Genomic DNA, 57671 nt, shown 5'->3' on the forward strand with positions numbered 1-57671 from the left:
CAGGCAGATTGAACAGGCCTGCCAGCAGGCCAGCATCCTTTTCTGCGCCAGTGCCGATGCCGCCGAACTATGGGGCTTTGATGGTGGACCCGACACTGTTTTGCGACAGATGGCTGACCGCTTTGGGGACAATAAGACACTGGTGCTGACACTGGGCAAAGAAGGTTCAGCCCATCTGGACCATGGAACATATGCCCGGGCTGCTATCTTCCCTACCGAAGGCAATGCTCGCTTTGGCTCAGGTGACGCCTTTGCCGCCGGTTATCTCTATGCCCATCTGGGAGGAGCACTCTACCAGGAGATGGCCGCGCAACGCGGCGCGGTCGGCCTTACTCCCCTCGAATTTGGCAATGCCCTGGCCGCGCTTAAGCGCTGTACGCCGGGCGACATCGCGATCTTTACACCCGCCGACGTCAAAGCCCTCATCCAGACAGAAACAAACAAGCGCTTCCGCTAAACTCTATACAACCAAAAGCATGTTCTGCTTTTGGTTACAGCTCCTGATGGTTCGCACCTCCGGCGCCCAAAAAGTCTTTTTCATGGTTGGTGCAGCAGGTGCGCATTCACGCACCTGCTGCACCAACCATGAAAAAGAGATTGGGGACGCCTGCGTTCTCCCCAGCCCAGGGGCTGGCTAGCCAGCCATCCCGATAGGCCATTTTAGCGATCCTGGCCCGTGGGACGAATCAGGATTTCATTGACGTTGACGCGCTCAGGCTGTGTTACAGCGTAGACGATCGCAGCGGCAATATCTTCACTTTCCAGCGGTGTTAATCCCTGCAACCACTCGCCCTGTTGCTTTTTAGCATTCTCATCAGTGATATGGTCGGTCAATTCAGTTGCCACTGCCCCTGGCTCGATCACAGTCACGCGAATATTATTTTTATAGATCTCTTGCCTCAATGCCTCTGAAAATGCGACTACGCCCCATTTGGTGACATTGTATACACCGCTACCGGCACGAGCGATCCGACCAGCTACGGATGAAATATTGACGATATGCCCTCTATTTTGCTCTTTCATGATCGGCAAAACGGCATGTGTCGTATACATCAAACCCATCACGTTAATGGCTACCATCCGTCGCCAATCTTCAGTATTGGCACCATCGATCTGACCCAGCAGCATAACGCCAGCATTGTTGATGAGGATATCGATACGACCCAGCTTATGTTTGACGTATTTGACCATCTCTTTGACCTGCTGTTCGTCAGCGACATCTGCGACGATCGGCAGGGCCCGGCCACCACGCTCATGAATGCGGTGAATCAAATCTTGTAGTCGATCCTTACGTCGTGCCACCACTGCCACATATGCTCCCTCGGCTGCCAGCGAGAGCGCAGATGCTTCACCTATTCCCGATGATGCACCCGTAATCAGGGCGACTTTATCCTGTAGTGAGTTTGCCATATGTTCTTGTAAACCTCTTCTATACAGAAAATATTCTCTGGTCTTTAAAAATTCATCCATTTTTTGGCATATAGGCATATAGCTATAACACGTATAAAGGACGTCAACAGTTCAATGGCAGGGGCAAATTAGGATACTTATCTCATCATCAATGTCAGTCTCCTGCCAGGGCTTATTTTCAGCGTACAGGTAGAGCAAACCTATGCTAAAATACATATATGCTGAGAACAATTTCCACTACACGCTACGTGACCCCATTGCGCGAAGGGGGATCACTGCCCGCAATTGTAGAGGCCGATGACGATGGTTTATATGTTCTGAAGTTCCGTGGTGCTGGCCAGGGGCTGAAGGCACTAATTGCTGAGCTGGTTGCGGGTGAAATAGCGCGCGCCCTGGGACTTCCTGTGCCCGAAATTGTCTTTATGGAATTGGACCCCGTGCTGGGTCGTTCAGAACCTGATTTTGAGATTCAGGAGTTGCTGAAGGCAAGTGCAGGCTTGAATCTGGCACTGGACTTTCTACCGGGCGCTCTGACCTTCGATGCCCTGGATGCCATCGATCTGGATCCTTTGCTGGCCTCGTCAATCCTCTGGTTCGATGCCTTTGTGACTAACGTGGATCGCACACCCCGCAACACCAATATGATCTGGTGGCATCGTCGCTTGATGCTGATTGATCATGGGGCCTCGCTCTATTTTCATCACGTCAACGCTGATTATATGGCTCGTAGCCGCATCCCATTTACAACCATCAAAAGCCATGTCTTATTACCCGTGGCCAGCCTGTTACCAGAAGCTGACCAGCACTTAAAAGGACGCCTTGATGCCACTAAGCTCAAGGCTATTGTCAATCTGATACCGGACTCCTGGTTGGAACAGGATGCCACCTTTGCCACACCTGCTCTCCATCGACAAGCATATCTGGATTATCTGCTGGATCGCCTGGAGCATTCATCAATTTTTGTAGAGGAGGCCCTGCGTGCCCGCGATCAGCTCTTATGACTATGCCATTATCCGCCTCGTACCAGGTGTCGAGCGCGGTGAATGCATTAATGTCGGGATAATTTTGTTTTGTCGCACGCGTCGCTTCATGGAAGCTCGCATCCACCTGGATGAAGCTCGCATCCACGCGCTTGCTCCCACACTAGATCTTAAAGCTGTCCAAACCGAGCTTGATCACCTGCTACTTGTCTGCTCGGGTAAAGAAGGGAGTGGACCCATCGGACAGCTCTCGCAGTCTGAGCGATTTCACTGGCTGGTCTCGCCCCGGAGCACTATTATTCAAACCTCTCCGGTCCACTCAGGACTCTGTCAACAACCAGAAAGTGCGCTTACCAGCTTGCTCCACAAACTGGTGCTCTAAACTTTGAAAACCGCTGCGATCATCATCTTTATGTATAAGCTTTTGTCCCTGGGGAGCTCGAAAAATTATACATTCAGTGGTGCAAAAAGCGCGCTGTGCGCGCTTTTTGCACCACTGAATAAAACAGGCTCGGCCGATCTAAGATAAGTATCTATGAGTATCTATGGATGCCAAATAAAAGAAACGCCAGCACCGGGGTGGAATGTCCAGTAACTTACCTGGTCCCAACCGCCATTCCAGTTCATACTACTGACACTCACGCCATTCGCATTTGCGCTCGCCGCACTCACACCTGACTCTACAACGCCTACATGCCCATATGCACCGGCACCTTCTGTATATGGCTGCAGCACAATAATTGAAGGCCCATTTGGATTAGGCTCAGACGAAGTAATCCAACCAGCTGACGCAGCTCCACCAACCCATGCATCTGCATTCCCCAGCCACTCAACCCACCATCCGGTCAAGCCGTGGTAATGGATGTTCGCCCAATAAGTACATTGACCAACAAAAAAAACGACCAGAAGTATCAGCATTCCCGGCAACATTGGTTGGCGGAGCTGGAGCTGGGACCGGAGCCTGCACCGGGGCTTGAGTCGGGATTGGGGCTTGAGTCGGGACTGGACTCTGCTTCACACCAGCATAGGACACATTGCCTGGATCATATCCATCTTGAGTCACGGCAGTTGCGGTCGCGGCCTGAGCGGCGATCAGTGCTGTATTATTCTGCTGCGAGGTAACCGAACTCGTCGATGGCTCAAAGAGCTTACCTGATTGGAATGCCTGGCTCATTCCAGTTGGAAGTACAGCCATTAAAGCTCCAGCGACGACAACAATGAGCGTTAGTGCGACGCCAGCATGAAGGACCACACTTCGTCCTCGTGGAGGACGCATCGTACCTGCACCCTTTTTTCCATTTCCAGGAATAACGACGGGCATACGTACCGATGTCGTCGTAAGCTTGCTTTGTGTCGAGCCTGGCGTTGTCGAGGAGTCTAGAGCAGTGGAAACAGGCGCAGGTTTAGTCTTAGCTGGAACAGCCGCCATTGCATCGGTATCAGGAAATGATAGTTGCTCAACGAGCAAGTCCGCATCCCCTCCTGTTTTCTCTGCTGGAATAGCGCTATTTTGAACGTCAGTAGCAACTTTACGATTACGATCTCTAAACACCATACGAATTACCTTCAATCTTACACAGTTAAGTCATACTTATTCATATTCAGATGACTATGAGGCTACACTTCGCAGTAATCTGAATACAAGAAAGTACCACATACGACGCACGACGATATTTAGTACTTACATCAACAAACTTTAATCAACAGTCCAATAATGGTCAAATAATCACCAAAATACAGGACTATATAACTATCATATTTTTGCACGTATAATCATATTAAGTATGGTAAAAATTCTTTTGCAGATACAGAAAAATAAAGAATATATTAAAATCTGGGTGGTCTGGTATTCTTTTTCACTGAAGTTCGTTGGCGGATTTGGCATTGTCGCGCACGCTGCGATAAGCTATAGGGAATGGATAAGAGATATGCAATTCAAGAAAGGTTGATGAAATGCACTATCGTACGCTTGGACGTACCGGCTGGAATACCTCTGAGGTTGGCTTTGGTTCCTGGGGTATCGGTGGCGATGCCTGGGGACAAACCGACGATTCAGTTGCGCTGGCCGCCCTACATAAAGCAATCGATGAAGGAGTCAACTTTATCGATACCGCCGATGTTTATGGCAATGGCCATTCGGAGCAGCTGGTGGCTCAGGTGCGCAAGGAGCGCAGTGAGCCTTTGTTTATTGCCACCAAAGCTGGTCGCAGATTGAATCCACATGTGGCCTCAGGCTATAACAATCTTCAGAATTTAAGAGGCTTTGTAGAGCGTAGCTTGCGCAATCTGGATGTTGAGGCACTGGATCTGTTACAGCTGCATTGTCCACCATCCGAAGTCTATGACATACCGGAAGTCTTTGGACACCTGGATACATTGGTTCAAGAGGGAAAGCTGAAGAACTATGGAGTCAGTGTTGAGAAGGTTGAAGAAGCACTCAAAGCTATTCAGTATCCTAACGTGAAAACGGTGCAGATCATCTTTAATATCTTCCGCCTCAAGCCAGCCGAAGCATTCTTTGCCGCCGCTCGTGAGCGCAATGTTGGTATTATTGTGCGCGTCCCGCTGGCCAGTGGTCTCTTAACGGGTAAGTTTAAATCAGACACGCAGTTTGATGCCAAAGATCATCGCAATTATAATCGCCACGGTGAATCCTTTGATCAAGGTGAGACATTCTCTGGCGTTGATTATGAGACTGGCTTGCAAGCAGTCGAAGAATTGCGTGACCTGGTTCCTGAGGGAACCACCCTGGCCCAATTTGCCTTACGCTGGATCCTGATGTTCCCTGAGGTTTCAACCGTTATTCCGGGCGCAAAAAATCCAGATCAAGCCACCAGTAATACCCGGGCCTCTAACCTGGCTCCTTTAAGCGACGATACCATGCGCCGCATTCAGGAACTCTACGATAGACGCATCCGCGCCCAGGTTCATTCCCGCTGGTAGGTTGACTAGCATCGTTGCTACTGGCATAGATAAAACAAATTTATGCCAGTACTCTTTCCTCTCCATTACACCTCAAATACAGCTCATTATTTGCAATCCTTCCATCACTAACTCATACCGCATGCTCGCTTTATATATACAATATTTTTCTATCCATTACCTGAATCAGTTTTAATAAGTATCGTTATAATTTATAACCCGACTACACTATGGTACTATTGGCAAACACTAAATGTCCTAATGATATAGACTATGAATTCCTCTTCTGATGTATAGTTGTAGGTAGCATGAGGTACGATAAGTATCAAAGGGTACTTAAACATAGAGGTAGAAGTACACCCACAGCGGTTTCGTCAGGAACCGTGCCAGGGAGGCAGCGATGCCCTGGATGTAATGTGCATCCTATACTTTTTCTGGACACACTGCATTCTTTTTGGTGCACCCCTTTGTGGTAGACCTCTCAGTGTAGCAAGCCATCGCGCCACTGTTACCCATTTTTGCATTCCACCTGCGCTAACACGTGGGCATTTCTTTATATTAGGTAGGAAAGCTGTCATGATAGATGACAAAATGCATGTGGCCCTGCTACCAATAGTTGAAGGTCAGCAGGTACAACCAGAGGCAATCAAGCTCATTGAGGAAGAAGAACAGGTTAATGCGACATCGATTACGCTTAAGTGTGGCGATAGTTTCCTTCTATTAGATGTGTGTGGCGATTTACTCTCTACACGCCAGGAGATGGGATTATTCCGCCATGGGACGCGCTTTTTGCGCACATGCAACCTTTTTCTGGAAGGGAAAAAGCTTGTTGCACTCTCACATCAAACCTCACAAATGAGTGATGCATGCCATATCGATCTCACTAATATGCCATTACAATTGACAGAAGATACTCTCCTCGAACAGGGAGTAGTACATGTGGATCGTTTTATCGAGCTAGAGCAAGACTATCTCAAACAAACTTTTACAATTACCAATTTTCATACTGCCGATCTACCTCTTACATTAAGCCTCATGGTGGGTGCCGATTATTGTGATATGTTTGAAGTACGCGGCACCGTACGTGAAAAGCGTGGTGTACAGCAGTCAGCCAAAATTGCTCAAAACGGTGTGCAACTCAGTTATGAGGGACTCGATCAGGTAATGCGCTCGACGGCAATTCAAGCCTCTCCTGCACCGTCATCCGTTCAAGGGGACCAGATGGACTGGAAATTGCAGCTCAAACGCGGCGAGCCAGTAGAGATCAGCCTGCTGCTCCACATGGATGAGTCGAGCCAGGAAAAATTAGAGACGGCTCAGGCAGTCACGCTCTGGCGTGAAACGGAACAGCCGACGATCGAAACCGATCATCCTTTCTTCAATCGCCTGTTGGAGCGCGGTGTTCAGGATCTGATGATGCTGAGCACGATGACTCCCTACGGCTATTATCCTTATGCCGGTATCCCCTGGTTTAATTGCCCTTTTGGACGCGATGGATTGATTGCGGCGCTAGAATTTCTGCCTTTGTATCCACAGGTGGCTCGTGGTACCCTGGCCTTTCTGGCGGCCTATCAGGGCACAAAAATTGATGCGTTCACCGATGAGGAGCCCGGTAAAATTCTGCATGAATTTAGAAAAGGTGAGATGGCCGCTTGCCGCGAAATTCCCTATATTCCATATTATGGAACAGTTGATGCGACCCCACTTTTCGTGATTCTCTTCGAGGCGTATATGCGCTGGACCAACGATGTGTCCTTTTTAGAGCAGCATTGGTCCAATATTCAGGCCGCCATCGAGTGGATGATCAATTATGGAGATCAGGACGGCGATTCATTCCTGGAATACCATCGTAAGGCCAGTACAGGTCTGGCGAATCAGGGCTGGAAAGATGCCTGGGATAGTATGACCCATAGTGATAGTAGAATCGCTCGTTCACCGCTAGCCCTCTGTGAGGTCCAGGGCTATGCCTATGCAGCCTACCGCGCAGGTAGCTATCTGGCACGCCGCATCAGGCGATCAGAGGAGTGCCGCTACTGGGATCAAAAGGCTGAGACATTGCAGAAAAACTTCCTGGAGCACTTTTGGTGGGAAGCCGAGCAAAGCGTCTACCTGGCCCTGGCCGAGAATAAAGAGCCATGCGATGTACTGACCTCGAACGCAGGACAGTGTCTCTGGAGCGGCATTCTGCCAGATGATAAGGCCCAGCAGATTATTGAGCGCCTGATGCGTAAGGATATGTTTAGCGGCTGGGGTATGCGTACCCTTTCAACGCAAGCCGCCCGCTATAATCCTTTGAGCTATCACAATGGCTCGGTCTGGCCTCATGATACGGCACTGGTTGGTACCGGCTTCGCGCTTTATGGCGGCAAACAAGAGGCGGGCCAGTTGCTTAAGAGCCTGTTTGATGCCAGCCAGCATTTTTCTGACGCGCGCCTGCCCGAACTCTATTGTGGTTTTGAGCGCCGTGAGGGCTATGGTCCCACCCGCTATCCAGTTTCCTGCTCACCACAGGCCTGGGCCGCTGGTGCGCCTGTGGCGCTGCTCTTTTCCTTATTGGGTTTCCATCCCAATGCCGCAGAGAGCCGCCTGACCCTGCACCAACCCACCCTGCCAGACTGGCTTACCAGCCTGGAGATCAACGGCCTCTCTATCGGCTCACAACGCCTGCACCTGCGCTTTAACCGTCAGGGTAGTCAGACGGACGTTTCCATCGGTCGCGATAATGCCGTTGATGTACGTGTCCTTTATTAATATGTAAACCACGTTTGCAACCATCACACGGAAAGATGCCCGATCCTGTGCATAAGGATCGGGCATCTTTCCATGCTACGCTATGCTCACGGGCTCCATTGACAAACTCTGGTCGCATCAGGCATAGTGAGCAGTAAATGCTGCTCATCAACACTTATGTATATGTACGTACACTAGAAGATGGAGAAGATGTGATAGTGTCAAAGAATATTTCCGCTGTACTCAGTCAACACCCCCTGGGATTGGTATTTGATATAGATGGTACGTTAAGCCCAATCGCTCCTACCCCTGATAAGGCTTATCTCTATCCCGGGGCTGCACAATATTTAGAGCAGGCCAGCCGGTTTGCACATGTCGGCATTATTACTGGCCGCGCCGTAACCGATGGCGCACGCATCGTCAATGTAGAGGGTTTGACCTATGTAGGAACACATGGACTGGAATGGTGCCAGGGATTGCCTTCTACGCACGACATAGCCTTGATTCCCGAGGCGGTACCATATACAAAACCTGGTCAAGAGTTATTGGATCTGGCAGAAAAAGAACTGGTACCACAGATACCAGGACTGATAGTGCAGCGCAAAAGCATCGGCGGCACGCTGCACTATCGCCTTGCTCCTGATCCAGAGCAGGCTCGTGCAACGATCCTTGCAACCTTAAAGGAGCCTGCTGCCAGATTGCATATGCATATCGATGAAGGCAAACGTGTAGTCGAAATACTTGCACCGCTCACGATAAATAAAGGAAAAGCGCTACGTCGCTTCGTCGAACACTTTGCATTACAGGGAGTCATCTTCGCTGGTGACGATAGGACGGATCTACATGGCATTCTAGAAATTGCGCGTCTCCGGCAGGACGGCTATGCGGCCCACGGGATTGCGGTCCAACATCCAGATACGCCCGCGGCCCTCCTCGAACATGCAGACACCGTTGTCCAGGGGGTTGAAGCAATGGTACAACTACTTCAACAAATGACCATCGATATCAGTGAACAGAAAGCCTGAGAAAGTCATAGGGAAGCAATCGTAGGGGTACCAGCATGGTACCTCTACAGTTGCATCGCTATCAACCAACCAGTTTTTTTAGTTTAGCAAACACTGCTATATCGGTGACACACACTATGCCATATTGGCGACGATGGGTGTGCCTGAAAGGGGATCGATATTGGGTGATACAACAGGTGCCGGCGTGGTACTGGCAAAGACGCGCTCCAGCAACTCGTTAATATCAGAAATCTGTCGGGCCATCCATATAGTCAGGTCGCTGCGTTCAACCGCCTGGCGCGCCAGGGTAGCCTTCAAATGCCTCTCTTCAGGGGACAACATCAATGCATGGTATAAAGCTTGAGAAGTTTCGAAGACGTCGGTTGGCGACGTGGGAATGGAGCCTTTTGCCAGTTGCTGAAATGCTCCTGCCGTACGCGATAAGACCAGCACACCATCAGTCTGATTGACGGCCGGGCCTTCCTTGGCAACCAGATTCATGCCATCAATGATTGGATTGACGAGCAGTACATCGTAATACTGCATAGCGGCCAGCGCTCGTACACGATCATTGCCAAAGAATGCCTGAATAGGAGTCCAGTCGTCAGTACCGTATTTGTTGTTGATCTCCTCTATCAACGCACGTACATCTCCATCGAAGCGGCGATATGTGGGGAGAGACTGACGAGAAGGGACCAGAAACGCGAGAAAGGTAACTTTCCCATGCAATTCCGGGTGCTTTTCAAGCACATCCTCATAGGCTTGAAAACCGCGAATAATGTTTTTGGTTGGCTCGACGCGATCGACGCGCATAATGGTGTAGTCACCAAGTAACTTCTTCATTTGCTCGGCGGCCCGACGTCCAGCGGCACTATTAACGACACGGCGCTCTTCAGAGACAGAAATTGAGATAGGATAAGACCTCGTCTGAGTGCGATGTCCCTGCCACCAGATGGCTCCTTCCTCAAAGTCGACTACCGCTCCATCTAAGAGCGTACGAGCCCCTTCCAGAAAGTTGCGCGCATCGCGCTCGGTTTGAAAACCGATAATATCATTACCAACCAGACCGCTGTAAATTGCCTGGGCAATATTACTGGGTAGGAAATGCCAGCAGCGTACATCAGGCCAGGGGATATGGATGAATTGCTGCATGATAATGGTCGGGTGTCGCCGACGAATCATCAATGGCGCAAGGTAGAGATGATAGTCCTGCAACATCACCACGGGTACGGTGTTTTCGCTCTCAATCTCGGTGCAGACAGCATCAGCTATGGCCTGATTGGCCACGGTATAGCCGTTTTCCCAGGCATCCTGTAGTTGGGCTGCCGAAACGGAATCCTGCGTAGGATCGTACATATAGTGCTGCAGGAACCAGAGCAGCTCATTACTGATTTTTTCATAATGTTTACGGTATGCATCCTTGGATACGGAAACATAGCGCAGTTGCATCTTTTGACCAGGGATAGGAGATTGTAGAATGCCATTATTCTCTTCCTGGGTTTTCTTCACGGCCAGGCGGTCCCCATCAGTCATGGTCATTGCAACCCACGAGACCTCCATACGGTTTCCGGCATCAATTAAAGCCGTCACCATACCGCCAGCACCGCGTCTCGCTTTGAGCGTCTTATCTTGCTTGAGCTGAAATTCTACTGGACCTCGGTTTGAAGCAATAATCAGACGTTGAGCGTGCGATAACTGCGGAGGAGGGACCTTTGTCGTCTTCCGCGTGGGCATGGGTATATCCTTTCTAACAGGTGTTTACTGTTCTTGCCTTCGGTACTACCGTGCCTCAATCTATATTGCGCCTTTCTCAAAATTGTATTAATCCTTTTTGTTGAAGGCTGAAACTTTGACACGATTTGACCTACCAACAAACCTATTCATGCATGACGGAGCTATGCAAGTCCCCAAGAGTAATGTTACCATACAATAAAGCAGAATGCATAGGCTCTGCCTCAGAAGGCTTTCTACCAGGTCGATGGAGAGACAACACCTGAAATCTCCTTTGTGGTTTAACTGCCTCCAACTTTATTACCCCTCAGCATTGTTGAGTTTCCGCACTTGATACGATTGATAGGTCGTTTTCCGACTCATTTTTGGCTACTTATTTTTAATTTGTGTGTTTGCTTCCCTCTCTACTTCAATTTGTGTGTTTGCTTCCCTCTCTACTTCAACTTGTACGTTTGCTTCCCTCTCTATAAATAAGACGTATTCCATCTGCAAAAATTTGCTCGTCACGGTTAGTCTTACTTATACAAGATGAGACAATAGTCCCACTTGTAGCAAGACCTGACAAAGTACTCGTTTTGGTTAGTGAAGAGCGATCAGGATGCTGTTTTGCTCTGCCTTAAGCTTCCTGATATTCGTATTTGTCGCTATTCCTATTGTATATACTTATTAACTGGTATCTCTTTATCAGATACTATATAGACGATAACCCATAACTACTATGAGTTAAGTAAAACTTTGCGGTTACATAGGGCATCATGCTAGAATTGCCCTGCGAGAAGCAGAGGAATTATGTGTTTTATCTGACCCGTGGCACTATTGAGAGGAGCGCAAATTTGGAAGAGACGAAAGGTAAGAATTGGTTTTTGCGTGTACTGGATTTCATCAATCCGTTGCGCGATCCCAGCCTTACCGTTGCAGCCGTACTAACTTTTATTGAGGAGGCGGGACAGCAAAACCCATGGTATATCATTATTGTGATTGCGCTCGTCAACTGGTTAGCGGTGCGTGGTATTGTCTGGCTGGTGGTGAACTTTACCTTTGCCACCGTCTTTATTGGCCGTAGAGTCTGGTGGTCCGTACAACACCCCCGTTTGGCCTGGCGTATTTTGGATGCAGTTGGCCATGAGGAAATTGTCATTGGCGGAAACTCTGGCCTGACTGATAGCATTATGCTACAGGATGGTACCACCATTATGAGCCCTTTGTTGGGCGCCAATGGTATCCATGTTATTGGCGAGTTACCTGCTGGTACCGAATTGCCAATGCTGGGTATGCCCGGTGGGCAGATGCCATCCGAAGGTATGCAGCCATTCAATGGCTCGGGTTTCTTTCCAGGAGCACACGATTTCTCTCCCAATGGCTTCGCAGGTCAGCCCGCTATGAATTATCAACCAGCGGGAAATAACACTTACAATAACGAATTCGTGAGCACCCAGAGTACCGATGGATTGCCGCAGAGCTTTGCACAACGGCCTTCGCAAGAAGAAGAACAGTTGCGTCAACAAGTGGCTGCATTAAACCGTTTATTAGAGGACTGGATTCAATTCACCGAAGAGAAGTGGCGTACTATTAGTGATAGCCAGCTAGGCTGGAAACCACTACGTGGTCGCTGGGGCAACTGGGATGACATCTTCCAGGATGCCTATGCAGCTAAAACCTCCGATCCAATGGCGGAAGCTGCTCAATTGGCTGGTGAAGCTACGGCCCGTCGCTATGAAACATCAAAGGACAAAGGTTCGGCAGCTTCTGCTGTGGCCTGTTTTATGCGCGACATGATGACGCTACGTCGGGGCTTGGATATGATGCAACAAACAACAGAGCAGCGCCCGGATACCCCAAAAGGGCAACCTTCCGTCCAGCCTTCCCGGCAGTTCGGAGGGGCGAACAGTGGCTCGCTCTTTAATGGTTCGACCGGCAATACTGCGGCTCGGAGCTCACTGATTCGTCGACCTGCACAGATTTTTGTGGACGCCGACTCTAAAAAATAGGACAAACCATGTATACGTATTCCCCTCGTCCTGTTCACGTGCGCCCAGAATTGGATCGAATGGCTGAATATATACCTGGTGAGTCTCAGGAAGCATTCAGTGCACGTACAGGAATACCAGTTGATCAGCTAATTAAGCTGAACGCAAATGAAAGTCCTTATGGACCAGCCCCAGAAGTGGTGGCCGCTTTGGGTAACCACTTTGCTTATAATAATTATCCCGATACAGACTCTCGAGCGCTTAAAGAGGCTCTCGCTGAGTATACTGGTGTCGATAGTCGTCATATCGTGGTTAGCCACGGAAGCAATGAGCTGATTAATTTGCTCTGGCACATTTTTCTTTCTGTTGGTGACAACATTATCTGTTGCCCACCAACTTTTTCTCTGTATACCTTCATTACGACATTTTGTGGTGCGTACGTGTTGGAAGTACCGCGCACAGATGATTATGAGGTGGATGTAGAGGCCATTATCAAGGCCCTGACCCCTGAAACCAAAATGATCGTCCTTTGCTCGCCCAATAATCCGACCGGTAATCCGGTCAGTGAGCAGGATATTCTGGCGTTGCTGGATACGGGTCGCATTGTAATGGTCGATGAGGCTTACACTGAATTCTCGGATAATCCTAAAGGTCTGGCACACCTGGTCCCTCAACATCGTAATCTGGTGGTGATGCGTACCTTTAGCAAATGGGCCGGACTGGCCGGTTTACGTATCGGCTATGGCATCTTCCCCGAATGGATAGTTTCGTATATGCGCCGCGCGCAATGTCCTTTTGAGGTCAATATGGCCGGTCATATCGCTGCCATCGAAACACTTAAACGCTTGGATTATGCCCTGGATAAGGTGCACTTGTTAAACGAGGAACGGGCTCGCCTGTTTCAGATGCTGGCTCAACGCTCGTATCTGCACCCCCTGCCTTCGCAGGGAAATTTCATCTTAACCGAGGTAGATGTGGAGGAAGTCAGGATGGAACGCATCAAGCGGGCGGTTGAGGCCCGTGGCATTATGCTCCGCTACTTTAATCATCCTTACCTGAGTAACTTTGTTCGCATCAGCGTCGGGCGCCCCGAACATACTAACCTCATCGCTAACGCGCTCGATAGCATCGATGAATATATATAGATTCTGCGGCTAAAACTTCAAGAGGAGATAATTTGTACAGGAAAGCCATGGCTTTCCTGTACAAATTATCTCTTTTGCTATAGGCTTTATGCCCTTGCTCAAGTCCCTCCTTACGATGTACAATAGCCGCGCAAGGATGTGCAGAGTCGTGCACATATATGGTTTTGTGGAGGAAATACTATTTATGCCATACAATACAGACGATCTGACGACGATTGAGGCTGTTACAGCCCGTGAAATACTCGATTCACGTGGTAACCCGACCGTCCAGGTTGAGGTGCTTTTGATGGGTGGCGCACAGGGTATTGCTGCGGTGCCGTCAGGCGCGTCAACTGGTGCCCACGAGGCAGTTGAGTTACGCGATGGCGATAAGAGTCGCTATGGCGGCAAGGGAGTTCTGAAGGCTGTAGCTAATGTCCAGGATACAATTGGGGATGCCCTGGTTGGCCTGGATGCCACGGACCAGGCCACAATCGATGAAGTAATGATTTCGTTAGATGGAACTCCTAATAAGGCAACGTTAGGTGCCAATGCGATTCTGGGTGCTTCGCTGGCGGTGGCTAAGGCGGCCGCACAGGCACAGCAACAACCACTTTATCGCTATCTGGGTGGCGTTTCCGCTCGCACTTTACCTGTGCCGATGATGAATATCCTCAATGGTGGTAAACACGCTGATAATTCTACTGACTTCCAGGAATATATGGTGCTCCCTATTGGCGCATCTTCGTTCCATGAGGCTTTACGCATGGGCGCTGAGGTCTATCAGGCCTTGAAAAAAGTGCTGCACGATAAAAAACTGAATACGAATGTGGGCGATGAGGGTGGCTTTGCTCCTTCTCTGGGCAATAATCGCGCCGCTCTGGAAGTCCTGGTGGCTGCGATCGAGACCGCTGGCTACAAACCTGGCAGAGATATTTATCTGGGTATGGATGCCGCCGCTACCGAGCTATACGAGAATGGCAAGTATGCTCTGGCTCGTGAGGGCCGTACATTATCTTCCGCCGAGATGGTCAGTCTCTATGAGCAGTGGATCAGTGAGTATCCCCTGGTAACAATTGAAGATGGCCTGGCTGAGGATGACTGGGAGGGCTGGTCTCTGTTCCGCCAGCGCGTCGGCAACCGTGTCCAGATCGTTGGCGATGATCTGTTTGTGACCAATACCGAGCGCTTGAAACGTGGTATTAGAGAACAGTCTGCCAATTCTATTTTGATCAAGCTGAATCAGATTGGTACGCTGACCGAGACGCTGGATGCGATTGAGATGGCTAAACGCGCGCAGTTTACCGCCGTGGTCTCGCATCGTTCGGGCGAAACAGAAGATACGACGATTGCTGATCTGGTAGTGGCAACCAATGCCGGCCAGATCAAAACGGGAGCCCCGGCTCGCAGTGAACGGGTCGCAAAATATAATCGTTTGCTGGTGATCGAGGATGAACTGGGCGCTGAAACCGCTCGCTATGCAGGCTACAGCGCCTTCTACAACGTCCCCGATCTCTATGCCAAAGCCTAAGATACAAGGGGCGGCGAGAAATCGGCCGCAAGGGCCGAACCTACTCGGGGAAAGATGCCTTCTATTCGTTGGTGCAACCACGGTCGCATTGCGACCGTGGTTGCACCAACGAATACCAACGAATAATAAGAAGTCGGGCGCGCAAGCGCCCTCTTGTAAGGGGCCTCTGTACGCTACGCCTCAGATGCGCTATAGTATTAGAGAGCAAACACATGGGCAACCACAGGTGGACGAGGGTAGATATACCCGCACAAATACTATCTGTCCTCGCCCGTCTGTGATCGCCCGCTCACGATGAACGCAACTAAAGAGAGGATTTATGGCAAGCAAAACATCTGACGTTCTCAATACGCGCGAACGACGCTCGGGACGTTCTGTTCACTATAACATTAGCTACCTGGTACAGGGTGCGGAATACGGCACTGATGGCGCTATCGTGCTTCTGCATGATTTTCCTGCCGGAGCTTTTTCCTGGGAAGGCATTATGGGCCAGCTCACCGGTCTACGGCGCGCGGTCTATGCTTTCGATATGCTTGGGTTTGGTCAGTCGGATCATCCCTGGCCAGCCGATACATCTGTCTGGGGACAGGCAGATGTGCTGTCGTACTTGATTAAAGATTTGCAGCTCACGAATATGGTGCTGGTCGGCCATGGCCTGGGCGGTGGCGTGGCACAAGTGCTGGCAACACGCCTGTTGCGCCCGCAGACACAGGCTCTGGTGCTGGTCGATACGAACTGCTACTTACATGCATTCGCGGAAAACTGGCCCTTGACCGATATGGAGAAGCGCCGCGATTTCGATGCTCCCCATAACACGGAACTGGAAGATCTGATCAAAGATCTACGTGAAACGTTACTACGTGGCAGCGCTAATCCACAGGCCTTTGCTAAAATCATCAATGACTATGTTGAGCCCTGGAACAGCAAACTTGGTAAAGAGGTCCTCTTCCAGCAAGTGCGCAACCTTATTCCTTTCTATCTGAATTCGGTCTCCAGTGATCTGCGCGCCCTTGGCAAGCCAACATTGATCATCTGGGGCGAGAAAGATGAGCAGACACCACTGTCATACGCGGAACGTTTGCATCGCGAGATTCCACAGTCACAACTGGTCGTGCTCCCCAATGCCGGCCATCTGTCCCTGTTTGATGCCCCAGATGGTGTCGCTAAAGCACTGGTCGACTTTGTGGCCAACCTCTAACAGAGGATCAGGCTCGCATGCGCTCCCTCATCTCGGCGCATGCGCCCCGAGCCCTTTTTATATGTTGGTGCAGCATTCGCGCTTTTGCGCGAATGCTGCACCAACATATAAAAAGACCTTTTGAGCGCCGAAGGCGCGCAGCGTCAGGAGCCGCAGGCGCGAAAAGCATGGCATTCAAGCACACTCTTCTTTTACTTCTATGTCAAAAATATCCCCATAAGTATATCTTTATACCATTATGCTTGCCTTATCCACTACAAATCAGTATAATGAACAACGTGTATTAAAGGGTCTTGAAGGGATTGCAGAGGGGGAACATATACATATGCCACGCCTGAAAAAAGTATTACTTGTTAAAGCGGTTGCGAGTGATGAGTTGTTTCCACATACACCAATTACTGCTAATTTGCTGCCGTCATTAGCGCTATCGCCCGTGACTGATGAGCTTGGATCGCAAAGTATACATCCATTGTTTGGCTCACTGCCCATTACAGAGAAAAATATTTTTTATCCACAACTCGAACGCGCTAATAAAACCCTGGCGCAAACCCGTCCTCAGCGTGCACTACCTTCAGCCGCTCAACCGGCACCCACCATCAAGAAAGTGTTTTTCGCACGCAAACCTATTGTCATCGCTGGCAATACACTTCTGCTGAGTGTGCTCAGTTATCTGCTCTTTCGGCATCAGCGCGCTTATCTCTTTCTATCCTGGTACTTGCTGCTCTTGCTCTGGTCTTACCTGACCTTTAAACCGGTGCGCCAGCTCTTTGCCCAAGGGATACAGGGACTACGTTTGCTCTGGAATCCACCAACCCAACCGGCCATCCCGGCTTCCAAAACCTATCGCGATGAGCATATGCGCCAGTTACAAGGAGATACGGGAGCTTATCTGCAAGCTTTACGCGATTTACATAAAAAATCACAATCCTGATAACCACCTATAAGGACAACTGTATTTTTCTGGACCAGTGCGACTTTTTCATGTTACACTTGTATAACAATAAAGTATCCCACTATTCTCTGAAGAATTTAGCTATTAGATAGCAAAGAACGCTCCAGGCTTCTTGTAATGCAAGAAGCTTTTTAACTCATACAACTAAGATTGGAGACATACAGGGATGGGAAATGATGCTTTTGTTCCGTCATTGGCTGCTGTTCAGCAGTATGCGGAGCAAATTCGTGATAACGTGGCACGTGTAATTATTGGTAAAGTCGATGTTATTGATCTTTTGCTGGTGGCGCTATTGAGCGATGGTCATGTGCTGCTGGAAGATGTACCAGGCATGGGTAAAACGGTGTTGGCCAAGGCGCTGGCCCGTTCGTTAGGCGCAACCTTTCAACGCGTCCAGGGTACGCCCGATCTACTTCCAACCGATATTATCGGCGTTAGCTATTACGATCAGAAGCAGAATGAGTTTGTTTTCCGCAATGGTCCATTGTTCGCCCAGATTCTCCTGGTCGATGAGATCAATCGCACGACTCCGCGCACGCAGTCGGCTCTACTGGAAGCGATGGCCGAAAGGCAGGTCACGGTTGAGCGCGAGAGTAAACAATTGCCGCGCCCCTTTCTGGTGCTGGCCACGCAGAATCCCGTTGAGCTTGAGGGCACATTCCCTCTACCAGAGGCTCAGCTCGATCGCTTCCTGTTGCGGGTGCAGATGGGCTATCCTGAAGAGCAGGAGGAGCAAGAGATACTGCATCGCTTTAAATTAAATGAGCCGTTGGAAACTTTACAGGCAGTGGTGGGGGCGGCCGAATTTGTAGCCCTGCAGCGCTCGATTCGCGAGGTGCAGTGGCAACCGGAGGTTGAACGTTATCTACTGGCTATTGTGCGCGCTACGCGTCAGCATGATGCGATCCAGTTGGGCGTGAGTCCCCGTGGTACGCTGGCCCTTTATCGCGCCAGCGAAGCTTACGCGGCTATCCAGGGACGTAACTTTGTGCAGCCAGACGATATTAAATACCTGGCACCGTTTGTGCTGGGACACCGTATTTTGACGACCAATCGCAATCGGATGCGCGGCCGACGTGGTCAGGAAATCATTACCGAGATTGTGCAGACGATCGAGGTTCCGGTTGAGGCTATCGCGTCCCCGCCAGCGACAAGGTAATTTTTCCATGAGCATTGAGGAAGAAACGCGTCTTCAACAAACTGAATCGACTAACCTGCTGCTCAAAAAACGGCGGCTCTGGTATTATGTGGCACTGGCTTTGCTGGGCCTCAGTGTGATTACCCGCCAGCCATTAATGGTGCTGGCCGCTATTTTTACGTTTCTAGTGGGCTTTGTACCAGAGATCTGGTATCGCTACGCTTTAAAACATCTGCTGGTTCGTCAGAAGGTGGACCAGCCGCATCTCTTCTTTGGGGAGCAGGTTGTCCTATCTGTCACGGTTGAGAATCGTAAATTTCTGCCGCTACCCTGGCTGCAGATGGAAAACTCGATCTCGCCGCCGCTGACGATATCTGGCACACGCACTAGTCGGCTGCAAACAATCAAGCGCGATACACTGATCAGCACCTGGCTGCTCTGGTCATATCAACGTGTGACACGTCGCTATCGCATGCGTTGCCAGGCCCGTGGCTTTCATCTCTTCGGTCCTCTGCGGCTCCACTGTAGCGATCCCTTCGGCTGGCTGGACCGTGAGGTTGTGCTACCCGCTAATGAGACGCTGCTGGTCTATCCATTGATCGCTCCTATCGAGAGCCTGGGGCTCCCCTCGGTCTTTCCGATGGGCGAGTATGTGGGGGCGCGCCAGTTGCTAGAGGATCCGCTCTGGTTCGCTGGCAATCGCGAGTATCAGATGGGGGATGATCCTCGCCGCATCGATTGGAAGGCAACGGCTCGGGTAGGTGAGTTGCGCAGCAAAATCTATGAGTCAACCACTGAGCGGCGCCTGTTGATCCTGCTCGATACCTGGACCTACTCAAACGAGGAAAAAGGGATGGATGAAGAGTTGCAGGAATACTGCATCTCTGCGGCCGCATCCCTGGCTACCTGGGGACTGGACGAAGGTTATATGGTGGGCATATTGACCAATAGCTCTATGGTGACGGCCACCCATACGTTCAGCGCCGAGGTAAATACTGATCGGGTATTCGATGAGGACGCCGCACGCAAATCTAACGCTACCACTATTTCACCACCCGGCATCAGCCTGCCTTTTGCCCGTGACTATACGCACTATGAGCAGATTTTGAGTACGATGGCCCGCCTGGTCCCTACGTTTAATACACCGATTGAGCGAATGATCGAGCTGGAAGATGAGATGTTTCAGCAGGGTACAACCATCTTACTGGTCAGTCCAGTCAACACCTTGAGCCCTAACACTATCGACTACCTGCTTGAGCGCCGCCGCCATGGTACTGCCGTCAATATTATTCTCGCTGGCGATCTGGAGGAGGGGAAAGAGCTTCCGGATACCGCGAACCTGACCACGTATAACATTGGAGGAAAGGAGCAGTGGCATGAGCTTATTCAAGCCGTCGGCGACGGACAAACCGGGGCCATCGGTACCAGCATTCATAGCCTCCAATTGGATTGAGTTTCTGGCCATTCCTATCGCGTCGGCGTTGATGGAGGCACAACCAATCTTTCTGCTTTTGCAGATGCTGTTTCTGCGCCTGGTTTTGAGCGTCAACTACCTGGATGTCGGCAGTATCGTGCTACTCCTGCTGCTGTTTCATTGGTGGGCTATCTGGGGCTATCATCGACGCGAGCGGCGTGGGCAACAACTGGACTTCCAGGTGGGGATGCATGTGACCAGGTTTGATATTTTGGGCATCGTCCTGGGACTGCTGTTGCTGGGCCTGACCCGCTATTACGCGCTCGGTGATACGCTCACTGTGGTCTTCATGATCATTTTGACTGGCTGGGCCTGGAAGCGGGGCGTTGATCGAGCCAGGGCTGGCTTTAGCGATGATCAATTGATCTTATTCTTTAAGATTGGCCTGGGCGCGATACTGGTTGTGTTAACCTTTTCTCTACTTGGGGATATCGGCTCGTCATATAGCATAAACGATGAATTGCTGCGGGATCTCCCCATCTTCTTTCTGTCTGGCTTTGTGGCGCTCTCTTTTACACGAATCGGGGCGGCACGCAAAGAACAGGCCCGGCAGTCACAGACAGGAATAAAAGAAGGGACCAATAGCTGGGTGGTAGCCCTGACCATTACATGGCTTGTCCTTATCACGCTCTGCGTGTTATTGGAAATTCTCCCCAATGAGGCACTGGTCATGCTCTTGAGCCCATTCTGGTCATTGGTCGGCTGGCTGGCTCAGTTGCTCCTGTTCGTCATCAATTGGATTATCTATGGCTTTTTCTTCGTCTTGAACTGGCTGTTTAGCGGCCTGCCGCATCTCTTAGGGACGACGATTTCGCCACCCGCTCTTCCCAAACAAAAGCCAGATCCGAAAAACATAATGCATCCCACCCTCCATCAACCAGCAGCCTCTCCCACTACAATGCTGATCTTGCGCCTCATTGTGATCGCCATCGCTGTTGTGATTCTGATCGCCATTGTGCTGTTTGTTAAAAGCAAGCAGCAAAACCGGCAGGAAAATACGCTGCTAGAAGAGGAAGAGGTACGCGAGGGACTGGATATGCAACAGATTCGGAAGGAGCGCCGCCAGGAGCGTCAGCAGCAACAATCGGCAACCAATCAACTGGAACAACTGGAGGCCGATTCGGTCCGTGTACACTATCGCACCTTTTTGCAATCGATGGCAGAAAAAGGTGGCGAGTTCGGCCGCTATCCCACTGAAACACCAGCGGAATACCAGAAGCGCCTGCTCTTGCTGGCCACCCATAAACTACCGACCAGTAACGCGGAAACCCCATCCGATCCCGCCATTCTGGACGAGTTTACCCGTGCCTATACGCGGGAACGCTATGGCCGGCAAAAACTAACTGGTGAGCAGCAAAGCTTTTTACGCCAGTGGTTGCCACATCTGCTGCAAAGATTGACAACCCATCTGCATGTAGCGCCCCGGCCTGCCCAGAAACGTCCTTATCAAGCCTCGCGTTGGGGCGAAGACTAACATTATAAAACATAAAGTGAAACGTTTTCAGCCCGCATGCGGGCTGAAAACGTTTCACTTTATGCTACGCCAGGGAACCTACGCTCCTGGTGCGCGACCGGGCAACTCTTAGAACCCCGGTTATAGACCTCGACTGAGCGTATATATTTCTCATACAGGCGCTCCAAATCACGGACCGGTGCTCCTTGCTGCTCAGCCTGTACTAATTCATACCACCTCTGTTGCATACATTGATGAGCATGTTCTAGCTCAGCTGGGCTCATAGGATATCTCTTCCTTTAGGAAGCCTTGTTGTTCTGCTTGGACTCCCTGTATTCTGCGGTTAACTGTTGAATCATTTTGCGCGCCCCCGTGTAGCTCAGCGTTGCAGTGTCGGCTGGCGCGGTCTTACCAAGGTGATCGCACAATTTACGAATACTTGAAAGCTGCTGCTCGGTGGCATTGGTGGGAACTTCATTCTCAGCTTTGCCATCACCGTTATTCTCAGCGGCTTGACGATGACCCTTCGAGCCATTGCTAGCCGGGCGTACCGAAACCAGGGCGGAATTATGCCCGCTTGAGCTGGTTCCGTTGGCGACGGCCGCCGCCTGGCGCTCTACCGGACTATCGACAATGCGATGGGCTTCTTCCCACTCATCGCCGGTGAACTGCGTGCCATACCCGAGCGCTGCCAGGGCGCGTCCAATCGCTCCCGTCTCGGCCTTTTCAATGAAATCGCCGAAGCTGGCTGCCTTCTCAGATTTGGTACCGGTGGCGACACCACCTATGCCATCTCTTACCACAGCACGAAAAACACAGAAGCCCTTGGCTTGCTTAATCACTTTTTCACTGCGCCGCCGTTCGGCATTCCATGCATAGGCCTCTTCCTCGGTCTCGCGATCCATATCCAGGTGAAGCATTTCTGTTTCGATCACCCCATGCGGGAAGGCAGAACGAAACCAGACAAGTCTCCATTGGACAGGTAAGTAGTCCTTTGAGGTTTGACCAGACCTGATTTGCATAAGATGTTCATTGGGATTGAAAACACGGGTCGTCGTCTGCTCTTCTTGGACTTGCCCGTTGGTTTGATCGTCCATTCTATGCTCCTTTTCGAAAATTTGTTCTACTATTTTAGTACACCAGATCTATATTGTCAAGTATCTTTCTGTACCACTAAGTATCAGACATCTGATTATTCTTTTTTGGTAGAGGAAAAATGGTAGTAAGCAAGTAAGGGATTTTTAAGTATGAGCCTACATAAATTTTGCGCGTGGTTGCGAATTAATGAGGGGATGAGAGTTTTTTTGTCTCCTATTTATAATGGCAATGTAAAACCAAAATTTATTGCGTCACAGTTATACTTGTAGTAGAAGCATAGGCAGGCTGTTTTTTATGTGCAGTTATGTATCGTTTATCAATGTAGCTTAAAAATTACTTGATCACATGATATGCGCCTGGGCTTCTCGTGCTGTATCTATTTGGAGTAAAACTGTATACATCGTAAGACCTCTTACAGCACACCATAGTGTTAACTCGCGGATGCATGGCAAGAAGACGTTGTGAGACAAAAGGAGACACTATAATGAGACCATCGCTATCTCGTCGCTCAAATTTTTATATCCTCCCGCCACATATGTTGACCTCAATGGCTCAACATGGCACTCCAGAACAGAGAACTATGGCCTTGCAAATGCTGGGCCACGATCACTCCATCCGTACCATGCGTATGGCTCAGGGATTGCTCAACAGCAAATATACCAGTGGCCGGTCAGTGCTCAGCACTGATAATGCTCTTCATCGTACTGTGTATGATGTCCATGGTTCAATGAACCTCCCTGGTGAACTGGTTCGCGCCGAGGGGCAGCCTCCCACTCAGGATATCTGCGCCAATGAAGCTTATGATGGCATTGGCTGGACACATGCGTTGTATCTCCAGGTCTATGGCCGCAACTCGATTGATGATGCTGGCATGCCATTAGATGCTTCAGTGCATTATAGCCATCAATACGATAATGCATTCTGGGATGGTGATCGCATGATTTTCGGCGATGGCGATGGACAGTTGTTCAATCGCTTCACCTGCTCTATTGATGTTATTGGTCATGAGTTGACCCATGGTGTAACTGAAGATGAATGCCAGCTCGCATATGTTGGTCAGTCAGGCGCACTAAACGAGTCAATTTCTGACGTCTTTGGCTCGCTGGTCAAACAATATGCCTGGCATCAGACTGCTGATCAAGCTGATTGGTTGATTGGCCAGGGACTCTTCACCCAGAGAATCAATGGTGTCGCCTTACGTTCGCTGCGTGCTCCTGGTACCGCTTATGATGATCCGCTGCTGGGCCGTGATCCACAGCCTGCCCATATGCACGACTATGTACACACCGTTGAGGATAATGGCGGCGTCCATATCAACTCAGGTATACCGAATTATACATTCTACCTGGTTGCGACACGTATAGGTGGCTATGCATGGGAGAAAGCTGGCCGCATCTGGTATGAAACCCTGCGCGATCCTCGCTTACGCCCAACAGCTACCTTCCGCATGTTCGCTCGCCTGACCCTGTCCAACGCCGAACGCCTGTATGGCGCACGTAGTTCGGAATGGTCGGCCGTTCATGATGCCTGGGAGCAGGTTGGGGTTCAGGTTCCAGCGATGGCAAAGGAGTACTAAGGTGCGGATCCAGGTACGCATTGAGGGAGGCTTCGCCCAGCTACCAGGACTAAGCACGCCCAGAACGCTGGACAGTGCTACCCTCTCAGCGCAAAATGCTAACGAGATGCGACAGCTGGTGCAGGCAGCTAACTTCTTTGAGCTACCTGCTGTACAGGATAAGCCTGCCCGAGGAGCAGATTATCGCACCTATCACATCACGGTTGAAGATAATGGCAGGAGCCATACTCTCCAGGTGAGTGATCCCATCAGAGATCCCCAACTCCAGGCTTTACTGTCATTCGTACAACGGCACATTCAATAAGCACAGGCACCTGAAACTTCATATTGGATAAAAGGACCCGGTTTTATATGCTTAATAAATGCATATAAAACTGGGTCTCTCTATTTTCACAACACCAGCTGTTTTTCCTCTGTACGCCTGTTCCCTACCTGGTAACCCTCCATTCGCCCACAAGAAAGAGGAACGAGATCACCTCACACTATGCTAGGCCCGGGAACGGGACGCGTGGCCCGAAGACTTCAAGAACATATAGTAACCTCACTCACTCAGCGTTGGAATGCAGTAGAGCATAGCTTCTTGTGGTATACTCAATTATTGAGTATGGGCTAGCTAAGAGCCAGAGGGACAATAATGAGCACAATTACAATTTATGATGAGATTCAAACTGCTTTGTCTCGTGGAGAAAAAATAGTCATTGCAACCGTGGTTAAGACAATGGGAGCGGCTCCCTGCCCAATTGGTAGTAAGGCATTGATCCACCAGGATGGCTCGATGCAGGGCAGCTTTGCTGGTCCACAGACCGATAGCAAGGTTGCGCAAGAAGCTCTCAAGATATTACGCGATGGGAATCCAGCAGCGGTCCATGTCCATCTGGATGCGGATCAGGGAGAGGCGGTTGGCAGTTGTGGTGCCACTCTGGAGGTATTTTTTGAAATTCTGCGTCCCGAACCCCGCTTAATTGTTGCTGGCGCAGGTTATGTCGCCCAGGCCTTATCTCGGCTGGTCGCAAGACTAGATTTTCGGATGATTGTGGTAGATGATCGTCGCGATCTGGCAGAGTCGCAGGCCTTTGATAACAAGGTGCAAATGACTTTTGGCGATATTCCTCAGACTATCCGTGCGCTGGAACCAGACGAGGCATCCTGGATCGTTATTGTGACCCGGGGCCATAATCTGGATAAAGATGCTTTGCGGGCTGCCCTGGACACCAGAGCTACCTACATCGGCATGATCGGTAGCCCCGGTAAGGTGAAACGCATCTTCCGCGAATTATTAGAAGAGGGTATCGAACGCGCACGCTTAGAGCAGGTGCACGCCCCGATTGGCCTGGATCTCGGTGCCGAAACGCCAGATGAGATCGCCTTGAGCATTGCCGCCGAGATTACGATGCTGCGCAAAAATGCTACTGGCATCCCTCTCAAAAATATGCACAAACTTATAGAAGACCCCGTCACAACGTAAAACGTAGGTGCGGCCCTCGCGGCCGCTTGCTTGCGCCTCCATACGGCGGAAAGGAACCAATCAACGTTTGACGCCGCGAATATAGCGCACGGTGACCGTACCCAGCACACAATAGATGATCGCCATCAGAAAGAGGATCTGATAGCCCTGCACGGTATGTCCGCTTCTGGCAAACGAGTCTATCAGCGGTCCGCCCAGTACTGGCGCGACAATCTGCGGTATCGCTAGCGAGATATTCCAGACTCCCATATCGCGGGCATAGTTTTGCCTGGATGGAAGCACATCGGCAACCAGAGCCCAGTCCACGCTCTGGTAGGCTCCATAGCCCAGACCAAAGATGGCGCCCGAGATCGTGACGATCAGCAGCGAGTGGGTAACGACAAACACCAGGCCAACGGCAGCCATAAAACCGCCTGAGAGATAGACCATGCGCTTGCGGCCATAACGATCCGATAGCCAGCCGGCGGCAAAAGCGCTGACCAGGCTGGTCAATGCCACCACAATAATAAAGTTGCTGGTCTGCTGCTCAGGATGGGCGGCCTGCACGACATCACGCATATAATATTGCAGGAAGGTCTGGATGGTATAAATGCCCATCATCATCAAGAGGCGCGTGAGCAGAACCCAGGCGAAATCAGGATTGCGACGAGGCCGAAAGTCAAATAGTCGCAAGATACCAACGGTCACGACTAGCTCAAGCACTACCTGCAAAATATCGTTGTGGATCTGAAAGCCGCCGATCCGCAGGCTATTCAGGCTTGCAATCAACCCCCAGAGCAACAATGCCACACATAGCGTACCGCCAATGGTCATCAGTCGCTCACGCGTCAACCAGGCTGGAAGCCATCTGCCCCTTTCAGTTATCATCCCTTCTTCTCTGGACGCAGTGCGTCTAGCGGGATTGGCGCGTTCGCGCACTACCAGAATTGTTATCAGCATCAATGCGACCAGCACGATAATGATAATGGCATAAATCAACCAGAGGTTTTCCTGATACTGGCTGAGTGGCTTAGAAGCATCTACAAACATACTGGCGGTCAAAACGCCACCAATGTTACCCATAATTAATAAAAATCCCATGACACCGGATGCCAGGCCACGTTGACTGACGGGCACAATATCGGGCAGCAGAGCATGGAAGGGAGCCTGAGCCATATTGCTGGAAAACTGTACCAGGATATAGGCCAGCGCCAGTGAAGGGATGTCCGGGGCCAGCGCCATCCAGATCAAGCCGACCACATTAATCAGTGTGCCAACCAGAATATAGGGACGCCTTCGTCCCCAGCTCGCCAGCCTGCCTCGCGTATGATCGCTCACCATACCCCAGAGAGGATTAGTAATTAAGGCGACAAATGCACCCGGCACCAGGATATAGGCCAGAGCCTCTCCCTGATGGAGTTGTCCTACCAGTTTAAAGACCTGGCTGGGAAGAATAATAGTGCCAATGGCTGCCCAGTGAAAGTTAAGTGCAAACCAGAAAATACTAATCGCAATAATCTGTCCCCAATGCAATTTCGCCAGGGCAGGCTCGGCCACAGGCTGAGAAGATCCTATATCTCCACCTTGATCGATCACCGTCATGCTTTTTATTAGCCCTTCTTTGCTTCTGAAACCAGCTTCATCCATTCAAGAAAAGTCTTTATTGATATCATCATAGCGCACACCAACAGTGTTGAACCAACCATAGCATGCCGGGCTTGCTATCTTACAGTGTCATTTGTACTATTGCTCTGGTTTAGCTACCAAAAAGGTCTTAATTATGGTAACCATTTGCCATAATAGTGGGACTTATCTATGAAGACAGAAAAATACTCAAAGGGTTTACATAAAGGTGGCAGCAATGGAAACACTTACGACACAGGTTGCAGCAGCACAGCAGGGAGATTTAGAGGCCTTTGGTCAGATTGTAGAGCGTTTTCGGGCCATGGCCTATGCCACTGCATATACGCTGCTCCATGACTCTCAGCTCGCTGAAGACGCGACGCAGGAGGCATTTAAGGAACTCGGCTTTTACGAAACGGGCATCAAACCGATCGATCTTCTGGCACCTATCTCCTTCGGTGGTATCTACAACATCGTGGGTGATCTCGGCCTGGGTAAACTGGTGATCGTAGAGGAATTGATGCACAATCTGGTAACATGCCAGCATGGTTACGCTGTCGCCGTTACGATGGGCGAGACCTCCTACGAAACTACTGGCCTGGGTACCAGCATTGTTGAAGGCAACTTACAGGCACAGACTGCGGTAATCTTTGAACCTCAATCTGAAAAGCCAGACGTCAGCCAACAATTAATTCAGGTTGGCCTGAATGTTGCCCGGCAATTGCGTAGCCAGGGTCATGCAGTGCTCCTCTTGATCGATGAGCCGGTGGCCAGTTATGCGCGAGCGCTGCATCTGCCGGGACTCGCCGCTGCCGTACGAGCAGATGACATTACGACGTTGGTGCTCACTCGGACCGAGGAGAGAAGTCAGGCGCCGGATGGCAAGCTTGTGATGAGCCGACTCCTGGCTGAGCAGCGGCTCTATCCGGCCGTTGATCGATTGGCGTCTACTTCCACACTACTGCAGAGTAATGCCACTGGCCAGACACATCAGGATATGGCCCGGCAGGTGCGTGCCCTGCTACAACAGGCGGAAGCCTTGCAACGACAAAGTACACATTCGGCCTGTGAACAACAACTGCTGAGCCGGGCCCGGCGCTTAAATCTCTTTCTAACCCAGCCTTTCTATGTGGCTGAAACCTTTAGCGCCATTCCCGGTGAGTACCTGAGTATAGCGGAGACGCTGAGCAGTGTTCAGGAGTTGCTCAGTGGTCGCTACGACACGCTGCCAGAGGCGGCATTTACCTTTGTCGGTGCTATCGATCAAGTGGTAGCGAAAGGCCAGGTCATGCAATAATCCACGCCATACACTAAAATGGGGCAGCATTACTTAAGGCTGAGTAATGCTGCCCCATTTTGCCATGTTGTTCCTTACACTATCCAGCATTTAGATAGCCGCCCCACGGCCCGGCGGGACCCGCATATAAGATGCAAAGTTGCTTACCCCCTTGCATGTATTCGTGAAGCATACTATCATAAGCACTGTGCGCTAAAGAAGTGTTTTTTAATTGGAGTCAACGATGAATATTCTCCCACTTGCCTATCTTTTAAGCGGGGGCTGGCTGCATATCGGCCCACCGTACATTTACATTAATATCGATCCGGTCCTCGTACATTTAGGACCATGGCTGGCGGTGCGCTGGTATGGTTTGATGTATGTGGTGGGCATCATGGTCGGTTTATGGGTGATCAAGGGATACACTACCCGCAAAGGTATTAATCAGGATATGGTCTATCGCATCCTCTGGTGGTGTATCGCAGCCGGACTTATCGGTGGACGTCTTTATTTCGTTATTCAGCAACCTGACCTGGTAAATGGTTATCTCCTACAGCCGCAACGTATCCTGGCAACCTGGGAAGGTGGCATGGCCTTCTATGGCGCGATCTTTCTAGTGATTCCAACTCTTATATGGCGTGCCAGGGTCGAACGTATCAACCCTCTGGTTCTCATTGATGCAGGTGTGTTGTTCGGAGCGGCAGGGCAGATTTTCGGTCGCATTGGTAATCTGATCAATGGCGATATTATTGGCTATCCCAGCACTCTGCCCTGGTCAACCGTTTATCAGAATCCCAATAGTTGGGCCTGTTTCAATCCAGCTACCTGTAATGTACCGGTCCAGCCAGCGGCGGGCTATGAGCTGATTATCAACCTGATTGTCCTTGGTACCATGCTCTACCTGGCACACCGGGTGCGGCGTCCAGGCATCTTAATGCTTGTCTACCTGTTCAGCTATACCATTTCACAGTTCTTGATCTTCTTTACGCGCCAGAACGACATTGTCAGCTTCCTGGGTCTCGACCTTGGTCTCAAACAGGCTCAATGGACCTCATTGGTCGTCTTTATTCTGCTGCTCCCTCTGACATACTGGGTGCTGCGTACCTCTAAGCCAGTCCCAGATGGGGAAGTTGCCGCGACCTATGGCATTCCCCAGAAACCCAAACCTGCGCTAGAAAAGAAAGTATTGACCGAAGAGTTGAGCGAAACACCAGCGATTGAGCCAGATGATGAGGCGACCCCTGCTACGGAAACAGCCAGCACAGATACGGAGACTCCAACCTTAGCAACCGATCAAACGACTCCTGCCAGTGCTGCTGCAGAGGAAGAGGGAAAGCCGGCTCCCGCCACAACAGTGGAAGAAAGCGCCCTTTCAACCAATCATGCAGAAGAAACGGCTCCGATTGTAGAACAGCCTGCCAGCGACACTGACAAGCAATCAGAAACTCCATCCACTCCAAAGGAAGACAAAACCAGGCAAAAAGCGTAAGGCATTTACATTACGCATGTCTATGCAAGTAGAGACTCGTTAGCATAATTATGTTACAACGAGTCTCTTTTTTCTTGTTAAGGATACTAAAACAGGCTTATGCCAGCTCATATCAAACTGCACGCTGCTTCCCAGTCGTGTTATAATGCGCCTGAATGTTTCCACTTTTGGTATCCCGAAATAGAATGGTTGGAGTAGGCATCTCGTTATATCGCATCTATATGCATGGAAGGCTGGCCGCTGTATTATGCTCATTACACGAATTGAGTTAGAAAATATAAAAAGTTATCGTCAGGTCTCGGTAGATTTTCGTCGTGGTACGACGGCTATCAGTGGCTCCAACGGCTCCGGGAAAACCACGCTGGTTGAGGCAATTGGCTTTGCGCTCTTTGGCTACCTACCTTATAACCACGATCAGTTTGTCCGCGAGGGCGAAAAAAGTGGCAGGGTCCTGGTCCACCTGATTGGTAGCGATGAGAGGCCATATACCGTCGAGCGACGCTGCGGCACGGGCGCGCGCTGGCTCATTTATGATGAAGAGGCCGATATGCGCCTGGAACAGCGCGCCGATGTGCTGGATAAGTTGCATGAGCTGTTCGGTATCGATCGCGAGCGCTCGTTGGAGGCGCTGTTTCGTGATGCCCTGGGCGTTCCACAGGGAACCTTTACTTCTATTTTTCTAGAGACCGCCGCCAAACGTAAACAGACCTTTGATGCGTTGCTGCAGATTGAAGATTATCAGACTGCCGCTAAATATTTACTGGGCACACAAAATTATTATAAAGATCAGAGGCAGGCACAGCAGGTGACCATTGATCGTCTGCAGTATGAGACACGCGAATTGGATGAGTGGCGCGAGTTTCTCCATGCGAAACGTCTGATTGAACAGGCCAATACCGAGAAGAATCTACAGTTTAGCGAGCAGCTAAGCCGCTATGAGAAGCGCAGAACCATCCTGGAGCAGCAGGCTGAACAGGTAAGGAACCTGGGGACACAATATGCACAGGCTGAGGCTAAGTATAACTTTGCTCATTCTATATTGCAGGAGCGCCAGCAACACCTTCAGACTGCGCGCGAGGCGCAGCGCATTGTGCAGGAAAACCAGGCTGCCTACCATAGCCATCAAGAGTCCAATACGAAGCTGCGCCAGTTACGACAGGATGCTACCAACCGCGATGCGCTGCGCCAGCAGCAGGCCAGGATGCAGAGCTTGCAGATTCAAACCAATGAGCGCATCAGCCACCAGCAAGAGTATTTACAGGAGGTGGAGCGCGCCCGGCGGCGTATTGCTGATCTGGCCCCCCAGGTGGAGCAGCAGGTTGAATTAGAGCGCCAGCGCGATGAGGCTCGTCAGCAGAGCCAGCGCTATAAAGATGTCTGTGCCGATGGTCTGCGGCGCAAAGAACGCTTGCAGGCGCTAAAGCTGGAACAGGAACAGTGTCAACGCAAGATCACGACGATCGAGCCTCTGCTTGCGGTGGCCCAGTTGCTCGATATACGTTCCGAGACCCATACCCAGTTACGCTTGCAGGTCACTGCGCGCACGCAGAAACAGCAACAACTAAAAGAAAAAACGGCCCTGCTACGGGAACGAAAGGCGGAGCGAGAACCGCTGCTAGAGCCTCTGCATAAGGCCGAGAACAGTGTCAGATTGATCGAGGAACATCGCCAGGAAGCTGAAGAGATGCCCCAGCTTGAGCAGCAGCTAAAAACATTGGACGATCAGCGCATCCGCCTGGAGGGCAATATCGAGGGCTACGCCCGCTCCAAAGCGGAATCCGCCGGCGGACAGTGTCCTTTGCTCAACGAGAGCTGCCTGAATATCCGCCAGCGTGGCATCGTCAGTCTGGAGTCCTACTTCGAGAATCTTTTGGTCGAAGAACGCGAAAAAATCGAGGCGATTATGGTCCAGCAGAGAACGCTGAATCGGCGCAAGAGCCAGATTCAGAAGTATGCGGACGCCCTGCCGCGCTTCGCTGAATATGTGGAGCGCCGTGATGAGCGTGCAGCCAACATGCAGCGGTTGGAGCGCGAACTGGACAGGTTGACGGAAGAGATCACGGTCCTCAAGCAGGAGCTGTTGAGCATCGATCAGGTTGATCAGCAGCTGCAGCAGGCTGAAAAAGAGTTAAGGGAGAGCAGGCAAGCCGATGCACAGACGCGTGGATTGGATGGCCTTAAACATCAGCTTGAGCAGTTGCAGAAGCAGGGCGAGCAACTTGAGGCCGAGGTTGCTACTTTGAGACAGGAAGCCGCGCAGTTGCAGGGCAGCTCCGCCAGGCTCACACAGCTAGAAGCAGCGCTGGCCGCCCTAAATGATCCACGCTCCGAGAGCCGGGCCAAGCAAGAGACCATCGCCAGGGAAGCTGCCTACCAGCAACAGTTACAGGAAGAACAGCGACGTTTACAAGAGGTTCAGCAACAACTGCAGGAATTGGATGAGCAGCTGGCGCGTTATGCTTCATTAGATCAGGATATCGCCTTGCAGGAGGCCCGTATCCAGCAAAACGAGGCTGGCTATCACCGCTACCTGCAACATCAAAATGAGGCCAGCACCTTGCCTGAACGCGAGCTGGCATACCAGCAACAACAAATAGTGGCAACTGAGGCTGAACAACATTTGCAACAGGTACAGCACGCTTTTCAAGAGGCGCAAGCTACTTTCCAGCAGCAAGAACTCGATCAGCTGCGTACAGATATCGAGAATATTCGCAGTGAGCAGATCCAGCTGGTAGAGCAAATGAAGACCTTGCAGGCAGAAATACTCCAGCTTGAACAGAAGATTGCGCAGGCCGAGACCTTGCTGGTAGAGTTAGAAGCCGCCCAGACCGAATATCAAACGTTGGATGATCTTCATAAGATGATGGGGCAGTTCCGCGATCTGATTAAAGATGCCGCTCCCCATGTGCTAAGGGCTATGCTGGCGGATATTTCAGCGGAAGCTAATCGTATCTTTGGCGAGGTAATGGGCGATCGCCGTGCCCAGCTCTCCTGGCGCAATGATTATGAGATTATTTTGCGCCAGCAAGGCGTTGATCGCAGCTTTGCCCAGCTCAGTGGAGGCGAGCAAATGAGCGCTGCCCTCTCTGTGCGCCTGGCTCTGCTCAAGAAGCTCTCCACACTGAATATTGCCTTCTTTGATGAGCCAACCCAGAATATGGACGAATTGCGCCGCATGAATCTGGCCGAGCAGATTCGCCGCGTGCGCGGCTTTGATCAGCTGATCGTCATCAGCCACGACGATACCTTTGAGCAAGGGCTGGATAGCCTGGTGCGCTTGAATAAAGTGAACGGCGAGACATATATGCTTGATGATGAAGATGGTACGTTGCCACAGGCAGATTTTGGGCAGGCCTGGCACCATAAGGATGGGGAAAGATCCCAGCTGCAAACAACTAATTAGTCAGGGAGGAAGTACATGCTGCACAAAGGCAAATTGCAGGCGGCGTTGAATGCCAAGAAGGGTCAGTTCTCGCTCTTCGATGGCTCATTCAATGAACAGCTGGCAATGTATCAGTATGCGCTGGAACATTTGTATGAGCGCTATGCCTCCAGTTCCCAGCTGGAACATATGCTTCCACCCGATGAGATCGGTATGCCGTCAGCAGGCGCTCGTCCGACGCTAGAGTTTGATCGCTGGCTGGTTAACGCCGTCAATCAACCCTATCATGGTCCGATTTTTCCCTTCGGACGCGATTTTGGGACCCATGAGCAGGCACGGCAATGGGCCGAGTGCATCGAGGGTATCACCACTGTCGCCGTCGATGGCAGTCAGTTGATGCCGTGGCGTGATGCTTCAATCCCGGTTGGATTGGTGCAGGTGGGCTTTTTTGTCAATCCTCATGCCCGCGGTCGCACCTATACGAAAGATGTGCGCATGGAAGTGCTGGCCCCCGAAGAGTTAATGGATGATACAAAAAACGACGCAGAGGACCCTGATAGCTATCCATACTCTGAAATGCAGGTGACGCAGCGCCGCTATCTGTTAGAGGTTGAGACCATCTGTGAGTTGATGCGCCAGCAGGCCGCTGCCCGCCGTGAGGAAGATCCTATCTATAGTCCGGTGGTTTTCTTTGATGGCTCTCTGGTTGTCTCTTTTGCCCTGACCATGCCCAATCCTTACCGCCAGCGCTATATCGATGCCGCCCTCTCTCTGCTGCGTACTTCGGAAGAGCTACGTGTACCATTGATCGGTTACATTGACACGAGCTATGCTCGTGATATGATTACGATGTTGCGCCGGCTGGATGCGACTCTTCCCAGGCCGGTATTGCGCGATACAAAAAAGATTCACGACGCCCTGCTCTGGCGCAGCCATCTACGCTGGGGAGATCGAACGCCGGCCATGCTGTGCGCACGCAATGATGTGCTGGAAAGCTACGGACCCGACCATAATAGTGTGGCTTTCTGCTATCTACAAACGACGGCGGTGCGCCCTCCTACGCGCCTGGAATTCCCACGTTGGATGCTGGATGATGGTATCCTTGAACCTGTGTTAGATGTGGTGCGAGCGGAAATTATTGCTGGCAATGGCTATCCTTATGCGATCGAAACCGCGGACGCCGTTTCGGTGATTACGATGCAGGATCGCAATGAGTTTTATGGCCAATTCCAGGCCTTCCTGGAGCGCCAGGGGGTCAAATTCACGTATTCAACCAAGTCACTGAGTAAAAATAGAAGGCGCTAGTGCGCCGTAATAGTGTATCAGATGCCTGGTACCCCGGAAGTCTGAGCGCCCATTTCGGGCGCCCGCATACGCGGCCGAGCCGTTTTTTTGTGTGGGAGCCTCGGGTGCGCACGGCGCACCCGAGGCTCCCACACACGGAAGATGTTTTGAGCTCCCGTTCGCTAGCAACTTATGCAGCATCGTTGATGCGTCTGTTGCGTCGTGCGCACCCGAGACACCAACACTCACAAGATGTTTTGAGCTCCCGTTCGCTAGCAGCTTATGCATCGTTGGTGTGGCAGTTGCGCCGTGCGCAACTGCCACACCAACGATAAAAAATCTTTTGAGCGCCGTAGGCGCGTAGCGTCAGGAGCCGAAGGCGCGAACCATCGGGTTTTCAGGCACAGCCAAAAACCTGGCATTTACACTTTTGAAGTGTTTTACCAGCGTGAGCAGAACCACTATTGTAGTAGCATACAATTTCGAGCAAACAATATGTTATACTTGCTATAACATAAATTAGCGTCCGTTCTCTAGAAGTTAGAGCGAAGAATTTGTCTTATGTCACGTTCGACAACACATACATTTACCTGTCCCTGTGGACAAGTTTTTAGCGGTCAGGCCTACGAATATGTTAATGTCGCAGATGATGCTCATTTGCGCTACGTGGTACTGGCCGGATTGATCAATGTCTCAACCTGTCCCAATTGTAGCAGAAGGGCCGCCATTTCGATGCCGTTTGTCTATTCAGATCCGGCCTACAATCTGCTGGCCTATGTTCATCCACGAGCCGATGCTCCTGAAGACGCACGCTTGCTGATCCTGGAGAAGTTGCGCGATGTCTACATGGATGCCACCAAATTGCATGAGCAACAGGATAAGGACGGGGAATCCAGCGGCAACAATGGGGGACGTGTGGTCTCTCTTTCGGCCTCAGAGGCGAAGGATATGCCTCCTCTGAAGGTTGTATTTGGCCTGGAACAATTGGGTGAACTGATAAATAGCGAGCTGAGCCAGGAAGATCGTCTGGGGCGCCTGGCCTTGAGTACGCAGAGTCGCAGCGAGGCGGAACGTGGGCAGTTCCACGATATTACACGCAAGCTGGCAACTGAAATGGGCTGCTGCATCGAGGTAGAAGATCTACCAGATGAATATACCGTCTGGCTCTATGGATCGCGCCGCCAGGTTGGTGCTTTGATGCGCGAGCTAGCGGCACGAGGATAAATAATGATTACCATTGGGATATTGACTGTTAGCGATGGGGCTGCGCGGGGAGAGCGGCAGGATCTCAGTGGGGCACGTGCTAGTGAACTGGTTGCACAATTACCTGCGGCCACCGTTCAACTACAGAGCATTGTGCCCGATGAACAGGAACAGATTGCTGCGCTCCTGCGCGCCTGGTGCGATGAGCAAAAGGTTAATTTGCTGCTGACCACAGGCGGCACGGGCATGGCTCCGCGCGATGTTACGCCAGAGGCAACCAGGGCCGTCATCGAGCGTGAAGCTCCTGGCATTGCAGAAGCGTTACGCGCCATCAGCCTGAAATATACGCCGATGGCCATGCTATCACGTGGCGTAGCCGGTATCCGTGGTCGCACCCTCATTATTAACCTTCCCGGCAGTCCCAAAGCCGTTCAAGAGTGCCTGGAATATATATTGCCAGTTCTCCCACACGCAATCAATCTGCTCATTGAGGGCCCAAAGGAACACTAACTATTATGGGCATATACAACCGGGTGGGGTGGGAGCATACAGAATATACTGGTCACACCGATAATGTCTTTGCGGTCGCCTGGTCACCTGATGGCACACGCATCGCTTCTGGCGGCCGCGACAACACGGTACACATCTGGGATCCACTGAACTGTCAGCGACTCCTCACGTTTCATGGTCATCCAACTTGCATACTGGCTATCGCCTGGTCGCCCGATAGCCAGTATCTGGCAACCAGTTGTACCAGTGGCCTTGTCCAGGTCTGGCAGGCCAGAACCGGTACGATCATCCATACTTATCGTGGGCATACCCGTTTTGTGCGCAGTGTGTCCTGGTCACCTGATGGCACCTGTATCGTCTCCGGCGGAGATTATGGCGACAACACGGTACAGGTCTGGCAGGCCTTTGATGGGACACACCTGTATACCCATAGTGGCCAGTATCGTATCTTTTCCTCCCTCTGGTCTCCACGCACTGCGCGCATCGCCTCCAGTTGCTTTGAGGACAATGTACAAGTCTGGGATGCCACAACAGGCGATCATCAAATTCAGTATGATGGCCACAGGGGAGCGGTCTACGCCACATCGTGGTCTCCCGATGGTACCCGCATCGCTTCAGCGGGCCATGATCGCCAGGCGCATATCTGGGATGCCAGCAGCGGTCAGACGTTATGTATCTACCGCGAACATACCCATTTCATCAAAGCCATTGCCTGGTCTCCCAATGGCGATTTTTTGACCTCCGCCGGCAACGATACTATCCTCCAAGTCTGGAACGCCGAAACAGGTCAGCGCCTGGTTTCAGAATTTCGGCAACACCAACATTGGATTCGCAGCCTGGCATGGTCACCCGATAGTACTGTGATTGCTTCAGCCAGCCAGCAGAGCATCCACCTCTGGCTCTGGCAACAATCTCGTTACTAAGTTGGGGCTTTTCTGCATCTATTTTCGTGATCCAGGCGTACTAAAAGCGTGTCATATGCTGAACCATAATGGGTTGTAATGAGGAGGATGCCTTCAGGACAAGACACAGCACAGATGCTGCCGGATATAGAGCTATCTTGCACGTCCTGAGAGGATACATTGAAAGGAGATTGTATGACAACATATCAGACACCAATTGTGATAGGTATTTTTCAAGATGAGGTACAGGCAAAGAATGCGGTCGATACCTTGCGAAACGCTGGCTTCCGGTATGATCAGGTAGGGGTAGCCATTAATGCTTCTACTAATGCTACCTCCAATTTGCAGACTGATCTCGTAAACCTTGGCGTTTCTGAAGAGCAGGCGCACTATTACGATGAGGCTTATAAGTCCGGCAAAATAGTTGTCTCAATCCGCCCCGATGGCCGCGATAGCGAGGTACAGGATATTTTGACGAGTAATGGGGCTTACAATTATGAACAGCGGGAAGCCGCCGCCACTACCCCTTCAGCGTCAACTACCACAGAGACTGATGCAGCTGATACAAGCGCCCAGCCTCAAGATGCAGTACAGGCTGAACCAGCCGATGCACAGGATGAGGCAGCGAGCACTACCTCCAACCAGGAAACCGCAGAATAGGCTTACACTGGAGGTGGGAATAGCTTGCCAGCCCGGGGGCGCTAACGCCCCCACTCTTTATATTTAGAATATGTCTGAATATTTAGAATGTGTCTGAAACCTGTCACCATGGGAAGCAAAACGCCCCCGTACGGGCGGGCGCATGCGCGCCCGAGCCCTTTTTATTCGTTGGTGCAGCCATTCGCGCAATGCGCGAATGGCTGCACCAACGAATAAAAAGACCTTTTGAGCGCCGAAGGCGCGTAGCGTCAGGGGCCGAAGGCATAAAAAAACCTGCTTTTCATATACGCCTGTAGCGCACCATTATATCTCTTTTTATCTCCATTTAAGATTTCACAACACATCCGATAATTAACAATAACTTATCCTAAAGGATTATTTTTAACATCCTCTTAACATTTTCATAAAACATAGTTAATCGATCAGTGATAATTTGTGGTGAATAAATAAAAGTAAAAATACTTATCATTATTCGATTTTAACTGCTCCACCGAGAAATTGTAGCTACATGCAACACCTTACAGGTTGGGGAGTATTCATGAAACTGCAATGGCGTTTAGCCTTTATGCTAACGGCCTTAATGGTACTCAGTGTGCTGATTAGCGCCTGCGGCAATCTGGATGCCAGTCAGCCAGATACTACTTCTAGTTCTGGCGCCGCAAAAAAGATGGGCAACCTGACCTGTGTTCAGGCAAATTTGCAGATAACTGGCTCAACGGCATTGCAGCCACTGGCAAAGGATGTGGCCGCAGATTATCAGCAGCGATGCAAAGGCGCCAATATTACTGTCGGTGGTGGTGGTAGCAGTACCGGTTTGAAGAATGCTCAGGATGGCAGCTCTCAAATTGGTAATTCAGATATCTTTGCTGATAAGAACATATATCCTGATCTGGTCGATAATCAGGTGGCTGTTGTGACCTTCGCGATAGTGATTAATAGCGATGTCAAAAATATCAGCACTTTGAGTAGCCGGCAATTACAGGATATTTACGCTGGTAAAACGAAAAATTGGCGTGAACTTGGCGGTCCAGACCTGCCTGTTGTCGCGGTCAGTCGTCCTGCAGGCTCTGGCACACGTGTTACATTTGAGAATTATGTTTTGGGACAGAAAGAAACGATCTCGGGCAATCCTGTGGCTAATGCTTCCGGTGAAGTCAGCACGACGGTAAGCCAGACCGCGGGGTCCGTCTCATATATTGCGTCAGATTTCGCGCGTAAAAATAATTTGCATGTGGTTAAAATCGATGGTGTCGATGGCACTGAAGCCAATGTAGTCAACAACAGCTATAAGTTCTGGAGCATTGAGCATATGTACACCAGAGGCCAGGCTACTGGATTAGCTCAAGCCTATATCGATTATATGAAAAGCCCAGCTACGGAGACATTCCGTGCGCAACAAGGCTTCCTGGATATCACCAGGATGAACCAGGAGGCACTAACCGCCAAAACGCCAAAGCATTCGTAGCGCCAGGTAGGTGGGATCGAGAAGTCTCTCGCTTCCTCCAAACATGAGCAACGGCTATCTAAACTGCACATACTGATATAACCCGAAAAAGGACATTGCTGTGGCGGATATCTCATCCATCAGCCCGAGATATAAACAACATAGTCATCCCAGAACCGTCAAGAGTCGCTTTATAAATCAGGGGGTACGCGCTATTTTCTTCCTCTGCGCGGCCTTAATTGTGGTCATCATTTTTGGGATTTTCTTCTTTATCGGTCTCAATGCCTTGCGCATGTTTAGTGCCGATCCGCATTCAAGCAATTTCCTTTCTACTACTATCTGGGATCCAGAAGGCAACATGGGCACACCCAGTTATGGGATGCTGGGCTTTATTCTGGGATCGGTGGTGACCACGCTTTTAGCAGTGCTTATCTCTACGCCACTGGCTTTCGGGATGGCTCTCTTTATGACCGAGGTTTGTCCTGCGTGGCTGGAAAATATTTTGCGCCCACTGCTGGAGGTCTTTACTGGTATGCCCTCGGTGGTGATTGGCTTCCTGGCGCTGGTAGCTCTGGTCCCGATCATTCGTGATATCGCTGGACCATTGACGCCGATTCCGGCCCTGGCTGGCTATGGTTGGGCCGCAGCTACAGTGGTGCTGATCTTGATGATCTTGCCTACGATTATTAGCATCTCTATCGATGCGCTGCGTGCGCTTCCACTCACCATCCACGAGGCTAGCCTGGCGCTGGGATCTACCCGCTGGCAAATGATGAGAAATGCGCTCCTTCCCGCGGCAACCACGGGATTGGCGACGGCCGTGATTCTGGGAATGGCGCGCGCGATTGGTGAGGCCCTGGCGGTCAGTCTGGTGCTGAAAGGTAAAACGTTGCCACTCAATATCTTTACGCCCGCCATCTTTTTTCAGCCCAATGTAAACATGACGCAACCTATTGTGCTTAACTTTCCTGAGGCGGTCGGCGCTGAGCGCGATGCATACTTTATGCTTGGTTTTCTGCTGCTCATCGTTTCATTTCTCTTTATCTGTCTTAGCCGTTATATTGCCAGCAGGAGTGTCTATAAATGAGTGCCCAACAGCAGCTTTCTCAGCCCTCGTCCAATCCTGGTGCACAAAAAATTGCCTCGCTCCAGCAGCTGGTACGGCGTCTGCATCGCAACAATCAGGTCGCGCAAGGAGTGCTCTGGGGTATCGCCATCATCGTTACCATGATCTTTGTCTCTATTATCCTGCGCTTGCTAATCCAGGGCTTCCCCTCTTTGATCAATCCGCGGTTCTATGCACCCACTGGTGAGGCGTCCGTGGGAGCCCAGATCTTCAATACATTTTATATCTTGATCCTGGCAGAGATTATATTGATCCCTATCTCGCTGGCCGCTGCTATCTTCCTGACCGAATATGCGCCGCAGGGCCGGACGGTGGCAAGCATTCATTTTGCGGCTGAGACGCTTGCTGGCGTACCTTCGATTGTGCTTGGACTGTTTGGCTATGCTCTCTTCTGTACCTTCTTTGGCTTCGGTCTGAGCCGGATAGCAGGAGCTTTAACCTTGCTCTGCCTCAATTTTCCCAACACGTTGCGCCTCTTTGAGGATGCTTTGACATCGGTTTCACATGAGCTGCGAGAGGGAGGACTGGCCCTGGGCTGTACCAGGTGGCGTGTGGTGCATACGATTGTGCTTCCTTCGGCGCTCTCAGGCATTGTTACCGGTATTGTGCTCTCGGCAGGCAAAATCATCGGCGAGGCGGCCGCCCTGATCTTCACGATGGGCGCCAGCAATCCCGCCAATGTCTTTACGCTCAGTCCATTTATCGGTAGCGATAATTTGACTATCAATATCTACAATATTCAGAGCACCGGCGGTGGTCTGACCAGAGCGGTAGCCGATGCCGTAACTTCCGGCTCATCCGCATTGTTAATCATTATTTTGCTCCTCATTAATCTAGGAGCACGTTCGGCTGGTAATGCTATCCAGCGCCGTGTGACAGGGGCGTAACCTATAGCGGTACTCGTTCCGTTAACACATCAGGAAACATGGAAGGATAAGATCAGCGAGACATAGAGCGAAATTTACGAAAAGGAGTTATAATGGAACCGCAACATTTACATAGTTTTCAACCCCTATCACAATCAGGAATACACATGAATCAACAGCAAAGTTTTTCGCTTCGAGATAGCAATACATCGACAGCCAATGTTGATGAGATTGAAAAAGAAGCTAAACATATGGGTCATTTTGATCCCACCCGGACGTTAAATGCTCAAGCATCAGTCAGAATCGATGTTAAAAATACACACTTTTTCTATGGCTCTAAACAGGCTCTGTTCGATGTCTCACTCCCGATTCTAGATCGCCAGGTAACCGCCTTGATCGGCCCATCGGGCTGTGGCAAATCAACCTTTCTGCGTACATTGAATCGCATGAATGATCTGATACCTGGTAGCCGCGTCTCCGGACAGGCGGTATTTGATGACTTCAATATCTATGACAAAAAAACCGATGTCGTCCTATTGCGGCAACGTATTGGGATGGTGTTTCAGCGGGCCAATCCTTTCCCCAAATCTATTTTTGATAATATTGCCTATGGCCTGCGCGTTCAGGGTAAGTCTAGAAAATTGATTGAGGAGCGCGTGGAGTATAGCTTACAGGCGGCGGCCCTGTGGGATGAAGTGAAGGATCGCTTGCATACTTCGGCCCTGGGCCTCTCTGGTGGTCAGCAGCAGCGCCTGTGTATCGCGCGTGCGCTGGCGGTACAGCCAGAAGTTTTGCTGATGGATGAGCCCTGTTCAGCCCTGGACCCGATTGCGACGCTAAAAATTGAAGAGCTGATCACCGAGCTGGTGAAAGAGTATACTATTGTTATAGTGACACACAATATGCAGCAGGCTGCACGCGTTTCACACTATACGGGCTTCTTTCTCAGCGGCAAGTTGATCGAGTACTCACCAACGGTCCAGCTCTTTGAACGGCCCACACGTAAAGAGACCGAAGATTACATTAGTGGCCGTTTTGGCTAGGCCTTTTGAGAGGTAAGGGATTCCTGTGTCACGAAAAATATTGGTGGTCGATGATGAAACAGTTCTGCTCGATACCATTTCCTATAATTTAGAGCAGTCGGGCTACCAGGTTATCAGGGCGGCAGATGGCTTGAGCGCTTTAGATGCTGCTCGCCGCGATATCCCGGACCTTGTTGTGCTGGATATTATGTTGCCTGGCATTGATGGTCTGGAGGTGTGTCGCCAGTTGCGGCGCGAACGCACAACCGCGACGATCCCTATTATTATGCTGACCGCTAAGGGCGAGGAGATTGATAAAGTGGTGGGTCTGGAGGTGGGGGCAGATGACTATATAACCAAGCCCTTTGGACGACGCGAGCTGCTGGCACGGGTGCGTGCCTTGCTGCGCCGCGTTGATTATCCAGCCCAGGAGGGTGGAAGCCAGTATGCTACCCCGGTACCTGCTAAAAATGAACAGGGGAATATTCCCAGGCGCAAAGATTTAACGGTAGGTCAACTCTCTATCGATCAAGCCGGTCGCATAGTAACCAACCATGGTCAGAATGTTGAGCTTCAGCCCAAGCAGTTCGATCTGCTTACCTACCTGGTGCGCAACCGGGGTACCGTCCTGACACGCGACCAGCTATTGCACCATGTCTGGGGCTATGATTATGCTGGTGATACGCGTACGGTGGATGTGCATATCCGCTGGCTGCGTGAAAAACTGGAAGATGAGCCCGCCAATCCCAAATTGATTCAGACGGTGCGCGGCGTGGGCTATGTGTTTCGTGGCTAAAGCGCCTGGGACAATAAAAGAAGGCACGCATACATACTCATCACGACCTATATGGTACCTTCTTACATCAATGCTCGGTCCTGGTCTCAGCTAATGCCTGCAGCAGTTTCTGGTAGACAACGTCCAGGTGTTCGGGTACCACTTTGATATCGCTGATGACCGGCATAAAATTCGTGTCCCCATCCCAGCGCGGTACGATATGGTAGTGGATATGCTCGGCAAAACCGGCACCTGCCACCTTCCCCATGTTGATCCCCATGTTAAAGCCATCGGGATTCATAGCTGCCCTGAGCGCACGAATGGCCCACTGCGCCTGCGACATCATATCCGCTAGCGTTTCTGGACTCAACAGGTCCAGCGCCCCAACGTGCTCGTAAGGCGCCACCATCAGGTGTCCATTATTATAGGGGTATAAGTTGAGCATCATAAAACACTGCTCTCCCCGGTGCAGAATGTGGTACTTTTCGTCTTCGTGCGCGGCTGGCTGCGTGCAAAAAATACAACCCGGCGGCGGTGGATCCTTTGGCTCAATGAATGCCATGCGCCAGGGTGCCCATAATTGTTTCATTGTATTTCAGCCTCAAATCATATCTATAACATTTTTTCTCCCCCGGCTCATCAATATTGATGAGCCGGGGGAGAAAAAAAGATCATTGTGCCCTACTAGAGGGTCATATTGTACTATCTTATTTCTTTTCTATTATATCTGCAAGCTTTGATGGATCAACCCATTGCTCAGCCCAGATATGAATCGCATCTGTCACAGGCTTGAGCGCATATCCCTTCTCGGTCAGTTGATATTCAACGCGTACCGGAATCTGCGGATATACCACCCGTTTAACAATGCCTTCAGTTTCTAATTCACGCAGACGATCACTCAAAACGCGGTCTGATAATCCTTCAACGAGTGCAGTTAATTCACAAAAGCGCCGAGGGCCTTCCATCAAAGCGTTTAATAGCAACCCGGTCCAACGCTTACATATTACTTGAACGGCATGCTCATAGCGAGGACATACATTTGCAACGGTTGCTGCTGTTACTGATTGTTCTATCGCCTTCGTCGCCATAAATGCTTTGCCTACCACTTCCTATTCTAATCCTCCAAAAGAGGATAAAATAGATATGCTGAATGCTAGTGTACTATCTCATAATTTTATGTATCTCCTAGTATACCACGTTTTTTGCTCTAAGGCAAGGAATGTTACGTGTAAAAAGTAAGCCCAGGGTGAGGCAAAAACACTGTTTTTGCCCCACCCTGGGCTTACTTCAATGTGATAAAATCCTTCAATAGGTTCGGGCCTTGCGCCCGATTTTTCCTCGACACATGGCAACGTACCCATGTAGGTTCGGGCCTTGCGCCCGATTTTTCCTCGACACATGGCAACGTACCCATGTAGGTTCGGGCCTTGCACCCGATTTTTTCGCTGGACATCATTTATGCATAAAAACAAGATGGGGGAGGACCGGGCATGCTGGATGCAGCCTTTGAGACACAGGTTGATGCTTTTCATCTGGATGTGGCTTTTAGTATACAGTCTGGTCAGACGACGGTTTTGTTAGGAGAAAGCGGGGCCGGTAAAAGTACTATTCTACGCTTGCTGGCTGGTCTACAGCTGCCACAGCAGGGCCACATGGTACTCAATGGTATTACCTACTACAATAGTAAAGCAGGCATCTTTATTCCGCCGCAGAGGCGACCATTCGGCTATGTTTTCCAGGACTATGTCTTGTTTCCACATCTAACGGTATTTGAGAATGTGGCCTTTGGCCTGCGCGCCCAGCATCTTCCCCGGTCAAGAGTTCGCGCTTCGGTTGCTGAGGCCCTGGAGATGGTTCAGTTACCCCATCTGTCGCAGCGCCTGCCGGCCCAACTTTCTGGAGGACAACAGCAGCGCGTGGCGATTGCCCGTGCCCTGGCTCTTCGTCCCCAGTTGCTGCTGTTGGATGAGCCGCTGGCAGCGCTGGATGTGCAGACGCGGCGCGAAGTACGGCAGGAGCTGCGCACAATTCTGCGCGAGGTACAGATTACGACGCTGTTTGTGACGCACCATTATCTGGATGGCCTGCTCTTTGGGGATCAACTGCTGGTGGTGGATCAAGGCCGCCTGGTACAGCAGGGAGATCAGAGGGAACTGCGCGAATTTCCTCGCTCATCGTACATTGCGGAACTGGTGGGGGTCAATTTTTTCCGGGGCCAGCTGTTGCGCACTGAGAATGAGACGACTTGCCTGATTCGCTTGCTCCCCAACCCTTCGACCAACCAGCCAGTTGAGATGGTCGCTATGCTCAAAGAGCAGGCCACACTGCCCGTCAGTGGCACAGAGATCTTTGTAGTCATCGATCCACGCAGTATTACGCTCCACCTGGCCCAACCGGAAGGCTCAGCCCGCAATGTCTTTCAGGGTACCATCATGCATATTATTCCCCTGAGCACAAGTACGGGTAGCTATGATGGTAAGGTGCGCGTCAGTATTGCGCTCAGCCAGGCCGGGGCGCCGTTAACGGCTGAGGTCACAGAGAATTCGGTCACCCGCATGGAACTGCAGGAAGGTCAGACTATTTTTGCTACCTTTAAAGCCAGTGAGGCCAACGCTTACCTCTAGTCTGCTCGGCAGTCAATAAAAGCGCGCCTGCACCAGGATAAGTGATCTCCCTGGTTGTATGCGCGCTGCATTGCTCTATGCGACCTGCCTATTCGTGGACGGTCTCGCTCTGCCAGTCACAGGTAGCTGGCAACAGATTCTTGAGGGTCTCGGCTAACCCATCCAGGTCGGTAACGTCGTCGCGATAGACAGCCCAGGCTTTAGCTTTCTGTCCCGGTTCTGTGACTTTGCGATAAACGATGACGCTGATGCGTTTCCCGTTGGGAAAGAATTCCTCTTTGATGCGCGTGATATCTTTCCAGGCCAGGTCAATAACTTCTCCACGGCGACTGCGCTTGACGACCGACTGTGGCCCGACTGTAATCGTAAAGGGGACCGGGGCAACCAAGCGTAAATAATAAACGAAACCTGCCAAAAACAGCACAGCCGCAATGGTACTACCAATGACTGATGCATCATTGCGACTGGCGTGTTGATAGACAGCAATCCATAAAACGAGGGCGGTCACCCCAACGAGACCAAGGATGGTCGCAACACGCTTAAATAGGCTCAACCCCGGCCCGATAAATACATGCTCTTCTGCTACTGGATATGATGCCATGTGATGCTCTCCAAAAAATGTAAGCGATTTCCATTGCGTATTGTAACAACGGGAGACGAATCACGCAACGGAGAAAATAGAACTAACCAACATCGGTATAATCCAATACGAAAGTGCCCGATGTTGGTATAGTTAAAATTGGTGAAAAATGTGGGAGATTTACCAGATGTTTTTGTTCAATGTGGCCAGGAACTCGGTGTTATTGCTAGTTTTGGCCATGTGCTGCAGTAACGCCTCGGTTGCTTCTAAACTGCTCTTTCCGCTCTGCTGATCAGCCAGCGTGGAGAACATACGACGCATAACCACAATCGAACGGAGCGTCTTGTCATCGAGGAGCAATTCTTCGCGGCGGGTACTAGAGCGAGCAATATCAATAGCGGGGAATACACGGCGCTCAGCCAGCTTACGATCCAGCAGCAGTTCCATGTTGCCGGTACCTTTAAACTCTTCGTAAATCACGTCGTCCATACGGCTACCTGTATCGACCAGGGCGGTGGCGATAATGGTTAAACTACCACCTTCTTCAATCTTACGGGCAGCTCCAAAGAAACGCTTGGGCGGGATCAAGGCACTTGGATCCAGACCACCAGAGAGGGTACGACCACTTGGCTGTACAGCCAGGTTATAGGCGCGGCTCAGGCGGGTAATACTGTCTAGCAGAATGACAACATCACGACCACCTTCGACCAGGCGCTTGGCACGTTCCAGCACCATTTCCGCCACACGCGTATGTGCTTCGGTCGGCTCATCAAAGGTTGAACTGATCACCTCGGCTTTCACCGAACGTTTCATATCGGTAACTTCTTCTGGCCGCTCACCAATCAGCGCAATCATCAAATGGGTGTCACTATAGTTTTCGGTGATGGAGTTAGCAATTGACTTGAGGAGGAGGGTTTTACCGGCTTTCGGGGGAGAAACAATCAATCCGCGTTGTCCGCGTCCAATAGGGGCTACCAGGTTGACCAGGCGCCCCGATATATTCGATGGACCGGTCTCTAGATTGAACATTTCTCGCGGGAAAATTGGTGTCAGATTATCAAAGTGAGGTCGCCGCTTGGCAATCTCTGGATCAACCCCATTGATGGCTTCAACACGCAGGAGTCCGTAGTATTTCTCGTTGTCTTTAGGAGGTCTCACCTGACCAGATACCATGTCGCCTGTTCGCAATCCAAAACGGCGAATCTGGGACTGCGAAACATAGACGTCCATATTTCCGGGCAGGAAGCGCTCCTGACGTAGGAAGCCAAACCCATCTTCCACAATCTCCAATACACCAGCACTGAAGATATTTCCTTGCTGCTCGGTATTGGCTTGAAGAAGTCTAAAGACGAGGTCTTGTTTCTTGAGGGTGCTGTAACCAGAGAGTTCGAGGTCGCGAGCGATGTCGCGTAACTCTGTAATGGTTTTAGTTTCTAACTCAGCTATGTTCACGTTGTGTAAGGGCGCAGCGGATTCTTGAGGAAAACGCCCTTTCTCCTTTCTGCGGTTGAACCAGGATAGTTATTGGTGGGAAATTTACAAATCGGGCCATGTTGAAATATTTTACCCTGCTTGAAAGACTTGGATCACAGGTGGCTTTGATGGTTGTTAAGAGGTGCCAGCCATATGTCAAAGACTTATACTACACACCTTGTCACAGGCGGGAACCTGGGAACAATCTGCTCGGTGCTGTATGTATCTCTGAAGCTAGCTAGAATATACCACAGGCACGAAGGGATGTCAAGTGTGACACCTGCATCTTCTTCTGCTACATAAAACAGGGAGAATGTTTGTTATTGTGTTCCATTTGACTGGCTTCCCCTGGGTGGGAAGCTACCTGCCCCTTGAATACCTGCCCAACCAGCTGCCCGTTGCATATCATAGAATGAATACCAGTAGTTGTCAATCCACTCGTTGCAAGCATGTAAGTACTCGCCTAACTCACGCTGCTCCAGCTCTCGATCAACGACCTTATTGGCATGAGGATGCTTGTAGCGCCTGGGTAGGGGTGAGCCGAAGCCGTGGATGTAGTGCACAAGCTCATGCGCAATAGTGGTAATTAAAACATATTCGGGTATCTGCGACATGCGAAGCAATGTATTAATGCCAATAAAAGTCATGGTTGCATCCGTTGAAAGCCGGATCAGTCCTAATCTTCCTTTCCAGGGATAGCCGTAAGCAATCGTGATTTCATTCACACGTGGACTATCTGCGAAGTAATTATGCCATAGCCATTGTAAATAGTCGCTTAGCTGGTATCTATCGGTTGGCCTGGTATACGGGGTAGGTTCTTTTATAAGTACCGAAGGTATCATCCAGGGACTCCTTCACAGAAATATAAAATTACCTGTTGCCATTCATTCAGGGTAACCTAAAAAACCAGATTGAATGGTATCAGGTAAGAATTTTCAACTTGTGATTTCAGTATACCAACCCCCCTCGTAGGTTCGGGCCTTGCGCCCGATTTCTCTATTTCCGCATGTAAACGTACATCACGTGGTTCGAGCTTCGCACCCGCTTTCTCCTCCACATAGAAACACACCCATCGACCGCAAAGGTCGAATCTACGCCTCGTATCGTTTTTGTCTTTAAGATGGGGAAATGTTGTGATAGGTTCGGGGCCGTGCGCCCGATTTTATCTTTGAGGATGATACAAATAAATGGAGTGAGAGGCCGTATTGGCTATCGAGCGATCAGCACTCACGGCCTCTATTAACGCATAGATAGAACAAGCAGCCCCATCACATCAAAACCAATTAAGATAAACATTAATGCCAGGCAAACCACCAGGACGCTGCGTTGCCAGTTATAGTGCAGAAAATCTATCACCTGGTTATTTATCAGCGGGTTAGTAGCAGGAAATACCGATGATGCACAATTTTTCCCGGTATGACGAGAGTCTGAAGTGTGCTGAACACTATTCAGAGTGCCATCACTTAAATGCTTCCAGGTGTGGCAACGATCGCTAATAGCCTTTTCAAAGCCAACATAAAGTGTTTCTTCATCGATTGGTTGTTGCGGTGGTAAAGCAACAGCCATCGGGGCTGTCTCATATTCATCATTAGTAACAACAGGCAAATCACAAATATCTAAATCAATCTCAGTTGTCGGGCACAAGGTTGCACTCATGATCTCTACCTCCTTAACAATATATTCTCTACACGATGAATAATAACGGAAGAAGGACAAAAAATCCATGGGTCAAATGACATGATTAGTGCTCATATAGTTGAGTTTAATGCAAATCTAATCTTTTTACAAGCAGGATTTAATCTCTTAAGACAGACATAAAAGCCAGGCACAACCATATAGGAGACAAATGTATTCGCATATGAGTGCACTATATTTATGTGCTGAAAACGCCAATGCTGCTCTTTATTATCGGTCATCAGCAATAAAACTGAAATACGCTATTATCGGCACGCAAAAAGTCCCGACTCAGAATGAACAGGACCCCTTTGCACGCAGTTGATGGTAAAATAGAGCCTACCGATACTTATCAGGTGTTTGAAACGTAATACATCTTGAAAGGGGGTTACGTGCAAAGTCGTCCTAGAAGGCCACAGTTTTCCTCTCGCCCGGAGGGGAGCGGTGCCAATGTTACTTCGGCCATTGGTATGGAGGAAACGTTCGGCCGCTCACGCGCTCGCCGTACCTCGCTCTTTACACGCACGGTGATGTGGGTAACGGGACTTGTCTGCGCCACCCTTTTGCTGGCTACCTTTGCCCAGGCCTGGTCCAATCATCATTTGATCGCCCAGGTACAACAGGAACAGCAGGTATTGAAGCAGGTGCGGGATAAGCATACCAGACTATCTCAAGATGCCCGCCATTATCAAGATCCCGCGGTAGTAGAAAATGAGGCTCGCCAGCAGTTCGGTTATATCCGTCCCGGTGAACACGCGGTGGTGATTATCGATGCCAATAATAAGGGGCAGCAAAAGGTCCAGCCGACCACTGCGCCGCGACAACAGGGACACTGGCAGGATTGGTGGAAAGTTTTTTTTGGTTCAACACCATAGAGAATAGAAGAAAGTCATACAATCTTTTTATTTTCTTGACAACCTATGTATGATGAAAGTATAACGTGAATATATTTACGTTGTACAAATTATCACTTTTGGAACAACAAATGAACGCGAAGCGCAAACCTGATGTAATAATAGCTTATCCTATTATGCAGCTCCAGTATTGGCTGGGGCTTCTTGAGCTTTTACTCCGAAAGGTGCGTTTCGCAGCGTAGATTTTGTATTATCCCAGGCGGAGCGCATACAGCGTTCCGCTTTTCTTTTTTTACTTGCAAAATTGTATGGCTTTGGCTTTGGCTTTCTCAGCACCGGGATGTATAGTTCTGCATTCCATCTTTGACAATTGCCTTTCTCCTCTCTTGTGGTATCAGTGGTGATCCGCCATTAAGAGCCGTGGTTGGCTTATTCACGCAGAGGTCGGCCATGCATATGTCAAACCAAGCCAGATCAGGGGGTTATGTGGGGATGGGATACGGTTGGGAGCACTTTATCAGCATAGCAGCATTGGGTATGGCTGCCAGAAAATCTGACCGGGATCACAAAACGCCACCAATGAGTTCGGCTCTTTCCAGCCCATGGAAGGTTGGCCGACAAATTCATTATGAGTAGGAGTTATATATGAGTACGCAATCTATGGTGTCGGAACAAACTTCTCTGGCTGAACAATCACCCGCCCATAAGGTAGAAGATTATATGCAGGAACATTTGACACGCTACCTGCATGAATTGAGCGATCTCTGTGCCATCGACTCGGGAACGGCTCACAAGGCGGGCGTTGATGAAGTGGCACTCTACCTGGCCGGGCGTATGCGCGGATTAGATATGGATGTCACTATCTATGAAAATGAAAAATGGGGCAATGATGTCTATGGTGTTCTAAAAGGTACAGGTAAAGGTGTTATTGTGCTTCTGGGCCATATGGATACTGTTTATCCCGTCGGTACGGCGGCGGCACGGCCTGTGCGTATTGAAAACAATAAAGTTTATGGTCCTGGCGTTATCGATATGAAGGGCTGCATTCTCTCGGCGATCTATGCCCTGGAAGCGCTCCAATTTATTAAACATCTTGATTTTGCTGAAGTTCGTTTCCTTTGTGTCTCTGATGAAGAAATTAGCAATCGCCATAGCAAGGAAATTATTCGCCAGGTGTGTAGTGGCTGTCATGCGGCTCTGGTTCTGGAAGCGGCCCGTGAGAATGGTGATCTGGTGAGCGCGCGTAAAGGGGGAGCCTGGTATAAGCTACGCGCCAGTGGACATTCGGCACACGCTGGTGTTGAGCCTGAGAAAGGCTTGAATGCCATTCTGGAACTGGCCCATCAAATTGTGCAGTTACAAGCGCTCAATGGCTGGCGCGATGGCCTCACGATCAATACGGGGCGCATCAACGGCGGTATCGCCACCAATGTGGTGCCTGACTTTGCGGAGGCCTGTGTCGATGTTCGCTTCGCACGCACTGAGGATCGCGTGGCCCTGGAGCAGCGCTGGTATGAGTTGATTCAGCAGCCGCTGGTTGAGGGAGTTGAAGTGTCTATAGAGGTTGATCCTGATGATCGCGATCCTATGACCTGTACGCCTGAGAATCTGCGTATGGCCAGGTTGGCACAGGAGATTGCGCGGGATCTGGGCTTTGAAGTGCGTCATGCGCCGACCGGGGGGATCTCAGATGCGAACTATGCTTCAGGCTTCGGCTATCCTGCCCTCGATGGCCTGGGACCCGTAGGGGGTCTGGATCATAGCCCGAATGAGTATATGGAACTGGATAGTATCGCCCCACGTACTGCTCTGCTGGCTGGTTTGATCACTTCAATTGGTCTGCACGCCGAGTAGCTTTTGTACGTACTGTCTGGGTACTACATCGTACTTATTCACTCTTTTTTAATTCCTTTGTCAGATAGTAAGTGGACAGTACTGCAAACATTTCAAAGAGAGTTTGAAAGCCATAGGGTTCGCGCCTTCGGCTCCTGACGCTACGCGCTTACAGCGCTCAAAAGGTTTTTTATTCGTTGGTGCAGCAGTCGCGCAAAGCGCGACTGCTGCACCAACGATGCTGTATAAGCTTCTAGCAAATGGGAGCTCAAAACATCTTCCGAGTGTTGGCGCATCGGGCGCGCACAGCGCCCCCATAGTCATGGACTTCAGGCACATTTTTATATGTTGGTGCAACCTGCGCGCCGTGCGCGCAGGTTGCACCAACATATAAAACAGGCTCGGGCACGCATGTGCCCGCCCGTACGGGGGCGCTTTATTTCCCCATAGTTATGGGAGTCTGACACATTGTCAGGACAGCGAAAAGGCGGCCGATGGGCCGCCTTTCTCATTCTAAATCACTCAGCAACCTAAGCGCGAATCTCTTCGAGCATTGACAGGTTGATGAACAGATCGCAGCTCTGGCGCAGGGTAGCGGACATCGCCTCATCAAAGGCTGCTACCTCTACACGTACGCCGTGGTCAGAACAATAGTCTAGCATTGGCATAAAGTCACTATCACCGCTAACCAGCACGATGCAGTCCACAGCTCCTCCGTCAACCAGGCGTACCACATCCATACACAGATCCAGGTCCAGGTCGGCTTTTTTGGCTCCGCTGGAGAAGGTTTTGTAGTTCTTGGTTGTGATGCGATAGCCAAGTCCTTTTACGGCCTGCAGGAACATCTGCTCGTCGCCGGGTTGTGGACTGGTCGGGCAGTAGGCATGGGCACGAACCAGGCGGCGATTGCCACGCAGGAAGTCGAGCAGCTTGCCGAAGTCTACTCCAATGCGCAGGGTGCGGGCGGAGTAGAGCAGGTTAGCAACATCCACAAACACACCGACGCGCTCCGTCGATGGGAACGGTGGCAGAGTTACTGAAACGTTGGTCGGCGCCTGGCTGATGCGGCGGAACTCCGCTACCATGCGGTCCGTCTGCGTCTGAAGGGCCTGCGCAACCACGTTAGCAAATTGTGTCATAGCGGCCGTTGATAGACCTCCGTCTGACGAGCGCGCTGATGGATAAAGCGATGGGGTTGGAGTTGGACGGCTCTCCGCACGGGTATTACGGCCATCGCGTGTCAAGACGCTGCCGCGGGCAGGAGAGGGCTCCGGTCCCATAAATGGTCCAGTCACATCATTTCCTTGATTCATCTGGTTTACGGTGTGGCCAGAAATGATTGAGTATATATTGTTGTTGCCTTCAACGGATGCAGCTGGTGTGCGCGTTAATGGCGCGGGCATGGGCGCAGGTGTCGGCGTGGGAGCTGGAGGTGTATTTGATTCTCCAGTGCCGTGGTCGTGGCGCTGGCTGGCATGCGAGGCCGCGTTGCTCGAGCCAGAACGATGGCGACGGCGACGGCGGGAACTGGCTTTCTGCAGTTCCGAGTACTCCAATGGCGGCAGATCCTCTGGCGCAATCTCTTCTTTGTTGACGTTGACCTGCTCCGCGGCTGGCGTGGATGTCTCTGCAGCAGACTCATGGGAGGCTGACTGCTCTTTCTGGCTATGACGCCGACGTCCATGCTGCTCGGTTGGCTGGGTCGCTGTGCTGCTCTCGGTTTCCTGAGCGCCACCATTATTGTTGGCGTGCTTCTTGTTGTTCGCGGCCTGGGGCTCGGGAGTAGACGCTGTGCTGGCTGGCTGTTCCTGGTTGGCCTTAGCCTCTTCCACACGCTGCAACTTCTCTTCAGCTTTACGCTGAGCAGCGGTATGCGTAGTATGTACGGTTCCCGTTGAGCGCGCAGGCGTGTGGATGGTTCCACTGGCTACGCTGCTGGCTGGCCGATCGAAACGATAGCGGCGAGCAGGGCGGGGCGTAGCCGCCTCCGGGGCAGCTTCGGTTGGTGTCTCTGCTTTGGCTGCACTGGCTGTATTCTCTTCAGCAGCGGGCTGTTGCACTTCTTCTCGTGTATGGCGTCCAAATGAGCCGTGGCGCGGTAAGCGCAGGCGCGAGGCGGGACGCAGCAATGGGGAAACAGGTCGTGTCACAGGCTTTGGCTCTTCTTCACTCGCTACAACTGCAGGTTTCTCTTCAGAGGCAGCCATCTGCTCTTCATTATTGGCAACGGGGGACTCTGCTTGTGAAGCGTCCGCAGTTTTTCCTTCGGTAGTTGAGGGCTCGGTTGACTCGCTCAATTCAGGTTGTACCCGCTCCTCTGGATTGGTAAAATCAGCGGCCGCTGTCGTCAATCGCGTCAGGGCCTCTACCTGAGTGTCACGCAAGGTAGCTTGCAACGCTGCTTCAGCCTGTCTGAACTCAGCGATAAAATCAGTAAATGGCCGTACCTCTTCAGCCTTGGCATCAATGAGGTCAGATCCTTCTACATAGGGAAAGGTGGTATCTGGAACAGGAAGTTCCTCGTTGCTTGAGCTTTCCTCGGGCGCAACGCTGCTTTCTTCTGCCACAACCACACCCTCTGGAAGGGTTTCTTGCTCTAGCCGGGTTATTTCTTCCTGCGCTTCAGGGGTTTCAGTTCTAGTTTCCTCGGGCGCGGCGGGGGCGCTCTCGGCTGGAGCCTCTGGCTCTGTAGCAGCAGGCTCTGTTACTTCCTGGCCGGCAGGTTGTTCCTCATGGGTAGATGAGGGAGCAGTGTTTTCTGCTTCCGGCTGCCCATCAGTGGTACTGACTGGCTCTTCACTTGATGGTACATCTATAGCAGATGGCTGCTCCTCTTGTGCCTCATCTGCGGACTCGGAATGAGCCTCGCTTGAGGACTCTGGCTGCTCCTCTGCTGATGAAGGTGTTTCAAAACTATTGGTGGTCTCCTCACTGGACTCAGAAGCGGAGGAAACTTCGTTTGATTCTGGTGCGTCAGCAGAAACGGCTTCGGTCTCTGTTGACGTCTCTTGCTCGGACGCTGAATCAACCGCCGCCACTGATGTTGCTTCCTCCTGCGTCTCAGCAGAAGTCGTCTGCTCTTCAGAAGATGCGGTTTCTGATGCAGCGGAGTTAGCCGTCGTTTCGGTTTCGGGGGCAGACGGATATTTCACGACGGATGCATCAGCGTCGCTATGCTCATGATGCGTATGTTGCGTTGTCACTAAGATCTCCAGTCTCAGTCGTTACGAACCGGAGCGCAGGTTACTTCCGTAGAATACTATCGACTGAAGACAGTTGGGGCGTACATGCTTTTTCAAACCTTTACCAACTTGATGCCGATGCGCTTTTCTTATGGGCGGTACAACAAGAGATCTGTCCTGGCGAATTTTAACAATTCCGCCCCATCGTTATCCTCGGCTGTCTTTTCACTCTGCGCTCTTCTACACAATCCCGGTTCAGTCTTGTCTTTGTCAATGCCGTTGCTTATGAATCTTGCTGCACGCCACCAGTGAACGGCGGAAGTCTGATGGGCACAGGACGAACGTCGGAAAGCTGTACCTCGCTCGTCGTAACTGTCGTTGGCACATAACGATTGTCCATACTGGCAGTTTGTCGTCGATTATATCTTTGGTCACACGCTTCTAGTGGTTGACGTGTACTACGCCAGAAGGCGATAATGCATTCCACTGCGGTCACATTGGAAAGGACCACCAGTATGGCAAGTGCCCAGACACACGTGTTCGATAAAAGTCCAATAGCCAGTAAGATGACATATTTTGGGCGAGCCAGTAAATCCCTTTTTCCACTCTATTCCCAACCCCTCAGCGCGAACTTTGGTATTGCTAACCGTGAGAGAGCCAATAATAGCTATGTAAATGAAAACCATCATTCAGGTTTGCTCATGCGGAGCAGGCCAAAGTGTATCTCGACGGCCTGGATGCTGCAACGCATATATTTGAGCGGCCTGAACACGATAGTACTCTTTGAGTAACGGTCAAGCATCTAATCGACAATGCGCCAAAGGTTGTGGTAGTGTTACGGCTACAAGCCAACGCTCCACCGAATATGTCAAAAACGCCTGCAAACAGTATCAGCGGTCCTCCTCGCACATGTGCTGCTGGGCGCCGGCCAGCGCTGTAATAATACATAACAGCAGTCCTACGCCAGTCAACATGCTGGGAGTTACATCAAAGCGAGCCAGTAGCTGTATGATCCATGCGGCCATTTGTCTGGCTCGCTACTATACATGTCTGCTAAACATACTCCTATTGTACCACATTTAGACGGGGTGGTACTAGTAGTTTGTCGCTATAGATTTGCAAAGCTCTACAATGATCATGTATTCTTGGGCAGAAACCTTTTTGCCATAAAAGCTGCATACACGTTTCTTGCTTCAATGAAGGGGGACGCGCCCTCGAGGGGCGCATCTACGAGTTTCTCGTTACCGGGGCTTGAGAAAGCACCCGTGATGGGCGCACCTACGCGATGGCTGGACGGCGGGCCTCACGCTGTTCTTTGTTCATCAGATAGCGTACCCAGTGGTAGTAAGCTTGCATGTCCCACATTTTGCCGCCAGGAGCGCTGGCGTTTTGTTCAATGGCAGCGCGGATCTCTGATGCTGTCTTACCATTAAACCAGGTGACGCCGCTGCCAATGGCGCTCAGGGTGTGTGCGTCACTGTTGCCCAGCTCGGGTAAGCCGTAGACTTCTCGATTGGTGCCCATGGCGATGTAGTTAGCATAGATACCACAGAAGCTGGCGTTCCAGGTTTCTACTCCATCAAACCAGACGTCTTTGGAGGCATGAATCTGGTCCATGACGCTGCGCTGGCAGCTATGGCGGAAGAAACGGTGTAGCGGATGCGCAACTACGGCCAGACCTCCCTGCTCGTGAATCAAATCGATGCTGCGCTCCATGCTTAAACCGTCAGGAATTCTTTTCTCGATGAAGAGAGCTAGAAGATGACCCTGGGTGGTTGTCACTTCTTCGCCTACAACGAAATCAAAACGGTAGGAGCCTTTGGACCAGAGGTCCCGGGCCCTCAATGAGCCCTCAATAACATCATGATCGGTAATAGCAATCACATCCAGGTTAGTGTTATTTTGCACATGCTCAAGAATTTCTTCGATCGTAGCACAACCATCGCTATAAGTACTATGCATATGCAAATCTGCCTTGCCATGTTTGCCTGCGTACTGCGCCTGCTCACGCGTCATTTTTCGACGCTTCTTGAGCATCGCTGTACCGTGGCTTACATTCTCAAGAACTTGCTTCCCTTGATCGCGTTTGCTTGTTAACATGTCTTTCCTTTTCTGCTTCGGCCTGTGTTTGGCTAAGTACTCTTATGTACACATCCC

General features: G+C 50.8%; 51 protein-coding genes. 34 read left to right on the forward strand and 17 right to left on the reverse strand.

Features of this window, described 5'->3' with window-relative positions; translation table 11 throughout:
- Positions 1 to 457, forward strand: a 457-nt coding sequence (locus JMI88_RS21915) for a PfkB family carbohydrate kinase (RefSeq protein ID WP_201364115.1), incomplete at its 5' end; no start/stop codon positions are given.
- A gap of 203 nt (positions 458 to 660) precedes the next feature.
- Here the strand turns inward: JMI88_RS21915 and JMI88_RS21920 are convergent.
- Entirely contained in the window at positions 661 to 1410 is a 750-nt protein-coding gene (locus JMI88_RS21920; RefSeq protein WP_201364116.1) for an SDR family NAD(P)-dependent oxidoreductase, read from the reverse strand.
- 218 nt (positions 1411 to 1628) lie between these two features.
- Between JMI88_RS21920 and JMI88_RS21925 the strand changes: the two genes are divergently transcribed.
- Together JMI88_RS21925 and JMI88_RS21930 are read left to right on the forward strand one after the other, a co-directional pair.
- Positions 1629 to 2411, forward strand: a complete 783-nt coding sequence (locus JMI88_RS21925; protein WP_201364117.1) for a HipA family kinase — start codon at positions 1629 to 1631, stop codon at positions 2409 to 2411.
- Positions 2389 to 2772: a DUF3037 domain-containing protein gene (locus JMI88_RS21930; protein WP_201364118.1), complete on the forward strand. Its 384-nt coding sequence runs from the start codon at positions 2389 to 2391 to the stop codon at positions 2770 to 2772. Before JMI88_RS21925 ends, JMI88_RS21930 begins: the two co-directional genes overlap by 23 nt.
- A gap of 161 nt (positions 2773 to 2933) precedes the next feature.
- Here the strand turns inward: JMI88_RS21930 and JMI88_RS40765 are convergent, their stop codons facing one another.
- Both JMI88_RS40765 and JMI88_RS21935 read right to left on the reverse strand, forming a co-directional pair.
- Positions 2934 to 3320 (reverse strand): CHAP domain-containing protein, encoded by a 387-nt coding sequence (locus JMI88_RS40765; protein ID WP_373323937.1) that lies wholly within the window; start codon positions 3318 to 3320, stop codon positions 2934 to 2936.
- On the reverse strand, positions 3220 to 3945 hold the full coding sequence (locus JMI88_RS21935; protein WP_201364119.1) for a hypothetical protein: 726 nt from the start codon (positions 3943 to 3945) through the stop codon (positions 3220 to 3222). The genes JMI88_RS40765 and JMI88_RS21935 overlap by 101 nt, the downstream gene beginning before the upstream one ends.
- A 398-nt stretch (positions 3946 to 4343) precedes the next feature.
- On the opposite strand from JMI88_RS21935, the gene JMI88_RS21940 reads away from it, so the two are divergent.
- The 3 genes from JMI88_RS21940 (at position 4344) to otsB (ending at position 9067) form a co-directional block, all read left to right on the forward strand.
- On the forward strand, positions 4344 to 5333 hold the full coding sequence (locus tag JMI88_RS21940; protein WP_201364120.1) for an aldo/keto reductase: 990 nt from the start codon (positions 4344 to 4346) through the stop codon (positions 5331 to 5333).
- A 555-nt stretch (positions 5334 to 5888) separates the two neighbouring features.
- Positions 5889 to 8063, forward strand: coding sequence for an amylo-alpha-1,6-glucosidase (locus JMI88_RS21945; protein WP_201364121.1), 2175 nt, complete (start codon positions 5889 to 5891; stop codon positions 8061 to 8063).
- Positions 8064 to 8260: 197 nt separating this feature from the next.
- On the forward strand, positions 8261 to 9067 hold the full coding sequence (gene otsB, locus JMI88_RS21950) for a trehalose-phosphatase (protein ID WP_201364122.1): 807 nt from the start codon (positions 8261 to 8263) through the stop codon (positions 9065 to 9067).
- A 114-nt stretch (positions 9068 to 9181) separates the two neighbouring features.
- On the opposite strand, the gene JMI88_RS21955 is transcribed toward otsB, so the two are convergent.
- Complete coding sequence (locus JMI88_RS21955) at positions 9182 to 10780, reverse strand: alpha,alpha-trehalose-phosphate synthase (UDP-forming) (RefSeq protein ID WP_201364123.1); 1599 nt, start codon at positions 10778 to 10780, stop codon at positions 9182 to 9184.
- An 830-nt stretch (positions 10781 to 11610) separates the two neighbouring features.
- Between JMI88_RS21955 and JMI88_RS21960 the strand changes: the two genes are divergently transcribed.
- The 8 genes from JMI88_RS21960 to JMI88_RS21995 all read left to right on the forward strand — a co-directional run bounded on the left by JMI88_RS21960 (position 11611) and on the right by JMI88_RS21995 (position 21635).
- Entirely contained in the window at positions 11611 to 12765 is a 1155-nt protein-coding gene (locus JMI88_RS21960) for a hypothetical protein (RefSeq protein WP_201364124.1), read from the forward strand.
- An 8-nt stretch (positions 12766 to 12773) separates the two neighbouring features.
- The gene (gene hisC / locus JMI88_RS21965; RefSeq protein WP_201364125.1) at positions 12774 to 13889 is read left to right on the forward strand and encodes a histidinol-phosphate transaminase; all 1116 of its coding nucleotides are present in this window, start codon (positions 12774 to 12776) and stop codon (positions 13887 to 13889) included.
- Positions 13890 to 14094: 205 nt separating this feature from the next.
- Complete coding sequence (gene eno / locus JMI88_RS21970; protein WP_201364334.1) at positions 14095 to 15399, forward strand: phosphopyruvate hydratase; 1305 nt, start codon at positions 14095 to 14097, stop codon at positions 15397 to 15399.
- A gap of 319 nt (positions 15400 to 15718) precedes the next feature.
- Positions 15719 to 16597 carry an alpha/beta fold hydrolase gene (locus tag JMI88_RS21975; RefSeq protein ID WP_201364126.1) on the forward strand — a complete coding sequence of 293 codons (879 nt, stop codon included), beginning with the start codon at positions 15719 to 15721 and terminating at the stop codon, positions 16595 to 16597.
- Positions 16598 to 16922: 325 nt separating this feature from the next.
- Positions 16923 to 17528: a hypothetical protein gene (locus JMI88_RS21980; protein ID WP_201364127.1), complete on the forward strand. Its 606-nt coding sequence runs from the start codon at positions 16923 to 16925 to the stop codon at positions 17526 to 17528.
- A 187-nt stretch (positions 17529 to 17715) separates the two neighbouring features.
- Positions 17716 to 18708: an AAA family ATPase gene (locus JMI88_RS21985; protein ID WP_201364128.1), complete on the forward strand. Its 993-nt coding sequence runs from the start codon at positions 17716 to 17718 to the stop codon at positions 18706 to 18708.
- A 7-nt stretch (positions 18709 to 18715) separates the two neighbouring features.
- Positions 18716 to 20140: a DUF58 domain-containing protein gene (locus JMI88_RS21990; protein WP_201364129.1), complete on the forward strand. Its 1425-nt coding sequence runs from the start codon at positions 18716 to 18718 to the stop codon at positions 20138 to 20140.
- A complete protein-coding gene (locus tag JMI88_RS21995) occupies positions 20064 to 21635 on the forward strand; it encodes a DUF4129 domain-containing protein (RefSeq protein ID WP_201364130.1) in 1572 nt (523 codons plus the stop codon). Before JMI88_RS21990 ends, JMI88_RS21995 begins: the two co-directional genes overlap by 77 nt.
- A 59-nt stretch (positions 21636 to 21694) precedes the next feature.
- Here the strand turns inward: JMI88_RS21995 and JMI88_RS22000 are convergent, their stop codons facing one another.
- Together JMI88_RS22000 and JMI88_RS22005 are read right to left on the reverse strand one after the other, a co-directional pair.
- A complete protein-coding gene (locus JMI88_RS22000; RefSeq protein WP_201364131.1) occupies positions 21695 to 21898 on the reverse strand; it encodes a hypothetical protein in 204 nt (67 codons plus the stop codon).
- Positions 21899 to 21913: 15 nt separating this feature from the next.
- Positions 21914 to 22711: a hypothetical protein gene (locus JMI88_RS22005; protein ID WP_201364132.1), complete on the reverse strand. Its 798-nt coding sequence runs from the start codon at positions 22709 to 22711 to the stop codon at positions 21914 to 21916.
- 485 nt (positions 22712 to 23196) lie between these two features.
- Between JMI88_RS22005 and JMI88_RS22010 the strand changes: the two genes are divergently transcribed.
- The 3 genes from JMI88_RS22010 to JMI88_RS22020 all read left to right on the forward strand — a co-directional run bounded on the left by JMI88_RS22010 (position 23197) and on the right by JMI88_RS22020 (position 25753).
- Positions 23197 to 24288 carry a M4 family metallopeptidase gene (locus tag JMI88_RS22010; RefSeq protein ID WP_201364133.1) on the forward strand — a complete coding sequence of 364 codons (1092 nt, stop codon included), beginning with the start codon at positions 23197 to 23199 and terminating at the stop codon, positions 24286 to 24288.
- Between the two features lies 1 nt (position 24289).
- Positions 24290 to 24592 (forward strand): protealysin inhibitor emfourin, encoded by a 303-nt coding sequence (locus JMI88_RS22015; RefSeq protein WP_201364134.1) that lies wholly within the window; start codon positions 24290 to 24292, stop codon positions 24590 to 24592.
- 330 nt (positions 24593 to 24922) lie between these two features.
- A complete protein-coding gene (locus tag JMI88_RS22020) occupies positions 24923 to 25753 on the forward strand; it encodes an XdhC family protein (protein WP_201364135.1) in 831 nt (276 codons plus the stop codon).
- Between the two features lie 60 nt (positions 25754 to 25813).
- Here the strand turns inward: JMI88_RS22020 and JMI88_RS22025 are convergent, their stop codons facing one another.
- Positions 25814 to 27334 carry an MFS transporter gene (locus JMI88_RS22025; protein ID WP_201364136.1) on the reverse strand — a complete coding sequence of 507 codons (1521 nt, stop codon included), beginning with the start codon at positions 27332 to 27334 and terminating at the stop codon, positions 25814 to 25816.
- A gap of 259 nt (positions 27335 to 27593) precedes the next feature.
- Here JMI88_RS22025 and JMI88_RS22030 point away from each other — a divergent pair, with 259 nt between their 5' ends.
- The 13 genes from JMI88_RS22030 to JMI88_RS22090 all read left to right on the forward strand — a co-directional run bounded on the left by JMI88_RS22030 (position 27594) and on the right by JMI88_RS22090 (position 43315).
- Positions 27594 to 28652: a hypothetical protein gene (locus JMI88_RS22030; RefSeq protein WP_201364137.1), complete on the forward strand. Its 1059-nt coding sequence runs from the start codon at positions 27594 to 27596 to the stop codon at positions 28650 to 28652.
- A 223-nt stretch (positions 28653 to 28875) separates the two neighbouring features.
- Positions 28876 to 30120, forward strand: coding sequence for a prolipoprotein diacylglyceryl transferase (lgt, locus tag JMI88_RS22035; RefSeq protein WP_201364138.1), 1245 nt, complete (start codon positions 28876 to 28878; stop codon positions 30118 to 30120).
- Between the two features lie 247 nt (positions 30121 to 30367).
- Complete coding sequence (locus JMI88_RS22040) at positions 30368 to 33523, forward strand: AAA family ATPase (protein ID WP_201364139.1); 3156 nt, start codon at positions 30368 to 30370, stop codon at positions 33521 to 33523.
- A gap of 15 nt (positions 33524 to 33538) precedes the next feature.
- Positions 33539 to 34807, forward strand: a complete 1269-nt coding sequence (locus tag JMI88_RS22045) for a DNA double-strand break repair nuclease NurA (protein WP_201364140.1) — start codon at positions 33539 to 33541, stop codon at positions 34805 to 34807.
- 540 nt (positions 34808 to 35347) lie between these two features.
- Positions 35348 to 36010 (forward strand): CpXC domain-containing protein, encoded by a 663-nt coding sequence (locus JMI88_RS22050; protein ID WP_201364141.1) that lies wholly within the window; start codon positions 35348 to 35350, stop codon positions 36008 to 36010.
- Between the two features lie 3 nt (positions 36011 to 36013).
- The gene (gene mog / locus JMI88_RS22055; RefSeq protein WP_201364142.1) at positions 36014 to 36499 is read left to right on the forward strand and encodes a molybdopterin adenylyltransferase; all 486 of its coding nucleotides are present in this window, start codon (positions 36014 to 36016) and stop codon (positions 36497 to 36499) included.
- Between the two features lie 5 nt (positions 36500 to 36504).
- The gene (locus JMI88_RS22060) at positions 36505 to 37422 is read left to right on the forward strand and encodes a WD40 repeat domain-containing protein (protein ID WP_201364143.1); all 918 of its coding nucleotides are present in this window, start codon (positions 36505 to 36507) and stop codon (positions 37420 to 37422) included.
- Positions 37423 to 37596: 174 nt separating this feature from the next.
- On the forward strand, positions 37597 to 38061 hold the full coding sequence (locus tag JMI88_RS22065; protein ID WP_201364144.1) for a hypothetical protein: 465 nt from the start codon (positions 37597 to 37599) through the stop codon (positions 38059 to 38061).
- Between the two features lie 538 nt (positions 38062 to 38599).
- Positions 38600 to 39526 carry a phosphate ABC transporter substrate-binding protein gene (locus tag JMI88_RS22070; RefSeq protein WP_201364145.1) on the forward strand — a complete coding sequence of 309 codons (927 nt, stop codon included), beginning with the start codon at positions 38600 to 38602 and terminating at the stop codon, positions 39524 to 39526.
- A 100-nt stretch (positions 39527 to 39626) separates the two neighbouring features.
- The gene (pstC, locus tag JMI88_RS22075; protein WP_201364146.1) at positions 39627 to 40592 is read left to right on the forward strand and encodes a phosphate ABC transporter permease subunit PstC; all 966 of its coding nucleotides are present in this window, start codon (positions 39627 to 39629) and stop codon (positions 40590 to 40592) included.
- The gene (gene pstA / locus JMI88_RS22080) at positions 40589 to 41518 is read left to right on the forward strand and encodes a phosphate ABC transporter permease PstA (RefSeq protein WP_201364147.1); all 930 of its coding nucleotides are present in this window, start codon (positions 40589 to 40591) and stop codon (positions 41516 to 41518) included. The genes pstC and pstA overlap by 4 nt, the downstream gene beginning before the upstream one ends.
- 230 nt (positions 41519 to 41748) lie before the next feature.
- Positions 41749 to 42540, forward strand: a complete 792-nt coding sequence (pstB, locus tag JMI88_RS22085; RefSeq protein ID WP_201364335.1) for a phosphate ABC transporter ATP-binding protein PstB — start codon at positions 41749 to 41751, stop codon at positions 42538 to 42540.
- 25 nt (positions 42541 to 42565) lie between these two features.
- Positions 42566 to 43315 (forward strand): winged helix-turn-helix domain-containing protein, encoded by a 750-nt coding sequence (locus tag JMI88_RS22090; protein ID WP_201364148.1) that lies wholly within the window; start codon positions 42566 to 42568, stop codon positions 43313 to 43315.
- 67 nt (positions 43316 to 43382) lie between these two features.
- Here JMI88_RS22090 and JMI88_RS22095 read toward each other — a convergent pair whose 3' ends face one another.
- The gene (locus tag JMI88_RS22095; RefSeq protein WP_201364149.1) at positions 43383 to 43883 is read right to left on the reverse strand and encodes an HIT family protein; all 501 of its coding nucleotides are present in this window, start codon (positions 43881 to 43883) and stop codon (positions 43383 to 43385) included.
- 118 nt (positions 43884 to 44001) lie between these two features.
- On the reverse strand, positions 44002 to 44400 hold the full coding sequence (locus JMI88_RS22100) for a winged helix-turn-helix transcriptional regulator (RefSeq protein ID WP_236023006.1): 399 nt from the start codon (positions 44398 to 44400) through the stop codon (positions 44002 to 44004).
- A gap of 384 nt (positions 44401 to 44784) precedes the next feature.
- Here JMI88_RS22100 and JMI88_RS22105 point away from each other — a divergent pair, with 384 nt between their 5' ends.
- A complete protein-coding gene (locus tag JMI88_RS22105; protein WP_201364150.1) occupies positions 44785 to 45918 on the forward strand; it encodes an ABC transporter ATP-binding protein in 1134 nt (377 codons plus the stop codon).
- Between the two features lie 88 nt (positions 45919 to 46006).
- Here JMI88_RS22105 and JMI88_RS22110 read toward each other — a convergent pair whose 3' ends face one another.
- The 4 genes from JMI88_RS22110 to JMI88_RS22125 form a co-directional block, all read right to left on the reverse strand.
- Positions 46007 to 46519, reverse strand: a complete 513-nt coding sequence (locus tag JMI88_RS22110; protein WP_201364151.1) for a hypothetical protein — start codon at positions 46517 to 46519, stop codon at positions 46007 to 46009.
- A gap of 159 nt (positions 46520 to 46678) precedes the next feature.
- Complete coding sequence (gene rho / locus JMI88_RS22115) at positions 46679 to 47950, reverse strand: transcription termination factor Rho (protein WP_126596276.1); 1272 nt, start codon at positions 47948 to 47950, stop codon at positions 46679 to 46681.
- A gap of 341 nt (positions 47951 to 48291) precedes the next feature.
- The gene (locus tag JMI88_RS22120) at positions 48292 to 48813 is read right to left on the reverse strand and encodes a hypothetical protein (protein WP_201364152.1); all 522 of its coding nucleotides are present in this window, start codon (positions 48811 to 48813) and stop codon (positions 48292 to 48294) included.
- Between the two features lie 397 nt (positions 48814 to 49210).
- Positions 49211 to 49627, reverse strand: a complete 417-nt coding sequence (locus JMI88_RS22125; RefSeq protein ID WP_201364153.1) for a hypothetical protein — start codon at positions 49625 to 49627, stop codon at positions 49211 to 49213.
- A gap of 410 nt (positions 49628 to 50037) precedes the next feature.
- On the opposite strand from JMI88_RS22125, the gene JMI88_RS22130 reads away from it, so the two are divergent.
- The gene (locus tag JMI88_RS22130) at positions 50038 to 50520 is read left to right on the forward strand and encodes an FtsB family cell division protein (RefSeq protein WP_201364154.1); all 483 of its coding nucleotides are present in this window, start codon (positions 50038 to 50040) and stop codon (positions 50518 to 50520) included.
- Between the two features lie 624 nt (positions 50521 to 51144).
- Complete coding sequence (locus JMI88_RS22135; RefSeq protein WP_201364155.1) at positions 51145 to 52353, forward strand: M20 family metallopeptidase; 1209 nt, start codon at positions 51145 to 51147, stop codon at positions 52351 to 52353.
- 509 nt (positions 52354 to 52862) lie between these two features.
- On the opposite strand, the gene JMI88_RS22140 is transcribed toward JMI88_RS22135, so the two are convergent.
- Positions 52863 to 55535: a LabA-like NYN domain-containing protein gene (locus JMI88_RS22140; protein ID WP_201364156.1), complete on the reverse strand. Its 2673-nt coding sequence runs from the start codon at positions 55533 to 55535 to the stop codon at positions 52863 to 52865.
- 262 nt (positions 55536 to 55797) lie between these two features.
- Complete coding sequence (locus tag JMI88_RS22145) at positions 55798 to 56010, reverse strand: hypothetical protein (RefSeq protein ID WP_201364157.1); 213 nt, start codon at positions 56008 to 56010, stop codon at positions 55798 to 55800.
- 19 nt (positions 56011 to 56029) lie between these two features.
- Here JMI88_RS22145 and JMI88_RS22150 point away from each other — a divergent pair, with 19 nt between their 5' ends.
- Positions 56030 to 56305 carry a hypothetical protein gene (locus tag JMI88_RS22150; protein WP_201364158.1) on the forward strand — a complete coding sequence of 92 codons (276 nt, stop codon included), beginning with the start codon at positions 56030 to 56032 and terminating at the stop codon, positions 56303 to 56305.
- Between the two features lie 99 nt (positions 56306 to 56404).
- Here the strand turns inward: JMI88_RS22150 and JMI88_RS40175 are convergent, their stop codons facing one another.
- Positions 56405 to 56539, reverse strand: coding sequence for a hypothetical protein (locus JMI88_RS40175; protein ID WP_268906007.1), 135 nt, complete (start codon positions 56537 to 56539; stop codon positions 56405 to 56407).
- A gap of 253 nt (positions 56540 to 56792) precedes the next feature.
- On the reverse strand, positions 56793 to 57614 hold the full coding sequence (locus JMI88_RS22155; protein ID WP_201364159.1) for a PHP-associated domain-containing protein: 822 nt from the start codon (positions 57612 to 57614) through the stop codon (positions 56793 to 56795).
- Positions 57615 to 57671 lie beyond the last annotated feature (57 nt).

The organism is Dictyobacter formicarum (genome assembly GCF_016587435.1).

What these genes read in the sequence shown, in the direction of transcription:
- JMI88_RS22150 (WP_201364158.1), top strand. Translation starts at nt 56,030, where the DNA reads ATGGCAAGTGCCCAGACACACGTGTTCGATAAAAGTCCAATAGCCAGT.
- JMI88_RS22105 (WP_201364150.1), top strand. Translation starts at nt 44,785, where the DNA reads ATGCTGGATGCAGCCTTTGAGACACAGGTTGATGCTTTTCATCTGGAT.
- JMI88_RS22135 (WP_201364155.1), top strand. Translation starts at nt 51,145, where the DNA reads ATGAGTACGCAATCTATGGTGTCGGAACAAACTTCTCTGGCTGAACAA.
- JMI88_RS22060 (WP_201364143.1), top strand. Translation starts at nt 36,505, where the DNA reads ATGGGCATATACAACCGGGTGGGGTGGGAGCATACAGAATATACTGGT.
- JMI88_RS21995 (WP_201364130.1), top strand. Translation starts at nt 20,064, where the DNA reads ATGAGCTTATTCAAGCCGTCGGCGACGGACAAACCGGGGCCATCGGTA.
- JMI88_RS22045 (WP_201364140.1), top strand. Translation starts at nt 33,539, where the DNA reads ATGCTGCACAAAGGCAAATTGCAGGCGGCGTTGAATGCCAAGAAGGGT.
- JMI88_RS22050 (WP_201364141.1), top strand. Translation starts at nt 35,348, where the DNA reads ATGTCACGTTCGACAACACATACATTTACCTGTCCCTGTGGACAAGTT.
- JMI88_RS22030 (WP_201364137.1), top strand. Translation starts at nt 27,594, where the DNA reads ATGGAAACACTTACGACACAGGTTGCAGCAGCACAGCAGGGAGATTTA.
- JMI88_RS22005 (WP_201364132.1), bottom strand. Translation starts at nt 22,711, where the DNA reads ATGGACGATCAAACCAACGGGCAAGTCCAAGAAGAGCAGACGACGACC.
- JMI88_RS22020 (WP_201364135.1), top strand. Translation starts at nt 24,923, where the DNA reads ATGAGCACAATTACAATTTATGATGAGATTCAAACTGCTTTGTCTCGT.
- JMI88_RS22025 (WP_201364136.1), bottom strand. Translation starts at nt 27,334, where the DNA reads ATGACGGTGATCGATCAAGGTGGAGATATAGGATCTTCTCAGCCTGTG.
- hisC (WP_201364125.1), top strand. Translation starts at nt 12,774, where the DNA reads ATGTATACGTATTCCCCTCGTCCTGTTCACGTGCGCCCAGAATTGGAT.
- JMI88_RS22040 (WP_201364139.1), top strand. Translation starts at nt 30,368, where the DNA reads ATGCTCATTACACGAATTGAGTTAGAAAATATAAAAAGTTATCGTCAG.
- JMI88_RS21985 (WP_201364128.1), top strand. Translation starts at nt 17,716, where the DNA reads ATGGGAAATGATGCTTTTGTTCCGTCATTGGCTGCTGTTCAGCAGTAT.
- JMI88_RS21975 (WP_201364126.1), top strand. Translation starts at nt 15,719, where the DNA reads ATGGCAAGCAAAACATCTGACGTTCTCAATACGCGCGAACGACGCTCG.
- JMI88_RS22125 (WP_201364153.1), bottom strand. Translation starts at nt 49,627, where the DNA reads ATGAGTGCAACCTTGTGCCCGACAACTGAGATTGATTTAGATATTTGT.
- JMI88_RS22110 (WP_201364151.1), bottom strand. Translation starts at nt 46,519, where the DNA reads ATGGCATCATATCCAGTAGCAGAAGAGCATGTATTTATCGGGCCGGGG.
- JMI88_RS21980 (WP_201364127.1), top strand. Translation starts at nt 16,923, where the DNA reads ATGCCACGCCTGAAAAAAGTATTACTTGTTAAAGCGGTTGCGAGTGAT.
- JMI88_RS22065 (WP_201364144.1), top strand. Translation starts at nt 37,597, where the DNA reads ATGACAACATATCAGACACCAATTGTGATAGGTATTTTTCAAGATGAG.
- pstA (WP_201364147.1), top strand. Translation starts at nt 40,589, where the DNA reads ATGAGTGCCCAACAGCAGCTTTCTCAGCCCTCGTCCAATCCTGGTGCA.
- JMI88_RS21935 (WP_201364119.1), bottom strand. Translation starts at nt 3,945, where the DNA reads ATGGTGTTTAGAGATCGTAATCGTAAAGTTGCTACTGACGTTCAAAAT.
- JMI88_RS21920 (WP_201364116.1), bottom strand. Translation starts at nt 1,410, where the DNA reads ATGGCAAACTCACTACAGGATAAAGTCGCCCTGATTACGGGTGCATCA.
- JMI88_RS22070 (WP_201364145.1), top strand. Translation starts at nt 38,600, where the DNA reads ATGAAACTGCAATGGCGTTTAGCCTTTATGCTAACGGCCTTAATGGTA.
- JMI88_RS21925 (WP_201364117.1), top strand. Translation starts at nt 1,629, where the DNA reads ATGCTGAGAACAATTTCCACTACACGCTACGTGACCCCATTGCGCGAA.
- JMI88_RS40175 (WP_268906007.1), bottom strand. Translation starts at nt 56,539, where the DNA reads ATGGCCGCATGGATCATACAGCTACTGGCTCGCTTTGATGTAACTCCC.
- JMI88_RS22120 (WP_201364152.1), bottom strand. Translation starts at nt 48,813, where the DNA reads ATGATACCTTCGGTACTTATAAAAGAACCTACCCCGTATACCAGGCCA.
- JMI88_RS21955 (WP_201364123.1), bottom strand. Translation starts at nt 10,780, where the DNA reads ATGCCCACGCGGAAGACGACAAAGGTCCCTCCTCCGCAGTTATCGCAC.
- mog (WP_201364142.1), top strand. Translation starts at nt 36,014, where the DNA reads ATGATTACCATTGGGATATTGACTGTTAGCGATGGGGCTGCGCGGGGA.
- JMI88_RS22000 (WP_201364131.1), bottom strand. Translation starts at nt 21,898, where the DNA reads ATGAGCCCAGCTGAGCTAGAACATGCTCATCAATGTATGCAACAGAGG.
- JMI88_RS21945 (WP_201364121.1), top strand. Translation starts at nt 5,889, where the DNA reads ATGATAGATGACAAAATGCATGTGGCCCTGCTACCAATAGTTGAAGGT.
- JMI88_RS40765 (WP_373323937.1), bottom strand. Translation starts at nt 3,320, where the DNA reads ATGTTGCCGGGAATGCTGATACTTCTGGTCGTTTTTTTTGTTGGTCAA.
- pstB (WP_201364335.1), top strand. Translation starts at nt 41,749, where the DNA reads ATGGGTCATTTTGATCCCACCCGGACGTTAAATGCTCAAGCATCAGTC.
- lgt (WP_201364138.1), top strand. Translation starts at nt 28,876, where the DNA reads ATGAATATTCTCCCACTTGCCTATCTTTTAAGCGGGGGCTGGCTGCAT.
- JMI88_RS22010 (WP_201364133.1), top strand. Translation starts at nt 23,197, where the DNA reads ATGAGACCATCGCTATCTCGTCGCTCAAATTTTTATATCCTCCCGCCA.
- JMI88_RS22095 (WP_201364149.1), bottom strand. Translation starts at nt 43,883, where the DNA reads ATGAAACAATTATGGGCACCCTGGCGCATGGCATTCATTGAGCCAAAG.
- JMI88_RS21990 (WP_201364129.1), top strand. Translation starts at nt 18,716, where the DNA reads ATGAGCATTGAGGAAGAAACGCGTCTTCAACAAACTGAATCGACTAAC.
- JMI88_RS22155 (WP_201364159.1), bottom strand. Translation starts at nt 57,614, where the DNA reads ATGTTAACAAGCAAACGCGATCAAGGGAAGCAAGTTCTTGAGAATGTA.
- JMI88_RS21940 (WP_201364120.1), top strand. Translation starts at nt 4,344, where the DNA reads ATGCACTATCGTACGCTTGGACGTACCGGCTGGAATACCTCTGAGGTT.